Origin of the sequence: Glutamicibacter nicotianae, assembly GCF_006539525.1 — a bacterium.
GTDB lineage: Bacteria > Actinomycetota > Actinomycetes > Actinomycetales > Micrococcaceae > Glutamicibacter > Glutamicibacter nicotianae.
Genome location: NZ_BJNE01000009.1, coordinates 57,672 through 114,031, shown reverse-complemented (window position 1 = coordinate 114,031; position 56,360 = coordinate 57,672). Strand labels below are relative to the sequence as shown.

Sequence of the window (56,360 nt, the reverse complement as noted above, 5' to 3'; positions counted from 1 at the left end):
TGACGGATTCGGTGCGGTTCCAGCCCCGACTCGATCTCATCTATGAGTAGAACTCGCGCATGAACAGCGTTTACTAGCTGCACCGCAATACTGGTTAGCCGGCGGGAGCCAAGACCGTATCGCTCTAAAGGGACATCATTCTGATGGAGCGAAACGGATCCCTCCTTGATCTGAAGAGTATCTGCATTGAGTGCGGCCGTTAGCGGTGTGACACCATGGATAGCACGCAATGAGCGGGCTACGGTTGTAACTTGATCAGTTACGTCAATAAGTTCTTCAAATGACGAGGCTGTTGCTTGTTTTGCGGCTCTTGCGGCCTCCACGAGTTTTTGACCGACAGGCTTTTGATCGTTTTCATTAGTCATGCGTAATAGCCCGGAAGTTCGAGACCAACGCAAATCAGCTCTTGCTTCACCACCAATCCTGATTACCCCAAAGCTCGCGCGATGGGACGAACGCAGTGGAGCTGGAGTAGCTTGACGATCTGCAACGACTTGCCAAACTGGTTCTAGAGATCTGTCCACTCTAAGTTCCACAGTGAGGGCAGGGGACTCAGAGTCAGGCTCATCAACGATCGCTCCACTTTCTGAATCGACGCCGCGAGTGTAGGCCATAAACGAATCAATGCGTAGTAATTCTTGCGGCGGATCAACGACTGTTACTTGAATGATTATTTCGTCTACAGAATCTCTTTCAGAAATGCTACAAGTATAAAAATCGTTGTCGGTGAAGACATGGCTCCATCGAGGGGAGAAAGCCAGCTCTAATGCATCCAGTACTGTGGATTTTCCAGAATCACCAGGACCAATCAATGATGCAAATGAACTAGTTGGACGCCACTTGAAGCATTTGATGCCTCGAAAGTTTTCTATCGAAATCTCATGAATACGCACGGTATCCCCTAGTTTCTAAATTTTGGCCAGCCATAAAATTTTTCCGAGTGTACCCGAGTGAGGATTCGGAAGCCCTGAACATCGATATTTGCGGAAAGAATACCTGTTGGAACTCATTTGCTTTTGTAACACTATCGTCAATCACAGATAGGAAAAATTTTGGTCTTGCTTAATGCCCGGTAGAGGGTGCTGCGACTGACCCCCAAGACCTCCCCAATCTGTGCAACTGTCATGTCTCGCTGTTCATAAAGTTTCTTCGCGGTGCGTAGCTTGTCGGGGGAGAGGGCAGGAGGCCGCCCTCCGGTGCGGCCGCGGGCTCGAGCGGCTTGGAGTCCGGCGTTGGTTCGTTCGCGGATGAGGTCGCGCTCGAACTCGGCGAGGGATGCGAATATGTTGAACACGAGCCGTCCGCCGGAGGAGCTGGTGTCGATGTTCTCCTGCAGGGATTTGAATTCGATCCCTCGCTGCTGCAGCGCGTCCATGTGATTGATCAGGTGGCGAATGGAGCGACCGAGTCGATCGAGCCTCCAAACCACGAGAGTGTCGCCCGGCCGTATCTGATCTAGCAGCTTATCGAGTTCAGGGCGTGACTCGAGGGCGCCGGAAGCGGTGTCTGTGAAGATGCGATAACAGCCGGCTTTGGTGAGTGCATCGAGCTGGAGTTGTGCGTCTTGGCCGCCGGTGGAGACTCTGGCGTATCCGAGGAGGTGTCCCATGTGTCCGAATGTATCAATACTCGTGGAATAGATACTGTTTCGACGCATAGTTTGTGGCACTGAGTTTTGCGACGAGTTGCGTTTAAAAACCTGTTGAGTTTTTGACCTTCAGGAATTTTCGGTGGAGACATCGGCATGGTGTGTCATAAACGACCGTTTTCGGGATGCGAAAAAACTCCTGGTGAGCAAATGCTCAAATTGGCGGTTTTCAATGATCCTGATTTCCCGAAAGCGATTCCCGAAACATTTTTCCCAGTAAGAGGTGAAATAGCCCTATTGGGAAGTTTTCAATGGCTCCACTAAGACTCAGTGGGTTTCGCCGTTTCTTCCTCCGGTCCACGGTGTTGGGAAGCTGTTGGCTCTATGCTTTCTGCTTCGTTCCAGATTTCCTCGTGCAAACTGCGCAGTGCCTCTGATGATCGAGTGCCTAAGGTCGTAAAAGTACAAATATTCTTTTGAATTCCGTTCAAGGATGAGCCGAGCATGACCACGTTGCCAACGGGCGGTATCAGGTAGCGATCGTGTAAAGCCGTACTTTTTCGAATCTCGATTTCGTTCCCGGCATTGAGAAGTCCCGCGAGGCCGTGTGACATAAGGGTGTAGTCCTTGGGCTTCAGCTTGTGTCCGATGAGAACACGAGTAATCACTCGGAAGTCTGCAATGTCCCTCAGCTCATCGAGCCTTAGATAGGGGTCGACCAGTAGGGAGTTTTCCGCGGAGGTCACTGCGTCAAGTGCGTCGGCATAAGCAAAAGGGTTGTCTGGATCGGTCACTACCTCCACTAAGTCATTAGAGGTTGTATCGATGACTGGCTTGTTTAGATGCCGCAGGAGGGCTTTGCCTAGGTCTGTAATCCTAACAACGGAGCCGCCTTGGATTTCGATCCAACCAAAACGAGCAAGAAAGTCGGAGTAGTTTTCCTGAATTCCAAAACCGAGATCGAAAGCGCGTTGCCTCCTAGCGAGGCCAGCGAGTGTGTTTGCCGTATCCCACCAGTCTCCTTTGTCGACGTGAATGTTGGGGTTGGCTCCGTACTCGTTTACAGATTCCACGGGGATCAATACATCGGGGCTATCTAGAGCGGCGATGTAGGACAGTACTTGATGGGTGCGTTTGCTTACGATCTCCATAAGTAAAGAATGCACCATAGGCGCTCACTTGGTTAGCTGTTGACGCTTCGATCGCCTGAGATTTCGAGAATACTCGTAGCGACAATGGACTAGTTTTCCTCGGAGTCGTTCGTATTTTTAAGGTTTTTCCTTTGCTCTTCTTCCCACTCCATCTGAGCTTGATACTGCTGGTCAAGGTAGTCATACCACTCGTCTACAGCCTTCTTGAGGCGTGCGTAGTGGGGTGGTCTTGCCTCTGATACGGGGGACTGCTCTGGGAGAGAGATAAGTCGAACGTACCATCCTTGAGCCGTATAGAGTCGACTGCTGACATCCATGCTGAGGTACTGGATTAGGTCTGAATCGGATGCTGCGATGTCGTTAATGAATTTGCACTCTTGGCGTAATGTGTCGTCGTGAATCAAAGCGGCAGTTTGAGTGAGTTTTGTTTGAAGCAGGCGTTTTTGTAGGGCTATGCTCGCGGGGTCCAGACGCGTGTCGTGATAGTTGAAAGCGATAAGGCTTCCAACCGTCGCGTGAGCTTCTCTAAGCAGTTCTTTGTCGCGAGATTGATGCTGTTTTATCTGGTCTTTGCTTTTACGTTCTATCTCTTCGGTTAGAAGCTTGGAGTCACGCTCGGCTTCGTCGGCAGCTAGTTTCCGCTGCTCCTTGACCCACAGCCATACCGCCCCCAGGAACGCGAGGGCTGTACCAACAATTGAACCGACGGTGGAGCCGACAACGCTTTGGAAATCTGGGGGCAAGATTGGCGTGAAAAAAACCGTAGCAGCTGCGACGGCAATGAGGAGGATAAGGATAAGTAGATAGAGCTTCTTGCTTACGGGTTCATCGTTTTTTTGCATTTATTGATCTTCTCCTAAATCGCTTGTTGGATCGATGTAAGCCTATGTTGGAAAACTTTCCCATTATTTCACTGAGGTACTTGGGAAAGCTGAGATAAATTACATGTGGAAACTTTTAGGCGAATGCGGTTGTGGATCGTGTTTTAGATGTTGCGAGTCTGCTTCAGCTATTCGTTGGTCTTGAACGGGTGATCACCTTGGGCGATCATTCCCGGAAGGGTTGGGAAATTGTGCAGCGGCAGGTACCGCTTGCCGCAGATTTGCTTTGGGATGCTGCCCCGCATCCCAGTGCTACGAATTTGAATACGAGGCCGGAGTCTCGGCAGCTCATTCTGGAGTGTTTTGGACGGGCGGCGCGATCATCTGAGTAGGACGGTAGATTGCACTAGCTTCTTTGCTCTAGTCTCACGCATTAGAGGCCGGGCAGGGGCCGCGATCATCGGTTGTCGGTGGGATGAGGGAAATGGAGCTTCTGGTTGTTGGCACTGTTGGCTAGGCCGTGGTCGAGGAATGCAAAGGTTGCGCTCACGGAATTTTCTGGATCTGAGGGGCGGGTGCCGTAGTTGCAGTCTCAGGAGTGCATCGTATGCTGACTGGAAAATCTATTCAGCTAGACGGATTCGATCCATTGGTGCCATCTGAGGAACCTTGTGATTCAGGAGAGTTTTTTGGCCATAGGGGATTAGTGTCAGATACGCAGGGATTTGTCCGTACGGAACGTCAAAAAAATAGTCTGCTGTGAGGTTGCCGCCGGGCGGCACCTTTTGTGATTGGTTCCATAGTTCATCGACCCGATAAGACCACTTTTCAACGCAAGCTACCAAAACGTTCTCTTTTGTTTCAAGGCAAAACCTTGGGGATGAGGAGAGTTCCCATAGTCCTGGCTGATCGAATTCGTTTTGATTTGAATCAACAGTCTTGTTTTCTACGCCAACTTCGATTTTGTAGAAGCTGCCTCCGCGACTAGGGCCGTATGTGCCATCTGTCTTGCCCGAAGGGTCAAGTACCAGCTTTACCGTTTCTTGTTCATCGATATCAATGACCGAGTAGGAAACTTCGTTGATTGTCACTTCCTCGTACCCATAGAAACCCTTAGTGGAATTTGCTAGTGGTGCTGGATCGTTGATCTCTTCCTGGTTTAGAGCATCCCAATCAGTAGTGGAACTGGGCGATGGTTTGGGGGTGGAAGGGGTATCGACACTTACTGCGGGAGAGGAACATGATGTGAGTCCCAAGGCAGTAGATGCAATCACGCCAACCAAAAGCCTTCTGCTCTTCTTCATGACCACATCATGGCAGAACCCCTGTGAAACTCCAATTGAGATGGGTTAAGGTCGAGTGGCGTTGATTGCCGAGGCGTACGTCTTGAGGGTTCAAGAAAATGATCCTAGGGAATCGGGCTAAGCACTCTCACAAGGCAGGCTTGGCGTGTGGCCGCGAGTCGTGGATGCAGGCTGCATCGACACGGCGCGGCAGCTGCGCGAAGAAGGAAAGGGCTATGCGCAGATCGGCAAGATTCTTGGTGTCAGCGCGGTGAGCATTTACCGTTCATTGACGGTTGATAACCCTTGATCCATTGTGATAACAAATGTTATCTTTGAAGTGAGGAAATGTTTGTTTCGTAGTTTAGGGGGTTGTTATGAGTCAGCTAATGGAACGCCCGCAGCATGATGATATGCGTGCGCAGCTGCTGAAAGCTCGGCAGCGTGTCGAGGTTGATGCGCTGGACTATAAGCGTACTTTGAAGGCTGCTGCTGGCGGGATGACTCAGCGTGAGATGGCGGCGCTGCTGGGTATGTCCCAGCCCGCGGTGGCGAAGGCGTTGCAGCGTGCCCAGGCTGTGCCGGCTGTGGTTGGGGAGTTCAACGCTGCAAGCCCTTATGAGGTGTGCCAGCGGTATGCGGCCGGGTATATCGATCGTGAGGAACTGGTGCGCCAGCTGGTCGAGTGGCCGTACAAGCCGACCCCCTGGGCGAACGAGTATGGCGAGTACGAAGAGAGCCTGGATGGAACTTGGGAAGAAGTGGGCGACGCGTTGCGGCATGAGCTGATCGACGCCGCTACTTACGATGAAGTGTTGATGAAGACGGCCGATTAGGCGGCGAGCAACCGAAGGGTGAATCGTTGGCTAACGACGAATCAATAGAACGACATTACGCGGCGCTGCGCCAGGTGCTGGCAGATCCTGATATGAACCCGCGCGGGGCATACTCGACGATCAAACAAGAGCAGTATTTTATTCAAATCGGATCGCGCCCACGTGCCATGTCGGAGCGGGAACTTTTGCATAAGAAGTGGATGCAAGAGGTTGTTGCCGAGTCGGCCAAGCGCGGTGAAATCAACCACGAGGGAAAAGCCATTGTGATGGCTGGACCGCCCGGAGCTGGCAAGGGAACCGTGCAGCGGGAACGTTTGAATAATGTACCTGGTTACGTGCATTGCGACCCGGATATGTTCAAAGAGAAGATCATCCAGCACGAACTAGAGACTGGGAATCTGGATCGGTTGAAAACTTCATTGGTGAAAGAACTTGAATCCCAGGGGAACAAGTCCGCCAAGCGCTAACTCGCTGCGACACAAGACCGCTAGTGTAATCTGAGGCTGTTCGGCCGCTGTCCCAAGGGGCAGCGGCCGAACAGCTTCAACTGTTTAACTGCGAGTTTTCATCCAAGCGGTGCCAGGCGCGGTTGTGGTAGACCAGTCCGTTGCTGGGTTGGCCGGGTTGGCTGTCGCGTTCAATGTGCGACTCAAGCGCTCGGGCCACAAAGACCGTGGAGGTGCCCGCTTGAACCCGCTCGATGACCGCGCAACGAACCCAGGCCCGGACGCCATCAAATACCGGTTCGCCGGTGCCCAGCCTTGACCACGTTTGCTTCTGCGCGAAGCGATCGATCCCACTGGTTGCCCCCAATTTAGCCACCTCGATGTCGTGCGCATCCAAGCTGTGAACGACAAGAGAAGTTGCGCGGGTGAGCACTTTGGCCGCCGAGGACAGCGCGGAAATCGAGAAGACGAGCAATGGCGGATCAACGCTGATCGAAGCCACGGATGTTGCCGTGAGGGCAACTGATCCGTCGCCGGCATCGGCGGTTATCAGGCTGACGCCACCGGGATGCCCGCGGAAGATCGCTTTGAAATCATCTGCGGGCAACGATAATGTCGCCGATTCTGTCGCTTTAGACGCGGGCACCAACAAGCTCCTCGCGCAGGATGCCAGCCCCTGCGCTGAGCGCACTGAGCTTGGCCAGGGCCACATCGCGGCGGAACGGGGCCATGCCGCAGTTGGTGCTGGCAATCAGCTTGTCGGTATCGACAAATTCGAGTGCGTTGCGCAGAGTCTGCGCAACTTCCTCGGGAGTCTCCACAGCGTCATTGGCCACATCGATAGCTCCGAGCATCACTCGTTTGCCGCGCACCAATTCGACAACCTCAAGCGGGACATTCGAATGGTGGGACTCCAGCGAAACGGTATCGATGGAGGAAGCCTGCAATAGCGGGAAAGACTTCTCGTAGTGGCGCCACTGCGCGCCCAGAGTGGCTTTCCAGTCATTGTTAGCCTTGATGCCATAGCCAAAGCAGATGTGGACGACGGTCTCGGCTTTGAGCCCCTCGCAGGCACGCTCCAAGGCAGCAATGCCCCAGTCGGCGACCTCATCAAAAAAGACGTTGAAGGCAGGCTCGTCGAACTGGATGACATCCACCCCGGCGGCTTCAAGTTCGCGGGCTTCCTGGTTCAGGATGGTCGCGAATTCCCAGGCCAGCTTCTCGCGGCTGCGGTAGTGCGCATCGTACAAGGTGTCGACCATGGTCATAGGACCAGGAAGGGTCCACTTGATCTGGCGGTCGGTCAGCGTGCGCAGGAACTTTGCATCCTGAACGAATACCGGCTTTTCGCGCTCTACGGCACCGACGACGGTGGGTACGCTGGCGTCGTAGCGGTTGCGGATGCGCACGGTCTCGCGCTTCTCGAAGTCGACACCGCTCAGGTGCTCAATGAAGGTGGTGACAAAGTGCTGGCGGGACTGTTCACCATCGGCAATGATGTCGATGCCGCGCTGGGCCTGTTCGAGGACCGCAGCGCGCATGGCGTCTTGCTTGCCTTCGCGCAATTGCTCGCCTTCAAGCTTCCAAGGGGACCAAAGCTTTTCAGGCTCGGCAAGCCATGACGGCTTGGGCAGGCTACCGACAATTGACGTGGGGATAAGCGGGGAAGTCATGAGTTATCTTTCGGAATATCAGGCGACAGGAGTCGGGTAGGAGGAAGACCACTGATCGAGCAGTTGGCGATTTGGGATGATGAAATGCTCTTCGGTGAACTTGCCTTGGATCTTTCCCAATTGGGTTCGTTCTTCGCGGTCATAGAAGACGCGGGTGGGGGAGAAATCTTCGGCGCCAAGGCTCGGGTGGTACACAGCCGGTGCCGCCGAATTGGCGTTGTATATCTCCGGGCGGTAGATCTTCTGGAATGTCTCCATGGTGCTGATCAGGCTGATCAGCTGCAGATTGGTGTAATCGTTGAGCAGGTCGCCGCGGAAGTAGAAGGCCAGTGGCGCAACAGCACCCTGCGGCATGAAGTAGCGCACGCTCAAGCCCATTTTTCCGAAGTACGCGTCGGTCAATGAATTTTCGTCCTGCTGGTATTCCAAACCGAGCACTGGATGGCTGTTGCCGGTGCGGAAATAGGTCTTGGAAGTCGAGACGCTGATGCAGACCACCGGCAGCTGGGCAAAACGCTCACGGTACGCCTGTGAGTTCAAGAAATGCTGGAAGAGCTGCCCATGGAGATCGCCAAAATCTTCTGGGAGCACCGGAGCTCCGCTGTCATTGCACGAAGCTGGAAGCACCACGCTGAAGTCGTAATCGCGGACATAAGAAGAAAAATTATTGCCGACCATGCCCTGGGACCGGGTGCCCGTGAGTTTATCCACGATCGTGGTTTCAAGCACTTCTAAAAGAGGAAATTCCTGATCGGCATTATTGGCAGAAAAATGTACATTTGCGGAAATGATTTCCAATTCCAGCTCATAGCGGTCACCTTGGGGATTGTCCCAGTGAGCCAGGGAATTGAAGCGGCGGTTGATCATCGTCAGGGCATTGCGAAGGTTCTCTTCGCGGCGCTCTCCGCGTGCCAAATTGGCGAAGTTTGTCGTGGTGCGAGAATTCGCAGAAGGGGAGTAATTCTCGTCGAATCTGGTGGTGCTAATGCTGAAATTTAATGCGTCTGCCATGATGGCCAATCTGTATTTGGGAGGCCTGGGCAGGCCGAGGAGAAGTCGTTGCGTCAATCATGCAGGGCGATTCTCGATATCAGGTAACTCGATATAACTATGGATTCATATAGACTCAAACTATGGTTCAGGTTTCGAATGGATTGACGCTCCAGCAGCTGCGCTACTTTGTGGCGGTCGCCGCCGAGGGGTCCATCTCCGCTGCCGCCGACCTGCTCTACGTCGCCCAGCCCAGCATGTCCGCGGCGATGAAGGAGCTCGAATCCCGGGTGGGGCGCACCTTGCTGATGCGCTCGGCCAGGGGCATTGCCCTGACCAGCGACGGCGCCGAATTCCTCGGCTACGCCCGCCAGGTCCTAGAGCAAGTGGAACTGCTGGAGCACCGCTACCTCGGCCGGCCGGCGGCAAGACGACTGCTGGGTGTCTCAACCCAGCACTACTCCTTTGCGGTGGATGCCTTTGTCCGGATGGTCCAGGCCAGCGGGGCCGAGGAGTACCAGTTTTCGCTCCGCGAGACGCGTACCGAGGAAATCATCGAGGACGTGCGAACCCTGCGCAGCGATATCGGGATCCTCTACCGCAACGACTTCAACCGGAAAGTCATCGACAAGCTGCTGCGCGAATCCCGCCTGGTGTTCCACCCGCTGTTCCTCGCCGACCCGCACATCTTCGTATCGCGCAGCAACCCGCTGGCCACCCATGACCAGGTCACCCTCGAAGACCTCGAAGACCTGCCCCGGCTGACCTTCGACCAGGGCGCGAACAACTCGTTCTACTTCGCCGAGGAAGTGCTCTCCACGCGCTCCAGCCAGCGGGAAATCCAGGTCTCGGACCGTGCGACCATCTTCAACCTGATGATCGGCCTGGGCGGGTACACGATCTCCACCGGCATCATCAGCGACGAGCTGGATCCATCCATCGTTGCCATCCCGCTGGACATCGACGAGCGCATCGAGATCGGCTGGATCGATCACGCCGCGATCCCGCTCACCGACCAGGCTCAGCGCTACCTGCAAGAAGTCCGCGCAGTGGTGGCCAGCTTCGGGGTGGAAGTGCTCGGCTGAGCCGCCAACAGCGTAACTCTCGGTCATCGAGTGCCGCTCCATCGTCATAAATTTCCGGAAAAACCTTGAAAGTCTCGGGGTTTTTCTCATTTTGGTGCGTCATAAAGTGGCGCTAGCCACCGCGTCATCATGACAAGTGCACGACATATGAAGCTTGGCGGCCTTGTATGAAGCCGGCCGCCCGATAGCGCTTGCACCCCTCGCAGCCCATGGCCAACCATGGAAGAACAACAAACCATCAAGAGCGACTAAGAGATCTGGCTCGTTGACGTCGCAGCAACCATCGGGAAACCGAAAGGTGCTAATGCCAGGAACGATGGAGCAGTTCCGAACGCGTTTTCGCGCTGTGCTTCGTGCCTTCGCACGATGCCTAATCGGTGCACTCCCTCGCAGAGAATCGAGGAGGAGCTATGAGCCAAGGAACCGACGCGGTCCACGCAGGATACCGCCCGAGCGGAGACTTCCGCCCGATGCTGCCGCCACTGCACAATTCCGCAGCCTACCAATTCCAGTCGCATGCCGAAGCGATCGAGAAGTTCGCGCTGCGCCAGGCCGGCTTCACCTACTCGCGCACTGGCAATCCCACCGTCTCGATCCTTGAACAGCGTGTGGCAGCACTGGAAGGCGGGGCCCACGCGGTGGCCACCGCCACCGGCCAGTCCGCGGTGGCGTTGTCCTTGCTGGCGCTGACCCAGGGGCCGAAGCACATTGTGGCTTCTTCCTCGCTGTACGGCGGCACCGTGGACCTGTTCACCGACACCTTTGCCGATTTCGGCATCCGCATCAGCTTTGTCGACCAGGCCGATCCTTTGGCTTGGGATGCGGCCATCGAGGAAGACACCCGCGCGTTCTTCCTGGAGTCCGTCTCCAACCCGCTGTGCACCGTGGCCGATATCCCGGCCATTGCGGCGATCGCGCACGAGCGCAACATCCCGGTGGTGGTCGACAACACCCTGGCCACCCCACTGAATGTGCGCCCGCTGGAACTCGGTGCGGACATCGTGGTGCACTCGGCCACCAAGGGATTGGCCGGGCACGGCTCGGTGCTCGGCGGGGTAGTGGTGGATTCGGGGAAATTCGACTTCTCCGATGCCGCCCGCTGGCCACAGATCGCCGCCCCGCGGGTGCGTCTGAACAACACCTCGCTGCTTGAGCGCCACGGACCGGCCGCCTATGCGATGCTGGTGCGCTCCAAGTTCCTGCACGACCTGGGCCCGACCCTGGCCCCGGCCAGCGCCCAGGGAATCCTGGCAGGCATCGAGACCCTGCCGGTGCGCGCGGCCCACGTGCAGCGCAGCGTCGCCAGGCTGATCGACGCGCTGGCCGAGTATCCGGGCATTGCCGCCATCCACCACCCCGCGCTGCCCGAGCACCCCAGTCACGAGCTGGCCCGGACGCTGGCGCCGAAGGGCACCGGCTGCGTGCTGGCCATCGAGCTGGCCCACCCATCCCTGGTTTCCCCGGTGATCGACGGGCTCAAGCTGATTTCCCTGGCCGCGAATGTGGGGGACACCCGCACCATGGTCTCTCACCCGGCCACCATGACGCACTGCCGGCTCTCCGAACAACAGCTGGCCGACGCGGGGTTGAACACCTCCACCCTGCGCCTCTCGGTAGGGCTGGAAGACCCCGCCGACCTGCTCGCAGATCTTACCCAGGCACTGGATCACGCTCTGGCCTTGTCCCAGTCCGCGCCAAACGAAACCAAGGAAGTGAGCTTCGCATGACTGGCTTCAACACCCAGGCCGTCCACGCCGGCCAGCACAAGGACCCACACACCGGCGCGGTGGTCCCGCCGATCTACCAGACCAGCACCTTCATCCAGGACGGCATCAACGTGCTGCGCGCCGGGCACGAGTACTCGCGCGGCTCCAACCCGACCCGCAACGGCTTCGAATCCCAGCTCGCCGCGCTGGAAGGCGGCGCCGCCGGCTTCTCCTTCGCCTCGGGGATCGCGGCCGAAGACGCGCTGCTGCGTGCAGTGCTTGAGCCGGGCGACCACATCGTGCTGGGCGCCGACGGCTACGGCGGCACCAACCGGCTGATCTCGAAGCTGCACGGCAAATGGGGGATCAGCTCCTCGGCGGTGGACATCACCAACCTGGATGCGGTGCGCGCCGCGCTGCGCCCGAACACCGCGCTGCTCTGGGTGGAGACCCCGTCCAACCCGCTGCTGGGCATCGCCGACCTGGCCGGCTGGGCCGCCATCGCAGCCGAGCACGGCGTCCTGCTGGTCGTGGACAACACCTTTGCCACCCCGTACCTGCAGCGGCCGCTGGACTTCGGAGCGCACGCGGTGGTGCACTCGACCACCAAGTACATTGGGGGGCACTCCGACGTTCTCGGCGGCGCGGTCATCGTGGCAGACTACCTCCACCGCGGCCAATCGCTGGCCGAAGCCGTCGGCTACCAGCAGTTCGCCGGGGGAGCGGTCTCCGGTCCGCAGGATTCCTACCTGGCCGCCCGCGGGCTGAAGACCCTGGGCCTGCGCATGGAACGCCACTGCGCCACCGCATCCACCCTGGCCCGCTGGCTCGATGACCGTCCCGAGGTCGCCCGCGTCTACTATCCCGGGCTGGAAAGCCATCCGGGCCACGAGCTCGCCAAGCGCCAGCAGCGCGGCTTCGGCGGCATCCTCTCGCTGCAGCTGGCCGACGAGCCCGCGGCCCGCGCCTTCGCCGAGTCCATGGAGTACTTCCAGCTCTCGGTGTCCCTGGGCGGGGTGGAATCCCTGGTCTGCTATCCGCGCGAAATGACCCACGCTTCGCTGATCGGCACACCGCTGGAGATTCCAGCGAACTTGGTGCGCCTGTCGGTGGGCATCGAGGAGCCCGAGGACCTGATTGCCGATCTGGAACGCGGGCTGGCCGCGGCCGCGAAGGCTTCCGGCGCGGACAGCATCCAGCACCGCAGCTTGGCTACCGCCTGACCTGCCATTGCAGCACGCGGGCCTTCCGCTCAGGAAGGCCCGCGTGCACAATGCGGCGGCAAACCTTTTTCACATTTCAGGCGATTCCCGCCTGTGGCACACGTCAGGCAAGGAATACTGGGTTCCAAAAGTGATGGTCTCTGGACACCGTGAACGGGGAACCAGAATGACAACTGCCTCCCGGGAGCTGAACATGTCGCAAAATCCAATGAAAACACTCAGCATCGCGGGTGCGGTGGCCATGGTCGGTTTGAACGTCACCGTGGTGGCCTTCTTTGTCCTTTGGCTGATTGCCGACAGTGCCGCCATTCGCCGCATGGAATCGGAGTCCAACATGGATCCAGGTCAGATGCTTCCGAATTCCGAATTGATGTGGTTGGCAGCACACGGTTCCTTGCTGATGGTCGTAGTTCTCGATGTGCTGGCTGTTGCATTGCTGGTCATGACGAATGGCGTCCCACCCCGGCTCATGAAACACGGATTATCTAGAAGCGAGACAGGCCGTTGCCCAAGCCGTAGCTGCGCTACAGGTCGCTATCAACACGGCCTGCTGGATGGAAACCCTACCCGCAGCCGATCTAACCGCGACGAAACCGGGGCACGAAGTTAACCTTCCTGTCTACTTGTGCACAGCAAAAGCCCTCCGGCTTCGCTGTTTCCCTGCACACGCGTGGACAGTAGGAACCATTCGACTGTCCGCACACAAGCCAAAAATTGCGGTACCTGAGTTCTCTCATGTGATTCGATCTGGGAATGTGAACAGCCTCTGGCGTGTGGTGCTGGCTCAATATTGGGGCGTCGCGACTCTGCCAATCTTCCCTGAACGGAAGTATCCGTAATGAGCTTGCGGCAAGCGAAGGCGATGTTCCAGAACATGGCCGAGAAGGGGTAATCGTTACCGATGTCTCGATCCATCTTGTGTTACCGATATGTCGAGACATCACACGTCTAAAACCAAAATAGGTCGAAGGGCTCAAGTCCCGTTGTTGCTATGGCAATTATCGGATACGCGCGAGTAAGCCGGCACCAGGGGACCCCAACGCCGCAGGAAGCCAAGATGCGTGCCGCTGGCGCGGAAAAGGTGCTTACCGAGCGCGGGGAATCGAGCCACATCGCCAGCCGGTCGCGATGGGAAGCATGACTGAGATACATGAGGGCCGATAGCAGGCTCGTGATCTGGGCACATCGGATAGCCGGCACCGAACGTACCCTTGAAACGCTCCGCGAGCTGGGAAACGCGGATTAATCCACTCAGTCTCGCCCAACCGCTCCCCGACATCGCGGCGCACACGCCTTTGGCCGATGCCGCAGCAGGGGCACTGACCATGCTGATTCATTTGCGCGTGCTCCACGGTCCGCGAGAACATTCGCAGGATCGCGGAGCACGCGCTGCAGCGGGCCGCCGGCTCGATGAACTATATTCGATCAGTCTCCTAAACACGGTACCTAGCCTCGAAACGCCTATTCCAACACTCGAAGGTCGACGATCAACAGGCAGATAGGTGAATAGTGTGCGGTGGCGGAATGTCTGGGTGTTATTGAGGCCCCTCCCGGGGTTGGGAACCATACAGTGAGTCGTTGACTTGATCGATCATTTCTTGAATCGCGTGGACTTTGCTCTGCCAGTACTTGTTGTTCTCGCGAGCTTGCGGTCCTTCTGCTTCTTCATTCAACTCAAGAAGCTCGCTGAAATGGTCTCGGTAGGCGCACAGCGCAGCATTGAGAACTTCGATTTGCTCGTCATTGAGGTGGACGTTGAGCAATGATTCACGCATGGTGCTGATCCTTTCGTTGCCAGGGTGCGTCCGGTGCGTTCCGGACGCACCCCCGAATCAACCACTCCTTAAAAGTTTCCCCGGGAGTCATCTCTTGTTCGGTGGCGAGCGTGAATACACCCGGACGGGACCCGCCCGACGCACTGAACGTTGAATTGTTCGTACTTCGTTGATTCCTTCCGGGCACCGCTGACTGGGCCGCGGAACATCCTCGATCGAGGTGCAAAGGTGCGATCGAGGCGGCTGATGCTGACGGGAAGCTGTGGATAGCTCGAGCTCGTATATGGCCAGAAGCAACTCGTCATCAGCGACCAGCGGATCAAGTTCCGAATCAATGTGGGCAGACATGACACATCATCTCCGCACAGGCCTCCAAGGGGACTTTCTTGGGTTAACCGGTGATTTCCTTGGGGTTCTTCTTGCCTTGGCCGACCGCGACCTGAATCCGGCGGGGTTTGGCACTCTCGGCGACAGCGATGTCGACACGTAGCACGCCATCCACGTAGGTGGCCTGGATACTTTCAGTGTCCAAATGATCCCCAAGGATAAGTTCCCGGGTGAAATGGCCCCATAGTCGTTCCGAGCCGGCGATGTGCTGGCGGTCTCCTGGTTTGGCGCGTTCAGCGCGGATGGTCAGGATGTTCTTTTCCACTGCCATGTCGATCTGCTCGGCGTCGACCCCTGGCAGGTCGAACTCAGCGTGAAATCCGGTGTCGTCCTTCCAAGCCTCCATTGGCATTGGGTGGACAGGTTCGGAGCTGAGCTGGGTGTTGAAAGCTCGCTGTACCAAGCGGTCGAAATCGCGAAGTACCTCGGTCTGCATCATCTGAACTCATTCCTTTCTGGTGTGACTCTCTACGATGCTGCAATTCACTTTCCGTTAGATCTATGTCTAACGATGTAGATTTTATAGCATGGGATTCTGAGTTCATGCAAGCCTATTGAAAGTAAAAAATGACAAAAAATTCGCCGCGATCCGTTCCTGTTGCTGGATCGCATTCGATTGCTACCGCTGCCCAGAGTGTGGGAGTGAGTGTGCAAACAGTGCGGTTGTATGAGTTGCGTGGTTTGATCACCCCGTCACGTACCAGCGGTGGCACGCGCAGGTATCAAGCCAAGGATTTAGCTCGGTTGCAGCAAATCTCAGAGTTGATTGATCGAGGCGTGAATTTGGCGGGCATTGGCATCATCTTGGAGCTGGAATCTGAAAATGAGAGGTTGCGTAAGGCACTTGCAAAGCAGTCTCATCGGCAAGGCGCGGATTGAATCATCAAGACCGTTGAGGGTCTATGCTTCTCGGCAGAGTGCCGACGAATTCTTGCTTAGGCGCCGCGGAGCCTGAAAGTGCACGTTCTGCTCGAGCACTTGGCAGTGGCCCATGCTGATCGGCGTCACCGTGGAAGGCATCAAGCACGCGCTGGGCATCTGGGTCACCGAGAACGAGGGCGCGAAGTTCTGGGCGCAAGTCTGCGCGCAATTGGCCAACCGCGGGGTCAAGGACGTGCTGATTGCCTGCTGCGACGGACTGACCGGGTTCCCCGAGGCGATCGAGGCGACCTGGGCGCGGGCAACCGTGCAGACCTGCGTGGTGCACCTGATCCGGGCGGCGAACCGGTTTGTCTCCTACGGTGACCGCAAGGCGGTCAGCAAGCAGTTGAAGACGATTTACACCGCTCCGAGCATCGAATCCGCGGGCAAGGCGTTGGATGATTTCGAGGCATCCGAGCTGGGCAGGAAGTATCCATCGGCGGTGGCCACCTGGCGCAACGCGTGAGAGCGGTTCACCCCGTTTTTGGAGTTCCCGCCCGAGTTGCGGAAGGTCATTTACACGACGAATGCGATTGAGTCGATGAACTGTGAGCTGCGCAAGGCCACCAAGTCCCGAGGCCATTTCCCATCGGATGCGGCGGCGGTGAAGATGCTGTGGTTGGCGATCTGCAATATCGAGGACAAGCGGGCAAGAGAGCGGTTCAAGGATGCGAAGAAGAAGGGTCGGACCCTGCGGGCCGGTGCTGGAGCGCATCTGGTGGATGGGGCTGGGACGAGCGGCTGGAAGCAGGCCTTGCAGCAGTTGGCGATGGCTTACCCGGAGCGGATTGAGCCTTAATTGAATTGATTGTTACGAAGCCCTGAATAACGGATGTGACTAGGGGCTTACACAAACAAACTGACAAGCTCCTTGAAAACTCTAGGCGTTGGCTTCCAGATGCTTGGCAGCCAGCACGAGGTAGTGGTCAGCATTGGTCTTTAAGCCGGAGACTTCCTCATCGCTCAGCTCGCGGCGGACCTTGGCAGGGACACCGGCAACCAGCGAACGCGGTGGAACCTGCGTGCCTTCCAGCACCAGCGCACCGGCGGCAACCAGCGACTGCTCACCGATTACGGCACCGTTCATGACGGTGGCGCTCATGCCGATCAGGCAGCCATCGCCCACGCTGGCGCCGTGCACCACTGCCGAGTGGCCCACCGAGATGCCCGCGCCCAGGGTGCAAGGAAAACCTTCATCGGCGTGCAGCACGACGTTGTCCTGCAAGTTGGTGCCTTCGCCAACGCGAATCGGCGCCGAATCGCCGCGCACGGAAACACCGTAGAAGGCGCTGGCACGGTCAGCCAGCTCGACATCGCCGCTCAAGGTGGCGGTAGGGGCTACGAAAACGTCCTGGCCGACCTTCGGGGTCGCGCCGTCAATGGTAATGATGTGCGTCATTTCACCTACTGTAATGGCCAAGCATTGCTACGGCGAGTTAACTACTGAAGATCTCAAGTCCGCGAGCGGGCCGCGGCCACCAGTGCACGCTGCCAGTCCCGGTCCTCCTCGTCGGCGTGCAAGGACAGTCCCAGTTCCCGCGCGGCCTCGAGGAGCAGCAGCTGGCTGGCCGGTACCGGTGCGTTGAAATCCACCTGTGCGAAAGGGCCCTCAAGGCTGGTGAGAACCTGCGTCCGATGCACGTCGTGGGCACAGCCTAGCGCACTGTCCGGTTGCGCCCGCCAGAATGAGCGTGCGGTGTCCGCATCTCGGCACAGCGCACAACCGCTGCTTATGGCCAGCGGAAAAGATAGCGGATCCCAGGCCAACGATTTTTGGTAGCGCGGCCGATGGTGGTCGGGCAGCTGCATAGCCTGGGCCTTCAACGCCTTGCGGCGCTTGCCAGATGCCCTGAGCAATGGCCAGCCCGCCGAGGCGGCAATCAGCAAGGCGATGACTGCCAGTGCAGCGTAATCCATGCTTAGGAGAAGACGATGGTGCGCTGGCCGTCAAGCATCACCCGGTGCTCGGCATGCCACTGCACGGCGCGGGTCAGCGTCCGGCCTTCCACGCTGCGCCCCAGCTCAACAAGCTGCTCGGCGGTGCGGGTATGCGAGACGTGGGTGACTTCCTGGTCAATGATCGGGCCCTCATCGAGGTCCGCGGTGACGTAGTGCGCGGTGGCGCCGATCAGCTTCACGCCGCGCGCGTAGGCCTGGTGGTAGGGCTTGGCGCCCTTGAAGGACGGCAGGAAGGAGTGGTGGATGTTGATGACTCGGCCTTCCATGCGCTCGCACAGCGAATCCGAGAGGATCTGCATGTAGCGGGCGAGGACCACCAGTTCGATGTCGTGCTTGTCCGCGATGGACAGCAGCTCGGCCTCGGCCTGCGACTTGTTCTCCTTGGTCACCGGCAGGTGCACGAACTCCACACCGTAGAAGTCGGCCATCGGCTTCAGATCCAGGTGGTTGGAAACGATCACCGGCACATCGATGGGCAAGGTGCCCGCACGCTGGGCGAACAGCAGGTCGTTGAGCGCATGCCCGGCCTTGGAGCACATGAGCATGGTGCGGGTGCGCTTGGTGCCGTCATCCACGCGCAGCGCCATGTGGAAGTCGTCGCGGATCGGTGCGAGCCCCGCGCGGATCTGCGCTAGCGACTGCTCGGTGGCGACCTCGATGCGCATGAAGAAGGTGCCGGTCTCCGGCGAGAGGAACTGCTGGGACTCGGTGATATTGCAACCGGCACCCAGCAGACCTCCGGAAATGGCGTGGACGATGCCAGGGCGGTCGATGCAAGATAGGGTGACGATGAAATTGTTCATGCATTGAGATTAACCGGCTGGCGCTCTGCGTGCACATTCGTCGCGGTGGAGTTACATAGTCATGCATCGAGAAAACACAATCACCAGCAGCAATCGCACCCAGAGGCATGCTTGATGCGCCGTCAATGGCATCTTACGAATAGATGATAGGTGCTTGGCAAAGCTATGGCATGATGTCTATAAATTTGGCATTTTCACGCTTGGGGATACACATGGGGTTGCTGCATCGTTTTGCTTCGGTAGTGGGCGCAACAGCCTTGGTTTTCGCCGGGCTCGTGCCTCCGGCGCAGGGTTTTATCAGTCCTGCAGACTGCTTTGAACACACGGATGAGACCGCCAGTGTCGTCGTGGGATTATCCTGCAAGAATGTGACGTCATTGCAGGAACTGCCGATGACGGGCGATATTCGGTGGATCGGCATCGACACCCAGAAGGATCAAGTGCTCGGTGGTCTGGAAGTCCTGGCGGCTAATCCCCAGTTGCAATCGGTCCGGATCAGCAATGCTCCACAGGAAATCATCCCGGAATTGGCACAGCTGCCAGTGCTGGAATCCCTGTCTCTGACATTCCCCAAGGGGCAGCAGGTGCAACTGGCGGGGCTAGGCCAGCTTTCGGGACTGAAGGAGCTTGAAGTGCTGGCCACGAGTTCAACGGATTACCGGTGGGCCAAGGACCTGTCCAATCTGGAAAAATTGGATGTCGCCAGCTACACCAAGCCGCTCATCGAACTGAAGATCGGTGCCAGTGCGGAAATTGAACCGGTGATAACGGTGGATGGCCGTGTGCTCAGGCCGTGGGAATATACCGGCGAACGAATCCTGGGCCAGATCAGCCCCACCGGATTCACCGCGAATAAAGCCGGATACGCGGGATTGAGGACAGAACTCACCGACTTCGAGGCGGTGATCCCTGGACAGGAGAACCTGAAGTCTGTCAGCTACGCAGCCAGCTGGCACATTGGCGTGCGCGATACCGTCCAGCTTGGCAGGATCTCACTGAATAGGAACCCGTCGCTGGCGGGCCATGATGCGGCGGTAGTCGGCGATTCCTTGCTGGCACCCACGACCAACTACCCATACACTGCCCTGCAGTGGACCCGCAACGGCGAACCGATTACCGGCGCCGTGGGGGAGAGCTACCAGCTGGTGCGCGAGGACACTAATAAAGTCATCGCGCTGAGCTACGAGACGAAAGCAGTTCGTCAAAACGGCGAAGTATGGGTCCCCTCGGTGCAGGGCACGATGAACTATGGTGCCCCAATCGCCGCTACGGTTGCCTCGATTGCCAAACCAACGATCAGCGGCAGCAAAATCGTGGGACACAAGCTCACCGCTTCCCTCGATTCCGCATACTTCCCGGACTTCGCACGCCGTTATCAGTGGCTAGTCGACGGTTTCGAGATTCCGCGGGCTACAGCGAAAACCTATACCCCGCCTCAGTCCTACGCCAATCGCAAAATCTCTGTACGGGTAACAATGCATGCTGCGGATGGAGAATCGGTCTGGCTGCCGACCAGCAGCGCGGTGAAAGTCGTCAAGGGAACCATCACGGTTGCCAAGCCAAAGGTCTCAGGAACGGCAAAAGTCGGTTCGAAACTCACCGCCACGGCAGCTACGTCGGCTCCAGCCGCCCAGTCCACGAAGTACCAGTGGCTGCGCGGTGGCAAGAAGATCAAGGATGCAACGGCAAAAACCTACACGCTCAAACCAGCAGATCTGAACCAACGGATCTCGGTCTCGGTGGCTTATGCCAAGACCAACTACACCACCAAGACCGTGACCAGCACTGCGACCGGGAAGATCGCACCAGCCAAGCTCAAGGTGATGAAGAAGCCGGTGATCAACGGCAAGAAATCCACCGGCAAGACCTTGAAAGCCACGGCAGGCAGCTACAACATTAAAAACGTAAAGATCTCCTACCAATGGACGCGCTCTGGAAAGATCATCCCCAAGGCCACCAAGCCGAACTACAAGGTCGTCAAAGCCGATGCCCGGAAGACCTTAGGCGTGTGGGTGACGGCCTCGAAACCCGGATACACCACCGTGGTCACCAAGGTCAGCAAGAAGTAACTCTGCAGGCTATACCGCCACCGCGGACAGGAATTTGCTGGCCGCCAGCGCGGCCTTCCTCCCGGCCCGGGTAGCACCCAAAGTTGAAGCCGACGCGCCATAGCCGACGAAGAACAGCCCGGGCACTTCAACCGCTGCCACGCCGTCCTCCAGCAGAATGCCGCCGGCCGCGGTGTGCAGCTTCAAGTCGCGCAAATGCCGGTGGGCATGGCGGAAACCGGTGGCCCACAGGATCGAGTCGATCTGCTCGCGCGACCCGTCGGTGAAGACCACCGCATCGGGTTCCAGATGGTCGATCTTCCCGCGCGAGACCAGCGCGCCGGAGGCGATCCCTGCGCGCATGGTCTCGGTGAGCAGCAGCCCGGTGGTACCTACCACTGACTTCGGCGGCAGCCCCGCGCTGGTGCGCTCATTGACCTGGCGTTCCACCTCCAAGCCCCATTCGGCGCCGGTGGGTTCTTCGCGCCAGTCCGGGGCGCTGCGCGTGGACCACAGGGTATCCACTCCGGCAGCACGCAATTGCACGATGAACTGGGTGGCACTGGCTCCGGCGCCAACCACCAGGACGCGCTGGCCGGCGAACTGCTGCGCGGAGCGGAAGCCGTTGGTATGCACCTGCGGGCCGTCGAACTGCCCGGGGTAGACCGGCCAGAACGGGTTGCTCCAGGTTCCGGTGGCGTTGATAATCGTCCGTGCCCGGTACTCGGCATCGGCGTGCACTACGAAGTCGTCGCCGTCTTTTTCCACCGAGGTCACCGGTGCGCCGTGGCGTACCGGCAGCGCGAAGCGCCGCTCATATTCCGCATAGTATTCGGAGACCACTTGGGAGGCCGGCCGCGTTGAATCCTGCACCTCAAGCGGGAAATCCGGCAACGGGTGGATATGGTGCGCGGTGCCCAGGGTCAGTGCATCCCAGCGATGCTGCCAGGCCCCGCCGGGGCCCGGGTTCGCATCGAGCACCAGGAAGTCGATGCCGCGCTTGGCCAGATGGTAGGCGGCGGCAAGCCCGGCTTGCCCTGCGCCGATCACGATTGTCGAGTACACAATCAAGGTAACCCTGCACACTTCAAAGTCATTCCCGAGGCCATTTTCGCTACACTGGAGGGCGTGACTGGCGTTAGGTGGGTAACCACCAGGGAGCTAATCGTGCGAGCCGCGCGCCTGGGTTTGCATGCCATCCGCCTGAACAGGGCACCTACGGAAGGATACGCGTGAGCGCACGCATTCTCGACGGCAAGGCCACCGCGGCCGCCATCAAGCAGGAACTGGCCGAACGCGTTGCCGCGCTCAAGGCTGCCGGGCACACCACCGGACTGGGCACCATCCTGGTCGGCAATGACCCTGGCTCGGCCTGGTACGTCGGCGGCAAGCACAAGGACTGCGCCGAGGTGGGCATCGAATCCATTCGCGTGGACCTGCCCGAGGAAACCACCCAGGACGAGCTGCTGGCCAAGGTCAAGGAGCTGAACGAGAACCCTGACTGCACCGGCTACATTGTCCAGCTGCCGCTGCCCAAGCACATCGACCAGGACGTGATCCTGGAAGCCATGGATCCGGCCAAGGATGCCGACGGCCTGCACCCGATGAACCTCGGCCGCCTGGTTGCCAACGTCAACCGCCCGATGACCTCCCCGCTGCCGTGCACCCCGCTGGGCTGCGTGGACCTGCTGGCCCGCCACGACATCGACCTGAACGGCAAGCACGTGCTGGTAGTCGGCCGCGGCGTGACCATCGGCCGCCCGGTCGGCCTGCTGCTGACCCGCCGCAGCATCAACGCCACCGTGACCCTGGCACACACCGGCACCACCAACCTGGACGAGCTGCTGGCGCAGGCCGATGTGGTCATCGCCGCCGCCGGTTCGGCCCACATGATCAAGACCGCCAAGCCCGGAGCGATCCTGCTGGACGTGGGCGTCTCCCGCGTGGACGGCAAGGTCACCGGCGATATCGATCCAGCGCTGTACGAGACCGCCAGCTGGGTTTCGCCGAACCCGGGCGGCGTGGGCCCGATGACCCGCGCAATGCTGCTGAACAACGTGGTGGAAGCCGCGGAGCGCAACGCCGCGAAGTAGACGCAAGAAAACCGGCAGCCCAGACGGGCTGCCGGTTTTTTGATCCCTGCAGCATCCTGCGCAACAGCACTCGGTGATATCGCTGGAATACTCCCGGTGGAGCAGTCGGCTACTCCCGCCGGCCGATGCCGCAAGGCCAGCGCCCGGAGTATCCTCGGTGCATGAGCACCCGTCGACGCCCGCCGCTGGCCATCCTGCCCGTCGCGGTGGCGGTGATCCAGCTCGCCGGCACGGGCGCCGTCGCCGCGCACCAGGGCCGGAGCCTGCCGCCGGCGGCGTTTCTGCTGCTGCTGGCCGGCCCGGCCTTGCTGCTGCTGCGCCGCCGGGCTCCGAGCCCCATGGCCGCCGGCGCCGCAGCCATCGCGCTGGCCTACCTGGCCGCAGGGTTCCCGTTCGGACCGTTCCTGCTCAGCTTGCTGGCCGCCCTGGTTATTGCTGTGGTGTCCGGCGCCCGCTGGTGGGCGTGGGGTGCTGCTATCGTATTCGGTGTTGGGGCCTGGCTGCTGGCCGCGCAGCATGCCGAACAGCGGATCTACCTGCTGCTGGCCTGGCTGGCGGTGCTGCTGCTCATCGGCGAGCTCGCCAGGGCCGGGCGCAACCGCCGCGAGGACCGGCGCAAGGCCGAAGCCGAACGCCAGCGGCACGAACGCGACGAGGAACGGCTGGTGCTGGCCCGCGACATCCACGACGTGGTGGCCCACTCGCTGTCCATGATCAACGTGCAGGCCTCGGTGGCTTTGCATCTGGCGCAGAAGGACCCCGACCCGGATCAGCTCATCGAGGCTTTGGGCAACATCAAGTCCGGTTCCTCCCATGCGCTCGCCGAGGTGCGCGAGGTGCTCTCGGTGCTGCGCCACGATGCGCCGCGGATCCCCAGCCAGCGCATCGCGCAGCTGCCTGAACTGGTGTCCGGCGTATCCTCCGGCGAGCTGTCGGTGAAATACGAAGCGCCGGATTTGCTGCCGGGCTGGCTGGATGAGCGCGTGGAGAACACCATCTACCGAGCGGTGCAGGAGTCGCTGACCAATATTGTCCGCCACGCGCACGCCACCCGGGCAGTCATCACCTTCGCCGCGGATCATACGCAAGCAGAAGTAACCATTGCCGACGACGGCATCGGCATGGCTGCCGCCGGGGAAGGCAACGGCCTGCGCGGACTGCGCGAACGCGTGCAGCAACTGGGCGGGACAGTTTCCCTCGGTCCGGCGAACCTGCCCGGCGCTGCCCGTCCCGGCACCGCGATCATTGTGCGCATCCCCGCACCCCAGGAGACCCTATGAGCCAACCGCCAACAAAGATCGGCGTGATCATTGTCGATGACCAGTCGCTGATCCGCGCCGGATTCAGCGCGCTGCTGTCCGCAGAAGAGGACATGGCGGTGCTCGGCACCGCCGGCAGCGGCACCGAAGCGGTGCAGCTTGCCCGCGAGGCAAAACCGGACATCGTGCTGATGGATATCCGCATGCCCCACGGGGATGGGATCGCCGCGGCCGCCGCCATCACCGCGGATCCTGCGCTGCAGGACACCCGGGTGATCATGCTGACCACCTTCGAACTCGATGACTACATCATCGATTCGATCCGGGCCGGCGCCAGCGGGTTCCTGGTCAAGGACACCGAACCGGCGCAGCTGATCGAGGCGGTGCGCGTGGTGGCCGGCGGGGATTCGCTGCTTTCGCCCTCGGTGACACGCAAGCTGCTGGCCCAGGTCGCCTCCGGCACCCCGCAGGCCACGCTGCCCCAAGCCCACCGGCTGCAGGAGCTGACCGCGCGCGAGCGCGAGGTGCTGGTGCATATCGGCTTGGGCAAGACCAACGCGGAAATCGCCGCGGCGCTGTTCATCACCCCGCTCACCGCCAAGACCCACGTCTCGCGAATCATCGGCAAGCTGGCTGTGCGCGATCGCACCTCGCTGGTGGTCCTCGCCTACGAATCCGGGCTGCTCACCCCCGGGGACCCCGAGGGAGTAGGACGGTATGCCGCAGGGCCTGCGCAGGGAGTACGGCAAGTGGCTTCCGCAGGCCGACGCGCGAACCCACGCTGGGCGGGAGAGTGGAGTCATGGGGCAGCAAGGCCCCGAACGACGCAAGGAGCAATCATGACTACCGCACTGATCCTCTCGGCCATGCCAGCGCATTACGGGCACGGCCCGGGCTGGTTCATCCTGATCCCGATCTTCTGGATCCTGCTCCTCGGCCTGATCATCTTCACTGCCCGCCGACGGCATTTGACGCCAGCGGCCGGTGCCGAATCGGTGCTGCGCGAACGCTACGCCCGCGGCGAGATCGACGAAACCGAGTACCGCCAGCGCCTGGAGGTGCTGCGCACCAAGCTGAAATAGGCGCGAACAGAAAAAAGCCCGATGGCCGTGGACCATCGGGCTTTTTCTCAGCAGTGCCTAGGCGTCCTGGGTCGCCTTCACCGCATCAGCGCGGCGCTTGTCGAAGACCAGTGCGCCGACTTCCTGCTCCGCCTGGTTGCGGAAGGACAGATCGATGCCCGAGCGGTCGCGGATCATGCTGACCGCGGTGAAGGAAAGCGCGACGACGACCAGCAGGTAGACGGCCACCGCGGTGGTTCCGCCGGTGGCCTGCACCAGCGCCTGGGCGATGGTCGGAGCGAACGCGCCGCCGACGATCGCGCCGATCGCGTAGGAGATCGAGACACCGGAGAAGCGGACCGAAGCCGGGAACAGCTCGGAGTACAGGGCCGCCTGCGGGCCGTAGGTCAGGCCCAGGCCGATGGAGAACAGCCCGAAGGCCACGTACAGCAGGGCCAGCGAGCCCGAGTTCACCAGTGCGAAGACCGGGAACAGGGAGGCGGCGAGGATGATGAAGCCCAGCTGGTAGGTGCGCTTGCGCCCGATCTTGTCGGCCAGGAAGCCGGCCACCAGGGTCATGAGCAGCCAGACTGCGGCGCCGAAGGCCACGGCGATCAGCACGTCGGTGCGCTCCAGGCCCACCGGGCCCTCGGGATCGGTGGTGTAGGCCTGGAAGAAGCCGCCGGTGGTCATGTAGCCGGCGGCGTTGTTGCCGGCGAAGACCAGGGCCGCGATGATGACCAGCGGCCAATGCTTCTTGAACAGCACCAGGATCGGCACAGCGGTCTGCGCCTTCTGCTCGTTGATCTCCTCGAAGACCGGGGACTCGTCCACCGAGCGGCGCACGAAGTAGCCCACGGCGATCAGCACGATCGAGACCAGGAACGGAATGCGCCAGCCCCATTCGAGGAACTGCTCGCCGGGGGAGATCACGCCGGTCATCAGCGCCATGGTGCCCGAGGCCAGCAGCATGCCCAGCGGCACGCCGACCTGCGGGTAGGAACCGGCACGGCCGCGGCCGTTCTCCGGAGCGTGCTCCACTGCCATCAGCACCGCGCCGCCCCATTCGCCGCCGGCGGAGATGCCCTGCAGGATGCGCAGCAGCAACAGCAGCACCGGTGCCCACAGGCCTGCGGTCTCGAAGGTCGGCAGCACGCCGATCAGCGTGGTGGAAGCACCCATCAGGGCCAAGGTGAGCACCAGCATGGCGCGGCGGCCGATCTTGTCGCCGAAGTGCCCGGCCAAGAACGCGCCGAGCGGACGGAAGAGGAAGGACAAGCCCACCGAGGCGAAGGAGATCAGCAGCGCGATGTCCTGGCCGGCAGGCTCGAAGAACAGCTGGCTGAAGACCAGGCCAGCCGCCGTGGCGTAGATGAAGAAGTCGTACCACTCAACGGTGGTTCCGATGACCGTCGCGAATGCTACGCGGCGCTGCGTGGCCTTTCCGGCGTGTGCTGTTGAAGTCATGTGTGCTTCCCTTGCGAGCCGCGATCGAGTCATCGATCACTGGCTGGTGAGTTTTGGGTCACTCCAGTGTGGCACCCCTCATAGGTAAGGTAAACTTCAAATATCTGCAAAACTTCTGAAGGCTGGCTTATGTACTCGATGCGGCATCTGGAAATCATGGCCGAATTGCCCGTCCACGACACCCTGGGATCGGCGGCCAGCGAATTGAAGATTTCGGAATCCGCCTTGTCGCAGGCCATCACCGCCATCGAGAAGCACGCCGGGGAGACCCTGTGCCTGCGCCGCAAGGCCCATGGCATCCGGCTCACCGCCTCCGGCCAGCACTTCGCCGCGATGGCCCGCAAGATCCTTGCCGAGGTCGGGGAGCTGCGCGCAACATTTCCGCAAACCGAGGGGGCGCTGCGCGGGCCGGTGCGCTTCGGCTGCTTCGCCTCGCTCTCCCCGCACCTGATCCCGGCCACCTTGGAAGGCTTCGACCACCCCGAGGTGAAGCTCGATGTGCGCGTGGGCACCCACGACGAGCTGCTGCCGGCGCTGCGCGGGGGCGAGATCGACGTCGCCTTCGTCTACGACCTGCAGCTGCCCGCCGACATGGACAAGCAGCCGATCTACCAGACCGAGATGCAGGTGGTGCTGCACCCCGAGCATCGGCTGGCCAAGCTCGACCGCCCGCTGGAACTGGCGGACCTGGTTGACGAATCGCTGATCGTCTACGAGTCCGACCCGAGCACCCAGCACCAGATGCAGCTCTTCGCCTCCCAGGGCCTGGTCCCGAAGATCACCGCCTCGGTCCCGCAGATGATCCTGGTGGCCGCGATGGTGGGCCGCGGCCTGGGCTACGGGCTGCTCATGCGCCGCCCGAACAACGCCGAGGTCTCCATCGAGGGCCGCCCGCTGGCCTTCCGCGAGCTGAAGGCGCCCAACTACCCGAACGCGGTGGTGGCCATCACGCCCAAGGGGGTGCAGATCCCGGCCCGCGTGCAGGCGCTGATCGACCACTGCACCTGCGCAATGGCTGAGTCCTGGTAGACGCGGAGCAAAGCTGCGCGGATAATGGCCACATGATTGGCACATGGCAGGCCATGGTCATCGACTGCGAGGACCCCGATGCACTGGCCGGATTCTATGAACAGCTCCTCGGAATGGTGCGCATCGACAACGAGCCCGACTGGGTCTCCATTGGCGATGCCCCGGATCATCCTGCGCTCGCCTTCCAGGCGGTCAGCCCCTATGTGGCGCCGCAATGGCCGGGGCATGTGCACCCGCAGCAGGCGCATATCGACGTGAAGGTCGCCGACCTGGACCTGGCCGAAGAGCAGGTGCTGCACCTGGGCGCCCGCGCCACCGGCGAAGGCACCAAGACCTTCAGGGTGTACCTGGATCCGCAGGACCACCCGTTCTGCCTGGTGAGCTGGTAGCCCCGTAGGCGATCCTCGCCGCCTGCAGCCTGGTTGACACCCCGAGCTTGGCCAGCACCTGGGAGACATGCGTCTTCACGGTGCTCTGCCCGATGCCCAGGCGCTGCGCCAGCTGCGGGTTGCTCAGCCCCTCGCCGATGCCCTGCAGCACCTCTTGTTCCCGGCCGGTCAGCTCCGGCAGCGCCGCGGCCTCGGGCACCGCCAGCGCCCGGGCCAGGATCCGGGCGGTCACCTGCGGATCGAGCACCGATTCGCCGCGCGCGGCGGCCCGCACGCCCAGGATGATCGCCTGCGGCTCGGCGCTCTTGAGCAAGAACCCGTGCGCGCCGGCCTGCAGCGCGCCGAACAGGTATTCGTCATCATCGAAGGTCGTGAGCACCACGACCCGGTACTTCTCGTGCAGCACCTTGGTGGCCTCGATGCCATCGAGCACCGGCATGCGCAGGTCCATCAGGATCACGTCGGGGGACAGGGCCCGGGCCATGGAAATGGCCGAGCGCCCGTCCGCCGCCTCGCCGACGACCTCCAGGTCATCGGCCGCCTGCAGCACCAGCCGGATGCCCATGCGGACGGTGGCATGGTCATCGACGATCAGCACTTTCATTCTTCCTCCGTTGTTTCAGGGAATTCGACGTGCACCGCGAAATCCGCGCCGTTGCGCACCTCGACGTGCCCGCCCAGCGCGGCGACGCGGGTCTTGATGTTCTCCAGCCCGGTTCCGGCGCCCGGGGACGATCCGGCATCATGCCCCATGGCGTTGCGCGCGGTGATGGACAGATTCCGGTCCTGGATGACGCTCAGCTCCAGATCGGTGCCCGGGGCATGCTTGGCATGGTTGACCAGCAGCTCGGCGACCGTGCGGTGCGCGGCGGTGTGCACCGCCGGGGAGAAGCGCTGCGGCCGTGCCACCCGGTACTCCCAGCGCACCGGGCTGCCGAACCCTGCGACCAGCTCGGGCAGGTCCTCGATCCGCGCCTGCAGCGCCGGCCCGCCAGAATGCAGCATCCGCACCATGCCGGCCATGTCTTCCAGCCCGGACACCGACTCGTCGCGGATGCTCTGCAGCGGGGCGCGCACCGTTTCCGGCGCCGAGGGCAGCAGCGCGCCGGACAGCAGGGCGATCGAGGAGAACCTGGCCGACAGCACGTCATGCATCTCCCTGGCCAAGGCGGTGCGCTCCTCGACCCGCGAGAACTCGTGTTCCGCCACCAGCTGGTCTTCGCGGGCCGCCGCCGCGGACTGCACCGCCTGCACCCGCTGGGCCTCCGCGGTGGCCAGGTCCTTGGCCGTGCGCACATTCTGCGCCCAGAGCATCGGGGTGAACAGGATGAAGCCGGCCATGAACAGGCTCAGCACCACCTGTTGCGGATCACCGCTGCCCAGCCAGGTGGCGATGCCCAGCACGATGGCGGCCAGGCACAGCAGCGCGAAGGCCACCGTCCGGAGCCTGGAAGAGCCGAGCAGGAACAGGCCGAAGACGCACTCGAAGAGCAGGAAGTACCCGCCGATGCTGCCCACCGCCAGCAGGCCGGCACCGCACAGCAGCACGATCAGCGTGCTGGCGAGCAGGAACCGGCGGCGCACCAGCACGGCGGCCAGGCCGATCAGCAGCAGCACAATCCACTCGTAGCCGCCGATCGCGACCCACGGAGGGTTGGACAGCCCGGCCAGGTGCAGGATCACCGTCAGCACCAGATAGGTGCCGACGACCTCGGGCTCCTTGTCGCCGCTGCCTATCCGCCGAATGAAGTTCATGCTTCCAGCATCCCCGACGCCCTGCCCGCCGGGTATCCCCCTTAAGGAGGAGAAAGTGCAGACCACTGGCCGATACCGCATTGCGGCAAGGCACGGAAGAGTGGAAACCATGGATATCATCACGAGCAATCCCGAACTTTCCCTGGTCATCCTGGCGCTGATCGACTCGACCAGCATCGGCACCCTGGTCATCCCGCTGTGGCTGCTGCTGCGCGGGCGCCGCGAGGCCATCGGCAAGGTGCTGGCCTACCTCATGGTCATCGCCGGCTTCTACTGGGTCATCGGGGTGCTGCTGCGCAGCGGGCTGCTGCTCATCGACCCCAGCATCTTCGAACACCGGTTCTTCCGGCTGGCGGGCATGGCGGTTGGCGCGCTGATGATCATCTGGGCGCTGACCTACCGCACCGATGCGCAGAAGGCGGCCAGCGCGCGGAAGAAAGCCGCCGCGCATAGCGGCGGGGTGCATAGCGGCGGGGGATCCGCAGCCCACGCCCCAGAATCAACGGAGGCTATCGAGCAGGTGCCGCGGCGGCTGCGCGGACGCCTGGGCACCGCTCTGGATACCCGCACCGGGCTGGTGGCACTGGCGCTGGTCGCTGGCCTGCTGGAACTGCCCACGATGCTTCCCTACCTGGCGGCCGTCGGGGTGATGCAGGGTGCCGGCTGGGGCACCAGCGTGCAGCTGCTCGCGCTCATCGGCTACTGCCTGGTGATGATCGTGCCTGCCCTGGCGCTGGTGGGCGCGCGTGCGCTGGCCGGGCCGCGCATCGAAGCCTGGATGCAGAAGATGGGGGCCAAGGCCGCGGTCTACGCCCAGGAAACCCTCGGCTGGGTGGTGGGCATCGCCGGCTACCTGCTGATTCGCGCGAGCCTGTCCGGGCAGGATCTGCACAGCCTGTTCGGCTAGCCACGCTGTGGGCGAAAGGGCAGGGTTCAAATTGGCTTGAAGCGGGGTGATGGTGCGAGAATTGGAGGCATGGAACCTCTAGGCAGCAGCGCGAAGCAGGGCAAGAAAGTCACCCTCAACGCATCAACTCTGGCAATGGCCGTCATGGTCATCGTCCTTCTGGTGGCAGTGGTCTTCGCCGCCAACTCCAATGAGATCGTCGGCTGGTTTGTCGTGGTCATCTCCGCCGGTTGGCTGCTGCTGGCCGCATTCATGATGTTCGGCCTCAAGCGCGGCGCCGACAAGCTCAACAGCTCGCTGCGTGAAGCGACCGCGGCGGCCACCCCGCGCGCCCAGTCCGGCTCGGTGATCGTCGACGAATCCACCAGCCAGCGCGACATGAAGCTGGATCATTCGTTCAAGATCGTCCAGGTGCAGGCCCGGGTGATCGCCGAGCAACGCGAGGCGAAGGGCGAGGACTACGAGGGCATGATCGACCGGGCGCTGGAGACGATCCAGATGACCGCGGCGAATGCGCGGGACATGATCAAGCCGGCCAAGCCGATGGACGGCGAAATCATCGACTAACCGATCCGGGCAACGCGAAAGCGTTGCCCCTTTTCGTTGCGTGGATTCCGGCGCAGGCCAGATCAGCGCGTAATAGGGCACATAGTTTTGTAAGGTGGAATGGTGATACCTACCAGTGTGGAAATTCTCAGCAAGGACGCCGGCGCGCTGCGCGTCGCGTCGGTCAACGTCAACGGCATCCGCGCCGCCTACAAGCGCAATATGGCCGACTGGATTGCCGCCCGCGACGTGGACATCCTGTGCCTGCAGGAAGTGCGCGCACCGGACAAGATTCTGCGCGAGCTGATCGGCGAGGGTTGGCATATTCTGCACGCCGAAGCCAAGGACAAGGGCCGCGCCGGGGTCGCAGTGCTCTCGCGCACCGAGCCGGTCGCCGTGCGCGAGCACATCGGCGAGGACTACTTCGCCGAATCCGGCCGCTGGGTGGAGGCCGACTTCGAGGTCAACGGCGAGATCTTCACCGTGGTCTCCGCCTACGTCCACTCCGGCGAGCTGGGCACGCAGAAGCAGGAGGACAAGTACCGCTTCCTGCAGCGCATGAACGTGCGCCTGGTGGAGCTGAAGAACGAGAAGGACCACGTTTTGGTGGTGGGCGATCTGAACGTCGTGCACACGCAGAAGGACATCAAGAACTGGAAGCCGAACCACAACAAGCGCGCCGGCGTGATGGACGAGGAAATCGCCTACTTCGACGGCTTCTTCGGCCCGGAAATCGGCTACAAGGATGTGGCGCGCGAACTGGCCGGCGACGTGCAGGGACCGTACACCTGGTGGTCCTTCCGCGGGCAGGCCTTCGACAACGACGCCGGTTGGCGCATCGACTACCACATGGCCACCCCGGCGCTGGCCGGCAAGGCCATCAAGTCCCACGTGGACCGCGCCTCGGCCTACGATTTGCGCTTCTCCGACCATGCACCGCTGGTCGTCGACTACCAGTTCTAAGGATTTTTTCATGACTAAGCCCCGCGTTCTCTCGGGCATGCAGCCTTCGGGCGACTCCCTGCACCTGGGCAACTACCTGGGCGCCCTGGTCAACTGGGTCAAGACCCAGGACGACCACGACGCCTTCTTCTTCATCCCGGACATGCACGCGATCACCGTGACCCAGGATCCGGCCGAGCTGCGCGCCCGCACCCGCAAGACCGCCGCGCAGTTCATCGCCGGCGGCATCGACCTGGAGAAGTCCACCCTGTTCGTCCAGTCGCAGGTGCCCGAGCACGCGCAGCTGGCTTGGGTGCTGAACTGCATCACCGGCTTCGGCGAAGCCAGCCGCATGACCCAGTTCAAGGACAAGTCCTCCAAGGGCGGCGCGGACGCCGCCAGCGTCGGGCTGTTCACCTACCCGATCCTGATGGCCGCCGACATCCTGCTCTACCAGCCGCAGGGCGTTCCGGTGGGCGATGACCAGCGCCAGCACGTGGAGCTGGCCCGCGATCTGGCCAAGCGCTTCAACCACCGTTTCGGCGAGACCTTCACCGTGCCCGAGGCGTTCATCCCGAAGGAGGGCGCACGCATCTACGACCTGCAGAACCCGACCTCGAAGATGTCCAAATCCGCCGAGTCGCCGGCCGGCCTGATCAACGTGCTCGACGAGCCGAAGCTGATCGCCAAGCGCATCAAGTCCGCGGTGACCGATGCCGGCTCCGTGGTGGCCTACGACAAGGCCGAGAAGCCAGGGGTCTCGAACCTGCTGGACATCCTGGCCGCGGTCACCGGCAAGCATGTGCCCCAGCTGGTCGAAGAGTTCGAGGGCAAGATGTACGGCCACCTGAAGGTGGCCGTCGCCGACGCCGTCGTGGAGCGCCTGGCCCCGATCCGCACCCGCACCCTGGAGCTGCTGGATGACCCGGCGGAGCTGGACCGGTTGCTGCTGGCCGGTGCCGCGAAGGCCCGCGAAGTCGCTTCCAAGACTGTCTCCGATGTCTACCAGAAGGTCGGCTTCCTGCCGCCGCTGGGAATCTAGCTGAGCCAATGGTCTTCGAGTACACCCTGGGCGTAGTGATCCCGGTGCCGCAGCCGCACCGGGAGACGCTGCGCGCGTGGCGCGAGGAATACGGGGGAGAGGCCACCGCGCCGATCGCTCCGCATATCACCCTGGTGTCCGGGTCCTACCTGAATTCCTGGGAGAAGGCCGCCGACCAGGTGCGCCGGGTGGCCGCCGCGGTGCAGCCCTTCGGCATCGAACTCGGTGCTGCGCAGACCTTCCGGCCGGCCAGCGACGTCGTGTTCCTGCCGCTGGATACCGGCGCCGATGAATGCTGGGCGCTGCACCGTGCGCTGCTGGGCGACGCGCTGCGGCACGAATCGGCCTTCGCCTACCATCCGCACCTGACCATCGCGCAGAACGTGCCGGCGGAGCAATTGGACGCCGCGCAGGCAGCGCTGGCCGGGACGCGGCTGTCCTTCACCGCCGATCGCATCCAGCTGTTTGATACCCGTGGTGGGGAGTGGAACTTCAGCGAGGACATCGAACTCGGATCCTAGCGCATCCCGTGCTGCCGATAGGCAGCACGGGATTTTTCTGCCCGCAACGACACACGAATCGGCATTCAGGTGCTCCTGCTCACATAATGGTGGGAGGCGCCGCGACGCAGCCATGGCGCAGGAGAGGCAGAAAATGGACGTCCGGCAGTTGAAGTACTTCCTGGCAGTAGCAGATCACGAGGGGTTCAGCCGCGCCGCCGAGCACCTGCTCATCGCGCAGCCTTCGCTGTCCCAGACGATCAAGAGCCTCGAACAGGAAATCGGATTGCCGCTCTTCCACCGGGTCGGCCGCCGCGTCGTGCTCAGCGAAGCGGGCAAGGAGCTGCTGGGCCCGGCTCGGCTGGTGGTTCGGGATCTGGATGCCGCGCGGTCGGCCATGGCAGAGCTCAAGGGGATCCACCGCGGGCGGCTGGAACTTTCGGCCATGCCGTCGCCGGCCATCGAGCCGCTGACCACCCTGATTGCCCGGTACACCCAGCTGCATCCGCAGATTTCCGTCAGCACTGCTGCCGCCTTCACCGTCGACGAGGTGGTCAGCTCGGTGCGCTCCGGGAGCAGCGAGATCGGCCTGCTCGGCGCGGACCGGCCGATTGCCGCCCCCGGGGTCGACGTGGTGCAGCTGGAGCGCCAGCCGCTGATGCTGATCATCAGTCCGCTGGCGGACAGCTTCGGGCCGGGCGAAACGCTGGACAGCCGGGACCTCGGCGGCGAACGCATCATCGTTTCGCAGCGTGGCTCGCTCATGCGCTCAGTGGTGGACGACCTGGTGGCCGGCGGCGTGGACCTGCGCATCGTCGCCGAAGTTGCCCACCGCACCTCGATTCTCCCGATGGTGCTCGCAGGAGTCGGGCACGCCATCCTGCCGATTTCATGGGCACCAATTGCGCGCCGTTCCGGGCTGCGCGTGGCTCGTCTGGAACCGGTCACGCAGCTGCATGTGGCGATCATCAGCCGGCAGGACAACCTGACCCCGGCAGCCCAATCCTTCTTGAGCCTCGCCCAGCAGTATGCAGAAACCCAACCTGGCCAGCATCTATAGGACGGCCCTATTCGGCGTATGCATATTCGGTCTTAGACGCGATGCCAGGGGCCCGGTCTAATTGATACCAAGTTCGCACGTGATGCGGACCACTTAGACCAAGGAGGAAACCATGGGCCAGACCCGAGTATTCAAGATCGCTTCCATTCCCGCAGACGGTGTCGGAAAGGAAGTGGTCGCCGCCGGCCGCACGGTGCTGGAAGCCGTTGCCGCGCAATCCAATGGCAAGTTCGCCTTCGAATGGACCGAATTCGACTGGGGCTGCGAGTACTATGCCAAGCACGGGGTCATGATGGCCCCGGACGGCCTGGAGGCGCTGAAGAGCTTCGACTCGATCTACTTCGGCGCCGTAGGCTGGGAGAATGTTCCAGACCACGTCAGCCTCTGGGGCCTGCGCCTGAACATTACGCAGAACTTCGACCAGTGGGCCAATATCCGCCCGGTCAAGTTCCTTCCCGGCGTGACCTCGCCGCTGCGCAAGGCCGATGACACCGAGCTGGACTGGATCGTCGTGCGCGAGAACAGCGAAGGCGAATATGCCGGGCTGGGCGGGCGCAACCTGTCGGGGCGCGGGCCGGGCAATGAGATCGCGCTGCAGACGGCGCTGTTCAGCGAAAAGGGCTGCGAGCGGATCATCCGCTTCGCCTTCGAGCTGGCCCGCACCCGCACGGTGAAGAAGGTCTCCTCGGTCACCAAGTCCAATGCGCAGCAGTACGGCATGGTGCTGTGGGACGAGACCTTCGAGCGCGTAGCGCAGGAATTCCCGGATGTGCGCACCGAAAGCGTGCTGGTTGACGCGATGAGCGCCAAGTTCATCCTCAATCCCGAGGATCTGTCCGTGGTTGTCGCCTCGAACCTGAACGCCGACATCCTCTCGGATCTGGGCTCCGCCCTGGCCGGTAGCCTGGGGCTGGCCGCCAGCGCCAACCTGAACCCCGAACGCCGCTTCCCGTCCATGTTCGAGCCGGTGCACGGTACTGCCCCGGACATCGCCGGGCAGGGGATCTGCAATCCGATCGGCGCGATCGCCAGCGCCGCGCTGATGCTGGAGCACTTCGGGCTGGAAGCCGAAGCCCGCCAGGTCGAAGCGGCTATCGAAGCAGCCACCGCGGCCGGGCAGCTGACCCGCGACATCGGCGGCACTGCGGATACCGAGACCGTCACCGACGCCATCGTGGCAGCACTGAGCAGCACACTGGCCGCTGTCTAGGTCTAACGCGCGCCCCTTCCGGGGCGCGCCACCAGGCCGCGAATATTGCATCGCGGCTCCCTGAATTTTTCCAAGCCCCGCTCCCGAGCACGAGCAGATCCACGGAGCAAGGCTTATTCCAACACTGAGGTAGGAATCATGGGCAAGACCATGCAGAGCGAAAGCATCCAGCCGGCTCGCCGGCCACTGTACCGGCAGCTGTACTTCTGGGTCCTGGTCGCCATTGTCGCCGGCATCATCCTCGGCTGGCTGGCACCGGAAACCGGCCAGTCCATGCAGCCGATCGGCACCACATTCGTGGAAGCGATGAAAATGCTGATCGGGCCGATCGTCTTCCTGACCATCGTCGGGGGCATCGCCAGCGTTGCCGACCTGAAAAAGGTCGGTGCCACCGGGCTCAAGGCGCTGGGCTATTTCCAGATCGGCACGATCTGCGCCATGCTGCTGGGCCTGGTAGCGATCAACATCTTCCGTCTGGGCGATGGCGTGAACGCGGACGCCAGCAAGCTCGAAACCTCCGGCCAGGCAGCTGAACTCATCGACAGGGGCGAGAACCAGCAATGGTGGGAGTTCCTGACCCACATTATTCCCGGCTCCGTGGCGTCTCCGTTCGTCGAAGGAGACATCCTGCAGATCATTTTCATGGCGGTCGTGTTCGGCATCGCGATCAACGCCGTGGGCAAGATCGGCGGCCCGGTGCTGGATCTGGTGCAACGGCTGACCACGGTGATCTTCAAGGTGCTGAATTTCATCATGAAGGCGGCACCGCTGGGCGCCTTCGGTGCCATGGCCTTCGCCGTGGGCAAATACGGGGTGGAAACGCTCTCCAGCTTGGGGTGGCTGATCCTGCTGTTCTACGGCACCTCGATCATTTTCGTGGTCTTCTTCCTCGGCGGAATCATGGCGTTCCTGGGGCTGAACATCTTCAAGATGCTCAAGCACTTCCGTGAGGAGCTGCTGCTGATCCTGGGCACGTCCACGGCGGAGCCGGCGCTTCCCGGGCTGATGAAGAAGCTCGAGCATGCAGGGGTGAAGAAGGAAACCGTGGGGCTGGTGGTGCCGACCGGATACAGCTTCAACCTCGACGGTGCTGCCATCTACCTCTCGCTCGCGGCCGTGTACATCGCCCAGGCCACGAATACCGACCTGACCGTGGGCCAGCAGATCGGCATGCTCGCAGTCATGCTGCTGACCTCCAAGGGTGCGGCGGGCGTCGCAGGCGGCGGTTTCATCGCACTGACCGCAACCTTGAGCACCTTGGGAACCATCCCGGCGGCCGGCATCATGCTGATCTTCGGCATTGACAAGTTCATGTCCGAATGCCGCGCCCTGGTGAACTTCTGCGGCAATGCCGTCGCCACCTTGTTCATCGCCTGGTGGGACAAGTCCCTTGACATCGAACGAGTACGCAAGGTGTTCAACGGCGAAGAAGTCCCTGCGCAGCAGGGGTCGCAAGATTCCCCGGAGGACAAGCAAGAGAACGTGGTTGCGGAAGACGACGGCACGCAGGACAACCCGGTCGATGCCTCGGCGGCTGAGCTCAGCGGCGTGGCACGCTAGCACCCAAGGGCACAGCAGGTCCCCGCGAAGGATTTCGCGGGGACCTGCTGTGTTCGCGGGAACCTATTTGGCGCGCACGTTCGCTTCGATCTTCGCTCCGGTATCGGCGTCGATGTTCTTCCAATACTCGATCGCGTTGGACAGCACCGGCTCGATGACCCCGTCCAGCGCCCCGGTGACGGTTTCGACCAGCTCGGCGCGCTGGGCATCGTCCATCACCTCGCGGACCAGGATGCCGGGCTGGACGAAGTCCCCGTCGTCCTTGCGCAGCGTGTAGGCCTCGCGGACCAGCTCGCCGTCGGACTCGAAGGAATTCTCCGCCGGACCGGTTTCATCGCTCCACGAGTCACCGAAGGAGTTCGGCGCGTAGACGCTGCGATCGCCGGTGTGCTCGTAGGTCATGTTCCCTTCGAAATTGTACGAGTGCACCGGGCACTTGGGCTTGTTCACCGGCAGCTGCTGGAAGTTGGTGCCGATGCGGTAGCGCTGGGCGTCCGCGTAGGCGAAGTTGCGGCCCAGCAGCATCTTGTCCGGGCTCATCCCCATGCCCGGAACCATGTTCCCCGGCGAGAAGGCCGCCTGCTCGATCTGCGCGAAGAAGTTCTCCGGGTTCCTATTCAGCGTCAGGGTGCCGACCTTGATGCGCGGATAGTCCTTCTTGGACCAGACCTTGGTCAGGTCGAAGGGGTTGAAGCGGTAGGTCTTCGCCTCCTCGTAGGGCATGACCTGCACGTACAGGTCCCATTGCGGGAAGTTGCCGGCCTTGATCGCCTCGAACAAATCGCGGCGGTGGAAGTCGGCGTCGGCCCCGGCCAGCTCCTCGGCCTGCGCACCGCGCATGGTCTCGAACTTCTCGGACTGCTTGTTCAGGAAGTGGTACTTGACCCAGAATTTCTCGCCGGCCGCGTTGACCCACATGTAGGTGTGCGAGCCGTAGCCGTTCATCTCCCGCCAGGTCTTGGGCAGGCCGCGCTGGCCCATGATGTAGGTGACCTGGTGGGCGGATTCGGGGTTCTGCGTCCAGAAGTCCCACTGCATGGTGCCGTCGCGCAGCCCGGAATCGGGCAGCCGCTTCTGCGAGCGGATGAAGTGCGGGAACTTCATCGGGTCGCGCACGAAGAACACCGGGGTGTTGTTGCCGACCATGTCGAAATTGCCTTCGGTGGTGTAGAACTTCAGCGCGAAGCCGCGCACATCGCGCCAGGTGTCGGGGGAGCCGAGCTCGCCAGCGACGGTGGAGAAGCGCAGCAGCGTTTCGGTTTTCACTCCGGGCTGGAACAGGGCGGCCTTGGTATATGCCGAGACGTCCTCGGTGGTTTCGAATTCGCCGAAGGCGCCGGCGCCCTTGGCATGCGGGCGGCGTTCGGGCACGTTCATCCGGTTGAAATGCTGCAGGGTCTCGATCAGGTGGTGGTCGTGCAGCACGATCGGCCCGTTGGGGCCCACGGTCAGCGAGTTGCGGTCGCTGGCTGCCGGGATGCCTGCCTGGGTTGTCGATGTTGGTTCACTGGCCATGTTTTGCTCCTGCGCGTTGTGGTGCATTGGGAAAAGGGCGAGTACTGCCCATCATGCCACGACTCGCGCAGGAGTTGAAGGGGTGCAAAAAGGCCCGAACCGCTGGGCGGTTCGGGCCTATTCCGGCACTTAGACGGTGCGTGCCAGGATTGCCTGCTTGACCTCGGCGATGGCCTTGGTCACCTGGATGCCGCGTGGGCATGCTTCGGAGCAGTTGAAGGTGGTGCGGCAGCGCCACACGCCTTCCTTGTCGTTCAGGATCTCCAGGCGCATGTCGCCTGCATCATCGCGCGAGTCGAAAATGAAGCGGTGCGCGTTGACGATCGCGGCCGGGCCGAAGTACTGGCCATCGGTCCAGAAGACCGGGCACGAGCTGGTGCACGCAGCGCACAGGATGCACTTGGTGGTGTCGTCGAAGCGCTCGCGGTCCTCGGCGGACTGGTAGCGTTCCTTGGTTGGCTCGTGGCCCTTGGAGATCAGGAATGGCATGATCTCGCGGTAGGACTGGAAGAACGGTTCCATGTCGACGATGAGGTCCTTTTCAAGGGGCAGGCCCTTGATGGCTTCAACGGTGATCGGCTTGGAGGTGTCCAGGTCCTTGAGCAGGGTCTTGCAGGCCAGGCGGTTGCGGCCGTTGATGCGCATGGCATCGGAACCGCACACGCCGTGGGCGCAGGAACGGCGGAAGGACAGGGTGCCGTCGTGGTCCCACTTGACCTTGTGCAGGGCGTCCAGCACGCGGTCGGTGCCGTACATGGTCAGCTTGAAATCTTCCCAGTATGCGTCTGCGGTAGCCTCTGGCAGGTAGCGGCGAACGCGCAGGGTGATGTCGAAGCTTGGAACTTCTCCGCCGCCGCCGACGCCTGGCTTCAGCTCGATCTTTGACGGTGGTTCTGGCAGTTCGGTGCTCATTAGTACTTACGCTCCATTGGCTGGTAACGGGTAAAGACCACTGGCTTGGTCTCCATGCGGATGCCCTTGATGTCCTCGGTGACGGCTTCTGCGTCGCGGTAGGACATCGAGTGCTTCATGAAGTTCTCATCGTCGCGGTCTGGGTAGTCCTCGCGGTAGTGGCCGCCGCGGGATTCCTTGCGGTGCAATGCGGCAACGGTGATGACCTCGGCCAAGTCGAGCAGGAAGCCCAGCTCGACGGCTTCGAGCAGATCCAGGTTGAAGCGCTTGCCCTTGTCCTGGATGCTGATGTTCTTGTAGCGGCGGCGCAGATCCTCGATCACGTCGCGCGCTTCCTTCAGCGAACGCTCGTCGCGGAACACCTGGACGTTGGCGTCCATGGTCTCCTGCAGGATCGAGCGCAGCTCGGCGACACGCTCGGTGCCGGTGCCGTTCAGCACGCCTTCAAGCTGTGCGGACACGAAGGCTTCCGGGTTCTGAGGCAGCTCGACGAAGTCGGCGGTCTTGGAGTACTCGGCAGCTGCCACGCCGGCGCGCTTGCCGAACACGTTGATGTCCAGCAGCGAGTTGGTGCCCAGGCGGTTGGAGCCGTGCACCGAAACGCAGGCGACCTCGCCGGCAGCGTACAGGCCAGGAATGACGGTGTCATTGTCCTGCAGCACTTCGGTGTTGATGTTGGTTGGCACGCCGCCCATGGCGTAGTGCGCGGTCGGGTAGACCGGAACCGGATCGGTGAATGGCTCCACACCCAGGTAGGTGCGGGCGAATTCGGTGATGTCCGGCAGCTTGGATTCGATGTGCTCCGGTTCCAGGTGGGTCAAATCCAGCAGCACGTAGTCCTTGTTCGGACCGCAGCCGCGGCCTTCGCGCACTTCGTTGGCCATGGCGCGGGCGACGATGTCGCGTGGGGCCAGGTCCTTGATGGTCGGTGCGTAGCGCTCCATGAAGCGTTCGCCATCCGAGTTGCGCAGGATCGCGCCTTCGCCGCGGGCGCCCTCGGTGAGCAGGATGCCCAGGCCGGCCAGGCCCGTTGGGTGGAACTGGAAGAACTCCATGTCCTCCAGCGGCAGGCCTGCGCGGAAGGCGATGCCCATGCCGTCACCGGTCAGGGTGTGCGCGTTCGAGGTGGTCTTGAAGACCTTGCCGGCGCCGCCCGAGGCGAAGATGACCGACTTGGCCTGGAAGACGTGCAGTTCGCCGGTAGCCAGGTCGTAGGACACGACGCCGGCAACGCGCTTCTGCTTGTAGGCGGTGCCGTCCTCGCGGTAGGCATCCTCCTCGACCAGCAGCAGGTCCAGCACGTAGTACTCGTTGTAGAACTCGACGTTGTGCTTGACGCAGTTTTGGTACAGGGTCTGCAGGATCATGTGGCCGGTGCGGTCAGCTGCGTAGCAGGCGCGGCGCACGGCGGCCTTGCCATGATCGCGGGTGTGGCCGCCGAAGCGGCGCTGGTCGATCTTGCCCTCTGGGGTGCGGTTGAATGGGAGGCCCATCTTCTCCAGGTCCAGCACGGCGTCGATGGCTTCCTTCGCCATGACCTCGGCTGCGTCCTGGTCAACCAGGTAGTCGCCACCCTTGATGGTGTCGAAGGTGTGCCACTCCCAGTTGTCTTCCTCGACGTTGGCAAGTGCTGCGCACATGCCGCCCTGGGCCGCACCGGTGTGCGAGCGGGTTGGGTAAAGCTTGGTTAGCACTGCGGTGCGTGCGCGTTGACCGGATTCGATCGCTGCACGCATGCCTGCACCACCGGCACCGACGATGACTACGTCGTACTTATGTACCTGCATTCTTGATGCTCTCTTTTCTAAAAATCTTTGTGGCTATTGGCTGGAACTAGGGGAGTTCCACTTAGCACTGCGGCAGGGTGCTGCCGGTGACGCATGGATCGAAGGTGAAGATCACCAGGGAGCCAAGCACGATGATGAAGATCGTTGCGACGTACAGGATGCCCTTGAGCCATGCACGGGTTGCGTGCTTCTCTGCGTAGTCGTTGATGATGGTGCGCACGCCGTTGGTGCCGTGCAGCATGGCCAGCCACAGCATGGCCAGGTCCCAGAACTGCCACAGCGGCGAGGCCCACTTGCCGGCGACGAAGCCGAAGCCGATGCCGGAGATGCCTTCGCCGACCATCAGGTTGGAGAACAGGTGGCCGAAGATCAGGATGATCAGCACGACGCCGGACAGGCGCATGAACAGCCATGCCAGCATCTCGAAGCTGCCGCGGGACTTCGGTCCGCGCTTGTACTTTGGATCAATGCGCTGGCTGCGCGGAGCAGGAATAGAAACGCTCATGGCTTAGTGGCTCCCAAATGCGATCGACAGGTGACGGATAGCGAAGCCTGCGAAGACGATGACCCAGAGGATCAAGACGCCCCAGAGCATCTGGCGCTGGTACTTGGTGCCCTGCTTCCAGAAGTCGACCAGGATCAAGCGCAGGCCGTTGAATGCGTGGAAGAGGATTGCTGCAACCAGACCGGTTTCACCAAGTGCCATCCACGGAGTCTGGTAGGTGCTAATGATTGCGTCGTATGCACCGGCATCGACACGGACCATTGCCGTATCGAGCACGTGCACCAGCAGATAGAGAAAAATAACGACACCGGTGACTCGGTGTCCCACCCAGGACCACATGCCTTCATGGCCGCGGTATAGGGTGCCTGACGAAGTCTTCGACACTGAACTAAACCTCCAAGGCTCGCAACGGCGCATGTGTATATTGCACACAATGAGATTTGACGCACTTGTGCGAGCGTTCCTTGTGCGAGTCTAAACCACATAGCCAGCTCCGATCTATTTCGTGTCTTGTTCCTGTGAGCATGTTCACCGAAAAGGGGTAATTATGCGCTAAAAGGCCGATATTCCGCCCGTAATACCTCATGGGAGGGTTTCGTATTTAATTTGTTGCACAGGTTTCAATGGACGGGATTATCCACCGAATGAATTAGTCTGGAATGCGTGAATGCAGACCTATTAGCCCGATTCCACGGCGTGATCCCCGCCGGCGGCGTCGGCACCCGATTGTGGCCGCTGTCCAGGGCCTCCGCTCCGAAGTTTTTGCACGATCTGACCGGATCCGGCTCCACGCTGATCCGCGCCACCTATGACCGGCTGGTCCCGCTGGCCGGCGAACGCATCATGGTGGTCACCGGGCGTGCGCACCGCGGAGCTGTCGTTTCCCAGCTGCCCGAGCTCTGCGACGAGGACCTGGTGCTCGAGCCGGAGCCGCGCGACTCGGCCGCCGCCATCGGCCTGGCTGCCGCCATCCTGTACCGCCGGGACCCGAGCATCATCATGGGCTCCTTCGCCGCGGACCAGGTCATCGAGCCGGTCGAGGTGTTCCAGGCAGCGCTGAGCGAAGCGATCCACACCGCCGCCACCGGCAAGATCGTGACCATCGGCATCCACCCGACGCACCCGTCCACCGGCTTCGGCTACATCCAGACCGGCGATCCGCTGCAGGTGCCCAACGCGCCCTCGGCGCGCGGGGTGGTGCAGTTCGTGGAGAAGCCCGATGAGGACACCGCCCGCAAGTACCTGGCCTCCGGCGGGTTCCTGTGGAATGCCGGCATGTTCGTGGCACCGGTGAGCCTGATGCTCGAGCACCTGGAAGCCAACGAGCCTGCGCTGCATGCCGGGCTGATGAAGATCGCCGATGCGTGGGAGACCGACCAGCGTGAAGCAGTGATGCGCGAGGTCTGGGCCGATCTGCCCAAGACCGCCATCGACTATGCGGTGGCCGAGCCGGCCGCCGCGGCCGGGGACGTCGCGGTGATTCCAGGGGTGTTCAACTGGGATGACGTGGGCGATTTCGCCGCGATCGGCCGGCTGAACAAGGCCAGTGCCGATCAAGGCATCATCAACCTCGGTGGCGAATCGGTGCGCGTGTACGCGGACAGCGCGACCGGCGTCGTCTATTCGGACCGCCCGCGCGTGGTGGCGCTGGTGGGCATCGAGGACGTAGTCGTGGTGGATACCGCCGACGCGTTGCTGGTGACCACCAAGGAGCATGCGCAGAAGGTCAAGCAGACCGTGGAGCAGCTCAAGGCCGACGGCGCCACCGAGGTGCTCTAGCACAGCTTCGCCCCTGCTGGGGGAGCACGGGATGTTACTGCCCGGTATTTGCTGGGACTTCCTCTGACCTGCGCAGATATGGCACTCTAGGTGGGGTTTTGCCCTGCGCTGCTTTGGCGCCCTTGCCGGGCATTGATAGGTTGGTAGCCATGACTACGGCCAAGATCAGTTCCGAACCGTCCGAATCCGCAAAGCCCGCGCCGCCGGGCTCGCTGCCGCCGCCGGGCAAGACCCGGGTCAACAAGGCAGTCTTCTACGGCTCTGCGCTGCTGGTGCTGGCCATCGCCCTGTGGGCCATTATCGACCGCGATTCCGCCAACCTGGCCATCAGCGCCGCCGTAACCTGGATTGGCCGGAACTTCGGCTGGTACTACACCCTGGTGGTCGTCGCGGTGCTCGTCTTCGTGATCGGCGTCGCGATCTCGAAGGTGGGCAAAACCCGGCTGGGCCCGGATCATTCGCGCCCGTCCTTCAACATCTTCACCTGGGCGGCAATGCTTTTCGCCGCCGGCATCGGCATTGACCTGATGTTCTTCTCGGTGGCCGAGCCGGTCACCCAATACCTGGCTCCGCCGGCCATGGAGGGATCCACCGTCGAGGCGGCCCGCCAGGCGCTGGTCTGGACGCTGTTCCACTACGGCCTGCTCGGCTGGGGCCTGTATGCGCTGGTGGGACTGGCCCTGGGCTACTTCGCCTACCGCCACAACCTGCCGCTGTCCATCCGCTCGGCGCTCTACCCGATCCTGGGCAAGCGCACCGAAGGCTGGGTGGGGCACAGCGTGGACATCGCCGCGATGCTCGGCACGATCTTCGGCATCGCCACCTCGCTGGGCATCGGCGTCGCGCAACTGAACTACGGGCTGAACTATATGTTCGGCATTCCCGAAAACCGCTCCTGGCAGATCATCCTGATCGTTGCCGCCGTGGTGATGGCGACCATCTCGGTGCTCACCGGTGTGGAAAAGGGCATCCGCCGGCTCTCCGAGCTCAACGTGCTGCTGTGCGTTGCGCTGATGCTCTTCGTGCTGATTGCCGGCTCCACCGCCTACCTGTTCGACGGCATCGTGAACAACATCGGCGACAGCCTGTCGATGTTCCCTTCGATGGCGCTGGACACCTTCGCCTACGACCGCCCCGATGAGTGGCTCAACGGCTGGACACTGTTCTTCTGGGCCTGGTGGATCGCCTGGGCGCCGTTTGTCGGCTTGTTCCTGGCCCGCATTTCCCGTGGACGCACCATCCGCCAGTTTGTCACCGGCGTGCTGGTGGTGCCTTTCGCTTTCATCCTGCTGTGGATCTCGATCTTCGGCAACAGCGCGTTGGCGATCGTCCGCTCGGGCAATCAAGCCTTTGGCGAGGTCGCGATGAACACCCCGGAACGGGCCTTCTACTCGCTGCTGGACCAGATGCCCGGCGCACCGATCACCGCGGCGATCGCCACCTTCACCGGATTGCTGTTCTACGTGACCAGCGCCGACTCCGGTGCCCTGGTGATGGCCAACTTCACCTCGCACCTGAAGGATCCGCAGTCCGACGGCTCCAAGCCGGTGCGATTGTTCTGGTCGCTGGCCACCGGCTTGCTGACCTTGGGCATGCTCTTCGTCGATGGGATCTCCACCCTGCAGGGCGCCACGGTCGTCATGGGCCTGCCCTTCTCCTTCGTGCTGCTGCTGATCATGCTGGGGCTGTTCAAATCCCTGCGCATGGAATCGGCGCTGGCCGATCGCTACCGCAACAACATGCACAAGGTGCTCACCAGCCGGATGGGATCGGGCGCCGAGAAGCGCAATTGGAAGCAGCGGCTGTCCCGGGCCATGTCCTATCCTGGGCACCGCTCGGCCAAGCGCTACCTGGGGCAGGTCGCATTGCCGGCCCTGCAGGAAGTCAGCGAGGAATTCACCGCCCGCGGCGCCACGGTGGCGCTGGATATCGAGCAAGTGGCCAACCTAGAGCTGAACTCGCTGGACCTGGTGGTGGAAAACGGCGCCGAACGGCCCTTCAAGTACCAGATCTATCCGGTGCAGCTGCCGGTGCCCACCTACGCCCGCGTCTCGGCCGGCACCGATGTGTACTACCGCCTGGAGGTCTTCTCCCAGGAAGGCAGCCACGGCTACGACCTGATGGGGCTCACCAAGGAACAGCTGATCTGCGATGTGCTGGACCAGTATGAAGCCCACCTTGAATTCCTGGAAGCGCAAACCGAATCGGCGGCTCCCAGCCAGATCAATTCCGACGGCGCGTCCAAAACCGACTGGGAATCAGATTTCGAAACAACCCTGAAAGAGGAAGCATGAGTTCTCCGAGCAACCAGAATCCGCTCCTGCACCATGGCGCGACGCTGTTCATCGACGGCGCTTTCACGCCCGCGGCCAGCGGCGAAACCCGCACCATCAACTGCCCGGCCAATGGGGAAGCGGTGGCCACCGTTTCCGAGGCAGGGGAAGCCGATTCGATCAAGGCCATCGAAGCTGCCCGCCGCTCGTTCGATTCGGGCATCTGGTCCAGCGTGCCGGCCGCGCAGCGCGGGGACTTCCTGCTGAAAGCCGCCGAGCAGCTGGTGGCGCGCAAGGCCGAATTCGCGCTGGCCGAAACCCTGGACACCGGCAAACGCCTGGTCGAATCCGAGCTGGACATGGACGACATCATCGCCTGCTTCCGCTACTTCGGAAAGCTGGCTGGACAGGAAGCCGGCCGCGTAGTCGATGCCAACGACCCGAATGTCATCTCGCGGATCGACTACGAGCCGGTGGGCGTGGCCGCCATGATCACCCCGTGGAACTACCCATTGCTGCAGGCGGCATGGAAGATCGCTCCGGCTTTGGCCGCGGGCTGCTCCTTCGTGCTCAAGCCGGCCGAATTGACCCCGTCCACCGCGATCTTGATGATGGAGGTCCTCAAGGACCTTGGGCTGCCAGCTGGCGTGGCCAACCTGGTCACCGGCGCCGGCGCGCAGGCCGGCGCGGTGCTCTCGGAGCACAAGGACGTGGATCTAGTCTCCTTTACCGGTGGCCTGGTCACCGGGCGCAAGGTCGCCGCCGCTGCCGCTGGCACGGTGAAGAAGGTGGCCTTGGAGCTGGGCGGCAAGAACCCGAATGTGGTCTTCGCCGATGCGGACTTCGACGCTGCGCTGGATAATGCCCTCAATGGGGCGTTCGTGCACTCCGGGCAGGTCTGCTCCGCCGGCGCGCGCCTGGTCATCCACGAATCGATCGCCGAGAAGTTCGTCGACGAGCTGGTGCGCCGCGCGCAGCAGATTACCCTGGGCGGGCCTTTCGACCAGAAGGCGGAGACCGGCGCGCTGATCTCGGCAGCCCATCTGGAAAAGGTGGACGCCTATGTGCAGGCCGGCATCGCCGAGGGCGCGCGGGTGCGCTGCGGCGGACGCCGGGCCACCGAACAGGACGGCGCCGGCCTGGGCTCCGGCCATTTCTACCTGCCAACGGTTATCGACCAGGTCACCGGTTCGATGTCGGTGGCGCAGGACGAGGCCTTTGGCCCGACCATCACCGTGGAGACCTTCTCAACCGAGGATCAGGCGGTGGCCATCGCCAATGACACCATCTACGGCCTGGCTGGGGCTGTCTGGTCGCAGGATGCTGGAAAGGCCGCGCGCGTGGCCAAGCGCCTGCGCCACGGCACCATCTGGATCAACGACTACCACCCCTACCTGCCGCAGGCTGAATGGGGCGGCTTCGGCCAGTCCGGGGTGGGCCGCGAACTGGGCCCGACCGGCCTGGGCGAATACCAGGAAGCCAAGCACGTCTACCAGAATCTGAACCCGCAGGTTACCGGTTGGTTCGCACAGAAGCAAAGCTGAACTAGAAAGGGCATAGCGTGAGCATGCATAAGAAGGATTTCGACTACATCGTTATCGGCGGCGGCTCCGCCGGCGCGGCGGTAGCCTCCCGGCTGAGCGAAGACCCCTCGGTGACGGTGGCGCTGGTGGAAGCCGGTCCCGATGACCGCGGCTATGATGAGGTCCTGCAGCTTGACCGCTGGATGGAACTGCTCGAATCCGGCCTTGACTGGGACTACCCGATCGAGGAGCAGGAGAACGGCAACTCGTTCATGCGCCATGCGCGGGCCAAGGTGATGGGCGGGTGCTCCAGCCACAACTCCTGCATCGCTTTCTGGGCGCCGCGCGAGGACATCGACGAATGGGAGTCCAAGTTCGGTGCCACCGGCTGGAACTCGCAGATGGCTTACCGCCTGTACAAGAAGCTGGAAACCAATGAGGATGCCGGCCCGCAGGCGCCGCACCATGGCGATTCGGGACCGGTGAAGCTGATGAATGTGCCGGCCAATGACCCTTGCGGCGTGGCGATCCTGGATGCTGCCGAACAAGCTGGCATCCCGCGCGCGAAGTTCAACAATGACCAGACCGTGGTCAACGGTGCGAACTTCTTCCAGATCAACCGCCTGCCAGATGGCACACGCTCCTCCTCCTCGGTGTCTTACATCCACCCGATTACCGGCCGGGAGAACTTCTTCCTGCTCACCGGGCTGCAGGCGCGCAAGCTGAATTTCGACGCGTCCAAGCGCTGCACTGGCGTCGACGTGGTGGACGGAGCCTTCGGGCGCACCTCGACCCTGAACGCGGCCCGCGAGGTCGTGGTCTCGGCCGGCGCCATCGATTCGCCCAAGCTGCTGATGCTTTCGGGTATCGGCCCGGCCGAGCACCTGGAAGAGGTCGGCGTTCAGGTGCTGGTCGACTCCCCGGGCGTGGGCGAGCACCTGCAGGACCACCCGGAGGGCGTGATCCAGTGGGAAGCGAAGAAGCCCATGGTCGAATCCTCCACCCAGTGGTGGGAGATCGGCATCTTTACCCCGACCCGCGAAGGCCTGGACCGCCCGGATCTGATGATGCACTACGGGCAGGTGCCTTTCGACATGCACACCCTGCGCCAGGGCTACCCCACCGGGGAGAATACCTTCTGTCTGACCCCGAATGTCACCCATGCGAAGTCGCGCGGCACCGTGCGCTTGCGCAGCTGCGACTTCCGGGACAAGCCGAAGGTCGATCCGCGCTACTTCACCGACCCTGAAGGCCATGACGCGAGGGTGATGACTTTCGGCATCCGCAAGGCACGCGAGATCGTCGCCCAGTCCCCAATGGCTGATTGGGCCGGCGAGGAGCAGTTCCCGGGCAAGGATGTGCAAACCGATGACCAGATCTTCGACTACCTGCGCCGCACCCACAATACCGTCTACCATCCAGCCGGTTCGGTGCGCATGGGCGCCGAAGATGATGCGATGAGTCCGCTGGATCCGCAGCTGCGGGTCAAGGGCGTGAGCGGCCTGCGGGTGGCTGATGCGTCGGTGATGCCGGAGCTGGTGACGGTTAATCCGAACATCACGGTGATGATGATCGGCGAGCGTTGCGCCGAGCTGATCCAGCAGGACTAGAGCCCTGTCGCAGGGCGGCGGCGGGCACCGGAGAACCGGGGCCCGCCGCCGTTCTGCTTCATGCGACTGTTGCGCGGTGCGCGTGAACATTACGCAAAACTGTCATTTCCGCCGCCGTGCCGAGTATCGTCAAAAGGTGTCCACCGTGAATGAAAATGGCAATTTGGCTTCCGTCAGCGGCTTCACCGAGCCGCTCATCGACCAGCTGATCGGCTTCCGCCGCGAGCTGCATCGCAACCCGGAGCTGTCTTTTGCGGAGCACCAGACTACCGAGCGGATCCTCGAAGCATTGCGCGCCGCCGGCCTGTCGCCGCAGAAGATGGTCGACACCGGCGCCTTCGTGGACATCGGCGAAGGCCCCATCCGCATCGCGTTCCGCGCTGATATCGACGCGCTGCCGGTGGTGGAGGAAACCAGTCTGGAGTACGCCTCGATGACCGAGGGCGTGGCGCACGCCTGCGGCCACGACATCCACACCACCGTGATGCTCGGCGTGGCGCTGGCGCTGGGCAGGATTCATGCCGCCGGCCAGCTCAACGGACGTGTGCGGGTGATCTTCCAGCCTGCCGAGGAGAAGCTTCCCGGCGGGGCGCTGTCGGTGATCGAGCAGGGCCTGCTCGACGGCGTGCCGCGGATCCTCGCGCTGCACTGCGACCCGCGGATCGACGCCGGGCATATCGGCACCCGCATCGGCGCGATCACCTCGGCCAGCGACACCATCCGCATCGAGGTCAATGGCCGCGGCGGGCACACCTCGCGACCGCACCTGACCGAGGACATCGTCTTCGCCATGAGCCAGATCGCCACCCAGGTGCCGGCGGTGCTCGGCCGGAAGGTCGACGTGCGCTCGGCGGTTTCCGTGGTCTGGGGGCAGATCCATGCAGGCAGCGTGCCCAACGCGATTCCCGCCACCGGCTACCTGGCCGGGACCATGCGCTGCCTGGATGGGGATGTCTGGTACGAGGCCGGCGAGCTGCTGGATGCGGCGGTACGCCAGATCGCCGCACCCTACGGAGTGGAGATCAAGCTGCAGCACACCCGCGGGGTGCCGCCGGTGGTCAACGCCCCGGCTCAGACCGCGCTGATCGAGGATGCCGCGCGCCGCGAGTTCGGCGCCGACGTGATCGAGCTGACCCCGCAATCCATGGGCGGGGAGGACTTCGCCTGGATGACGCAGAAGGTTTCCGGCGCGATGCTGCGGCTGGGAACCCGCACCCCGGGTGGCAAGACCTACGACCTGCACCGCGGGGACTACATCCCGGACGAATCGTGCATCGGCGTCGGAGTGCGCATCATGGTGGCTGCCGCCCTGCAGGCCGTGCATGAGGCGAACGCCAAATAGGGCGTTGGCCACAGTAAACCCAAAAATTTTTAACAATTCTTTGACACTTTAACAATTCGGTCAGTGACTTGGGCATTGACGTTAAGCGCTTGCCGTTTTGTGGCCTGCAAGTTATCTGTTTGTAATCTTTCTCGTCTTTACCTGTGACGTATCTCCGATAGGCTATGGAAACGATGGGAACGCTAGGACTTTTGGTGTGCTCGCGTAAGGCCTAGGCAATGGAGCCTTGCACGAGGGTCAGGTGTCTTGCCTCCCGCATTATCTCGCAAGATTCTTTGGAGGAACAGATGCGCTTCGTATCGCGCAAGACCGGTGTGGCGGCAGCCATGCTCGGCATCTCGGCATTAGCTTTGAGCGCCTGCGGCGCTGCACCGGAAGAGAGCAGCTCGGCTGGCCAGTACCCGGACTACGTCGGCTGCATTGTGTCCGACTCCGGCGGATTCGACGACCAGTCCTTCAACGAATCTTCCTTCCGCGGCCTGAAGAACGCCGAGAAGGACCTGGGTATCCAGACCAAGGACGCGGAATCCAAGTCCAACGCGGACTTCGCGACCAACCTCAACGGCATGGTCAACGCAGGCTGCGACCTGACCGTCACCATCGGCTTCCTGCTGGGCGATGCCACCGCCGAGGCCGCCGCTGCCAACCCGGACAAGCACTTCGCGATCGTCGACTTCCAGTACGACAAGCCGATCGAGAACGTCAAGCCGATCATCTACGACACGGCCCAGGCTGCCTACCTGGCAGGCTACGCCGCAGCTGCCGCCTCGAAGACCGGCACCGTTGCCACCTTCGGCGGCATCAAGATCCCTACCGTGACCATCTTCATGGACGGCTTCGCCGACGGCGTTGACAAGTACAACGAGGACAAGGGAAAGGACGTCAAGCTCCTGGGCTGGAACAAGGACAAGCAGGACGGCACCTTCTCCGGCGACTTCGAGAAGCAGGACAAGGGCAAGCAGATCACCAAGAACTTCATCGCTTCCGGCGCTGACGTGGTCATGCCTGTTGCCGGCCCAGTGGGCAAGGGCGCTGGCGCTGCCGTGGTCGAGGCCAACAACAGCGGCAAGGACGCCAAGCTCGTCTGGGTCGACTCCGACGGCTTCCTGACCGCTCCTGACTACAAGGACGTCATGCTGACCTCGGTGGTCAAGACCATGGACACCGCAGTCGAGGACGTCATCCGCACCGACGCCGAGGGCAACTTCGACTCGACCCCGTACGTCGGCACCCTGGAGAACGAGGGCGTTGCACTGGCACCGTTCCACAACTTCGACGAAGAGATCGGCGAGGACACCAAGAAGGAGATCGAGGCGCTGAAGCAGCAGATCATCTCCGGTGAGCTGAAGATCGAATCGGCCTCCAGCCCGAAGTAGGACTAGGCTAATCAGCCATGGAGCGCGTCACCGCTCGCCGCAGCACAGCGGTGGGCAGGTGACGCGCTTTATGCCTGCCTAAGGGGCAAAACAACTTGCAAGCAAGAACTTCGCCAAACGAACAATGAAGATGGTGGAATCGTGAAACTCGAACTACGAGGAATCTCGAAAGCCTTCGGTTCTTTCTACGCCAACAAAGATATCGACCTGACGGTCGACGACGCCCAGATTCACTGTCTGCTTGGCGAAAACGGTGCTGGAAAGTCCACGCTTATGAACGTGCTCTACGGCCTGTACCAGCCGACCGAGGGCCAAATTTTGCTGGACGGGAAGCCCGTCGAGTTCTCCGGACCGGGCGACGCCATGGCCGCCGGCATCGGCATGGTGCACCAGCACTTCATGCTGGTCCCGGTCTTCACCGTGGCCGAGAACATCGCGCTGGGCGCCGAGACCACCAAGGCCGGCGGCGTGCTGGATTTGCAGGTCACCCGCAAGAAGATCCGCGAAATTTCGGACCGCTACGGCTTTGACGTGGATCCCGATGCGATCGTCGAAGACCTGCCGGTGGGCGTGCAGCAGCGCGTGGAAATCATCAAGGCGCTGGTGCGCGATGCGCGCATCCTGATCCTCGATGAGCCGACCGCCGTGCTGACCCCTCAGGAAACCGACGAGCTGCTGGACATCATGCGCCAGCTCAAGGCCAACGGCACCTCCATCGTCTTCATCTCGCACAAGCTGCGCGAAGTGCGTGCCGTCTCGGATGTCATCACCGTGATCCGCCGCGGAGAAGTCATCGACTCGGTCTCCCCGCAAGCTTCCACCACCGAGCTGGCCAACCTGATGGTGGGCCGCGCGGTGGAGCTGAACCTGAACAAGGCGGCCGCCACCCCTGGCGCCGCCGCCCTGGAAGTGCGCGACCTGAGCGTCGTCGACCCGGCAGGCACCACCACCTTGGACTCGGTGTCCTTCACCATCCACGAAGGCGAAATCCTTGCAGTGGCCGGCGTGCAGGGCAACGGCCAGACCGAGCTGACTGAAGCCATTCTGGGCACCCAGCCGGTGACCGGCGGCTCGGTCAAGCTGGCCGGCGAAGAGCTGGTGGGCAAGTCGGTGAAGTCGATCCTGCGTTCGGGCCTGGGCTTCGTTCCCGAGGACCGTTCGGTGCACGGGCTGGTCACCCAGTTCTCCATCGAGGAGAACCTGGTGCTGGACCTCTACGACCGCCCGCCGTTCGGCAAGGGCATCTCGATGAACCTCGAGGCGATCAAGAAGAACGCCAAGGAGCAGATCGAGGGCTTCGACGTGCGCACCGACAACCCGCTGAACCCGGCCTCCAGCCTCTCCGGCGGCAACCAGCAGAAGGTCGTCATGGCCCGCGAGCTGAGCCGCGATCTGAAGCTGTTCATCGCCTCGCAGCCGACCCGCGGCGTGGATGTGGGCTCCATCGAGTTCCTGCACCGGCGCATCGTGGCCGAACGCGACAAGGGCACCCCGGTGATGATCGTGTCCACCGAGCTGGACGAGGTCATGGAACTGGCCGACCGCATCGCAGTGCTCTACAAGGGCAGGATCAACGGCATCGTGCCGGGGGACACCTCCCGCGAGGTGCTCGGCCTGATGATGGCCGGCGTATCGCAGGAAGAGGCCTTCGCCCAGGCCGAATACTCCAAGGCGGACAACGAGCCGGTTGAAGCGCAGCCGGCCAGCGAGCACGACAACCAGGAAGGAGAAGCGCAGTGAGCGAGAAAGCACCTGTGGTTCCCGACTCCGGCAAGCCGGGCAACGACCTGCTGCGCCAGATCACCCAGGGACCGGGCCTGGTCTCGGTCCTCGGCGTCATCGTCGCGCTGGTCATCGGCGGCCTGCTGATCGCGGTCACCGACGAGAAGGTCGGCGAAACCGCCGGCTACCTGCTGGCCAAGCCCTCGGCGTTCTTCAGCGAATTCTGGCGTGCCGCCACCGAAAGCTACGTGGCGCTGTTCAACGGCTCGATCTACAACTCCACGCAGGGCTTCAAGCCGTTCCTCGAGACGCTGACCGTCTCCACCCCGCTGATCTGCGCCGGTTTGGGCGTGGCGGTGGCTTTCCGCGCCGGCCTGTTCAACATCGGCGCGCAGGGCCAGATCATCATCGGCTCGGTGCTGGCCGCCTACATCGGCTTCGCCTGGCACCTGCCGATCGGCCTGCACCTGCTGCTGGTCATCGTCTTCGGCCTGCTCGGCGGCGCGATCTGGGGCGGACTGGTGGGCCTGCTCAAGGCCAAGACCGGCGCCCACGAAGTGATCCTCACGATCATGTTCAACTACGTGGCCGTATACCTGATCGACTTCCTGATGAACACCCAGGCCTTCCGCCGCCCCGGCGAGACCAACCCGATCTCGCCGATCCTCGACAGCTCGGCCATCTTCCCGGCGATCCCCGGCTCGCGCCTGCACCTGGGTTTCGTGATGGCGGTGCTGCTGGTGCTGGCAGTGGCCTGGATGTTCAAGCGCTCCACCGTGGGCTTCGAATTCCGTGCCGTGGGGCATAACCCGGAGGCCGCGCAGACCGCCGGCATCAACGTCGCGCGCACCACCATCATCGCGATGGCGCTGGCCGGCGCCTTGGCCGGCGCCGCCGGCGTGGCCCAGGTGGCGGGCACCGAAAAGGTGCTCACCGGCGGCATTGCCGGCTCGCTGGGCTTCGACGCGATCACCGTGGCCCTGCTGGGCCGCTCCACCCCATGGGGCACCTTCTTCGCCGGCCTGCTCTTCGGCGCATTCCAGGCCGGTGCGGTGAACATGCAGATCACCACCGGCACCCCGATCGACATCGTGTCGGTGGTGCAGTCGCTGATCGTGCTGTTCATCGCCGCACCTCCGCTGGTGAAGGCCATCTTCGGCATGAACCGCAAGAAGAAGCGCAGCTCCAAGCTCGAACCTACTAAGGCAGGTGCCAAGTGACCGCAACCACCTTGCAACCAGCAATCAACGTCTTGCCGAGCAAGAAGACCCCGATCATCCTGACGGTGATCGCCGTGATCACCTTCTTCAGCTTCGGCCTGCTGGGCAACGACCAGGCAGCGCACTTCACGCTGAACAGCGCCGGCGACGCCTTCGAGCTGCCGGAACTGGTCTTACCGGGCCGGATCACCAACATCGTGTTCGGCGTGCTGCTGCTGGCCATCGCCGCCTACTCGTGGATGCAGCGCAAGCAGGGCAAGGCGCTGGCCACCTGGATGATCGCCGTCGCGGCCATCCTCTTCGTGCTCGGCTTCCTGGTGTGGGTGGTCTCCGGCGCCAACATCAACAGCATCTCGCTGGCCAGCCTGCTGGCCGGCGGCGTGGTGCTGGCCGTGCCGCTGGTCTTCGGCTCCCTGTCCGGCGTGCTCTCCGAACGCGCCGGCGTGGTCAACATCGCCATCGAGGGCCAGCTGCTGGGCGGCGCATTCACCGCGGCCATCGTCGCCTCGGTGACGCAGAACGCCTTCGCGGGCCTGATCGCCGCCGGCCTGGCCGGCGCCGTGGTGTCCCTGGTGCTGGCACTGTTCTCCATCAAGTACGTGGTCAACCAGATCATCGTCGGCGTGGTGCTCAACGTGCTGGTCTCCGGCATCACCGGCTTCCTGTTCACCACCGTGATGCAGGAAGACCCGGAGCTGTTCAACTCGCCGGTGCACCTGCCGGTGGTCGAGATCCCGCTGCTTTCGGCCATCCCGGTCATCGGACCGATCCTGTTCAAGCAGTCGGTCATCGGCTACCTGATGTACCTGGCAGTGTTCCTGGTCTGGTTCGGCCTGTTCAAGACCAAGTGGGGCCTGCGCGTGCGCGCCGTCGGCGAGCACCCGAAGGCCGCCGACACCCTGGGCATCAAGGTCAACTCGATCCGCTTCTGGAACGTCACCCTCGGCGGCATCGTGGCGGGCATCGGCGGTTCCTTCTTCACCCTGGTGGCCATCGACTCCTTCACGAAGGAAATCTCCGGCGGACGCGGCTTTATCGCCCTGGCCGCGGTGATCTTCGGCCGGTGGAACCCGATCGGCGCCTTCCTGGCCGCCCTGCTCTTCGGCTTCGCCGACAACCTGCAGGTCATCCTGACCATCATCGGCACCCCGGTACCGAGCCAGTTCATGGCCATGCTGCCGTACTTGGTGACCATCTTCGCGGTGGCCGGCCTGGTGGGCCGCTCCCGCGGACCTGCCGCCGCCGGCGAACCGTATGTGAAGGAATAGCGATTACCCATGG

The 56,360-nt window shown here is 62.3% G+C and carries 54 protein-coding genes, 1 pseudogene and 2 riboswitches (2 of these 57 cut by a window edge); of the genes and pseudogenes, 33 read left to right on the top strand and 22 right to left on the bottom strand.

Annotated elements, in window-relative coordinates; translation table 11 throughout:
* The 5 genes from ANI01nite_RS11525 to ANI01nite_RS11505 form a co-directional block, all read right to left on the bottom strand.
* On the bottom strand, positions 1-893 hold the 5' portion of the coding sequence (locus tag ANI01nite_RS11525) for an ATP-dependent nuclease (RefSeq protein WP_141358126.1). It extends 817 nt beyond the left edge of the window; only the first 893 of its 1,710 coding nucleotides appear in the window; it begins with the start codon at positions 891-893; the stop codon falls past the left edge of the window.
* A gap of 137 nt (positions 894-1,030) precedes the next feature.
* Positions 1,031-1,609 (bottom strand): recombinase family protein, encoded by a 579-nt coding sequence (locus ANI01nite_RS11520; protein WP_141358123.1) that lies wholly within the window; start codon positions 1,607-1,609, stop codon positions 1,031-1,033.
* 299 nt (positions 1,610-1,908) lie between these two features.
* On the bottom strand, positions 1,909-2,739 hold the full coding sequence (locus ANI01nite_RS11515) for a hypothetical protein (protein WP_141358121.1): 831 nt from the start codon (positions 2,737-2,739) through the stop codon (positions 1,909-1,911).
* Positions 2,740-2,828: 89 nt separating this feature from the next.
* The gene (locus ANI01nite_RS11510; RefSeq protein ID WP_141358119.1) at positions 2,829-3,581 is read right to left on the bottom strand and encodes a hypothetical protein; all 753 of its coding nucleotides are present in this window, start codon (positions 3,579-3,581) and stop codon (positions 2,829-2,831) included.
* 602 nt (positions 3,582-4,183) lie between these two features.
* Complete coding sequence (locus ANI01nite_RS11505) at positions 4,184-4,864, bottom strand: hypothetical protein (RefSeq protein ID WP_141358117.1); 681 nt, start codon at positions 4,862-4,864, stop codon at positions 4,184-4,186.
* A 145-nt stretch (positions 4,865-5,009) separates the two neighbouring features.
* On the opposite strand from ANI01nite_RS11505, the gene ANI01nite_RS16735 reads away from it, so the two are divergent.
* The 3 genes from ANI01nite_RS16735 (at position 5,010) to ANI01nite_RS11495 (ending at position 6,146) form a co-directional block, all read left to right on the top strand.
* A complete protein-coding gene (locus ANI01nite_RS16735; protein WP_170214634.1) occupies positions 5,010-5,153 on the top strand; it encodes a helix-turn-helix domain-containing protein in 144 nt (47 codons plus the stop codon).
* Positions 5,154-5,232: 79 nt separating this feature from the next.
* Complete coding sequence (locus ANI01nite_RS11500; RefSeq protein ID WP_141358115.1) at positions 5,233-5,679, top strand: MarR family transcriptional regulator; 447 nt, start codon at positions 5,233-5,235, stop codon at positions 5,677-5,679.
* A 26-nt stretch (positions 5,680-5,705) separates the two neighbouring features.
* A complete protein-coding gene (locus ANI01nite_RS11495) occupies positions 5,706-6,146 on the top strand; it encodes a zeta toxin family protein (protein ID WP_141358113.1) in 441 nt (146 codons plus the stop codon).
* A 76-nt stretch (positions 6,147-6,222) separates the two neighbouring features.
* On the opposite strand, the gene ANI01nite_RS11490 is transcribed toward ANI01nite_RS11495, so the two are convergent.
* The 3 genes from ANI01nite_RS11490 to ANI01nite_RS11480 are packed head-to-tail and all read right to left on the bottom strand — an operon-like array spanning position 6,223 to position 8,809.
* A complete protein-coding gene (locus ANI01nite_RS11490; RefSeq protein WP_255314514.1) occupies positions 6,223-6,771 on the bottom strand; it encodes a flavin reductase family protein in 549 nt (182 codons plus the stop codon).
* Positions 6,758-7,798, bottom strand: a complete 1,041-nt coding sequence (locus ANI01nite_RS11485) for a methionine synthase (RefSeq protein ID WP_141358109.1) — start codon at positions 7,796-7,798, stop codon at positions 6,758-6,760. Before ANI01nite_RS11485 ends, ANI01nite_RS11490 begins: the two co-directional genes overlap by 14 nt.
* Positions 7,799-7,816: 18 nt before the next feature.
* The gene (locus tag ANI01nite_RS11480; RefSeq protein ID WP_141358107.1) at positions 7,817-8,809 is read right to left on the bottom strand and encodes a DUF1852 domain-containing protein; all 993 of its coding nucleotides are present in this window, start codon (positions 8,807-8,809) and stop codon (positions 7,817-7,819) included.
* A gap of 122 nt (positions 8,810-8,931) precedes the next feature.
* Here ANI01nite_RS11480 and ANI01nite_RS11475 point away from each other — a divergent pair, with 122 nt between their 5' ends.
* The 4 genes from ANI01nite_RS11475 (at position 8,932) to ANI01nite_RS11460 (ending at position 13,412) form a co-directional block, all read left to right on the top strand.
* Complete coding sequence (locus ANI01nite_RS11475) at positions 8,932-9,873, top strand: LysR family transcriptional regulator (RefSeq protein WP_141358105.1); 942 nt, start codon at positions 8,932-8,934, stop codon at positions 9,871-9,873.
* Positions 9,874-10,105: 232 nt separating this feature from the next.
* Positions 10,106-10,196, top strand: a riboswitch (SAM riboswitch).
* Between the two features lie 87 nt (positions 10,197-10,283).
* Complete coding sequence (locus ANI01nite_RS11470) at positions 10,284-11,600, top strand: O-acetylhomoserine aminocarboxypropyltransferase/cysteine synthase family protein (protein ID WP_141358103.1); 1,317 nt, start codon at positions 10,284-10,286, stop codon at positions 11,598-11,600.
* Positions 11,597-12,802, top strand: coding sequence for a cystathionine gamma-synthase (locus ANI01nite_RS11465; RefSeq protein ID WP_141358101.1), 1,206 nt, complete (start codon positions 11,597-11,599; stop codon positions 12,800-12,802). Before ANI01nite_RS11470 ends, ANI01nite_RS11465 begins: the two co-directional genes overlap by 4 nt.
* A gap of 43 nt (positions 12,803-12,845) precedes the next feature.
* On the top strand, positions 12,846-13,412 hold the full coding sequence (locus tag ANI01nite_RS11460) for a hypothetical protein (RefSeq protein ID WP_141358099.1): 567 nt from the start codon (positions 12,846-12,848) through the stop codon (positions 13,410-13,412).
* Positions 13,413-14,337: 925 nt separating this feature from the next.
* Here the strand turns inward: ANI01nite_RS11460 and ANI01nite_RS11455 are convergent.
* A complete protein-coding gene (locus ANI01nite_RS11455) occupies positions 14,338-14,577 on the bottom strand; it encodes a hypothetical protein (RefSeq protein ID WP_022874873.1) in 240 nt (79 codons plus the stop codon).
* 391 nt (positions 14,578-14,968) lie between these two features.
* The gene (locus tag ANI01nite_RS11450) at positions 14,969-15,403 is read right to left on the bottom strand and encodes an Hsp20/alpha crystallin family protein (RefSeq protein WP_038989944.1); all 435 of its coding nucleotides are present in this window, start codon (positions 15,401-15,403) and stop codon (positions 14,969-14,971) included.
* Between the two features lie 128 nt (positions 15,404-15,531).
* On the opposite strand from ANI01nite_RS11450, the gene ANI01nite_RS11445 reads away from it, so the two are divergent.
* Together ANI01nite_RS11445 and ANI01nite_RS11440 are read left to right on the top strand one after the other, a co-directional pair.
* Positions 15,532-15,843 carry a MerR family transcriptional regulator gene (locus ANI01nite_RS11445; protein ID WP_022874875.1) on the top strand — a complete coding sequence of 104 codons (312 nt, stop codon included), beginning with the start codon at positions 15,532-15,534 and terminating at the stop codon, positions 15,841-15,843.
* 118 nt (positions 15,844-15,961) lie between these two features.
* Positions 15,962-16,684 (top strand): annotated as a pseudogene (locus ANI01nite_RS11440) (IS256 family transposase); the annotation flags it as partial.
* Between the two features lie 81 nt (positions 16,685-16,765).
* Here the strand turns inward: ANI01nite_RS11440 and ANI01nite_RS11435 are convergent.
* Genes ANI01nite_RS11435 through purU form a run of 3 tightly spaced genes read right to left on the bottom strand, consistent with a single transcriptional unit; the run spans position 16,766 to position 18,647 of the window.
* Positions 16,766-17,284, bottom strand: coding sequence for a gamma carbonic anhydrase family protein (locus ANI01nite_RS11435; RefSeq protein ID WP_038989942.1), 519 nt, complete (start codon positions 17,282-17,284; stop codon positions 16,766-16,768).
* A 53-nt stretch (positions 17,285-17,337) separates the two neighbouring features.
* Positions 17,338-17,802, bottom strand: coding sequence for a hypothetical protein (locus tag ANI01nite_RS11430; protein ID WP_141358097.1), 465 nt, complete (start codon positions 17,800-17,802; stop codon positions 17,338-17,340).
* A 2-nt stretch (positions 17,803-17,804) separates the two neighbouring features.
* The gene (gene purU / locus ANI01nite_RS11425) at positions 17,805-18,647 is read right to left on the bottom strand and encodes a formyltetrahydrofolate deformylase (protein WP_128469631.1); all 843 of its coding nucleotides are present in this window, start codon (positions 18,645-18,647) and stop codon (positions 17,805-17,807) included.
* Between the two features lie 392 nt (positions 18,648-19,039).
* Between purU and ANI01nite_RS11420 the strand changes: the two genes are divergently transcribed.
* Positions 19,040-20,716: a hypothetical protein gene (locus tag ANI01nite_RS11420; RefSeq protein ID WP_141358095.1), complete on the top strand. Its 1,677-nt coding sequence runs from the start codon at positions 19,040-19,042 to the stop codon at positions 20,714-20,716.
* Between the two features lie 9 nt (positions 20,717-20,725).
* Here the strand turns inward: ANI01nite_RS11420 and ANI01nite_RS11415 are convergent, their stop codons facing one another.
* Positions 20,726-21,760: a flavin-containing monooxygenase gene (locus ANI01nite_RS11415; RefSeq protein ID WP_141358093.1), complete on the bottom strand. Its 1,035-nt coding sequence runs from the start codon at positions 21,758-21,760 to the stop codon at positions 20,726-20,728.
* Positions 21,761-21,813: 53 nt separating this feature from the next.
* Positions 21,814-21,890, top strand: a riboswitch (ZMP/ZTP riboswitch).
* 37 nt (positions 21,891-21,927) lie between these two features.
* Between ANI01nite_RS11415 and ANI01nite_RS11410 the strand changes: the two genes are divergently transcribed.
* The 3 genes from ANI01nite_RS11410 to ANI01nite_RS17160 all read left to right on the top strand — a co-directional run bounded on the left by ANI01nite_RS11410 (position 21,928) and on the right by ANI01nite_RS17160 (position 25,129).
* Positions 21,928-22,788 (top strand): bifunctional methylenetetrahydrofolate dehydrogenase/methenyltetrahydrofolate cyclohydrolase, encoded by an 861-nt coding sequence (locus tag ANI01nite_RS11410; protein WP_121866296.1) that lies wholly within the window; start codon positions 21,928-21,930, stop codon positions 22,786-22,788.
* Positions 22,789-22,949: 161 nt separating this feature from the next.
* Entirely contained in the window at positions 22,950-24,068 is a 1,119-nt protein-coding gene (locus ANI01nite_RS11405) for a sensor histidine kinase (RefSeq protein ID WP_141358091.1), read from the top strand.
* Complete coding sequence (locus ANI01nite_RS17160; protein ID WP_141358167.1) at positions 24,065-25,129, top strand: response regulator; 1,065 nt, start codon at positions 24,065-24,067, stop codon at positions 25,127-25,129. Before ANI01nite_RS11405 ends, ANI01nite_RS17160 begins: the two co-directional genes overlap by 4 nt.
* 57 nt (positions 25,130-25,186) lie before the next feature.
* On the opposite strand, the gene ANI01nite_RS11395 is transcribed toward ANI01nite_RS17160, so the two are convergent.
* The gene (locus ANI01nite_RS11395) at positions 25,187-26,575 is read right to left on the bottom strand and encodes an MFS transporter (protein ID WP_141358089.1); all 1,389 of its coding nucleotides are present in this window, start codon (positions 26,573-26,575) and stop codon (positions 25,187-25,189) included.
* Between the two features lie 129 nt (positions 26,576-26,704).
* Here ANI01nite_RS11395 and ANI01nite_RS11390 point away from each other — a divergent pair, with 129 nt between their 5' ends.
* Positions 26,705-27,604 carry a LysR family transcriptional regulator gene (locus ANI01nite_RS11390; RefSeq protein ID WP_141358087.1) on the top strand — a complete coding sequence of 300 codons (900 nt, stop codon included), beginning with the start codon at positions 26,705-26,707 and terminating at the stop codon, positions 27,602-27,604.
* 32 nt (positions 27,605-27,636) lie between these two features.
* Positions 27,637-27,993 carry a VOC family protein gene (locus tag ANI01nite_RS11385; RefSeq protein WP_022874880.1) on the top strand — a complete coding sequence of 119 codons (357 nt, stop codon included), beginning with the start codon at positions 27,637-27,639 and terminating at the stop codon, positions 27,991-27,993.
* Here the strand turns inward: ANI01nite_RS11385 and ANI01nite_RS11380 are convergent.
* Entirely contained in the window at positions 27,941-28,597 is a 657-nt protein-coding gene (locus ANI01nite_RS11380) for a response regulator (protein ID WP_141358085.1), read from the bottom strand. The genes ANI01nite_RS11385 and ANI01nite_RS11380 overlap by 53 nt on opposite strands.
* Positions 28,594-29,748: a sensor histidine kinase gene (locus ANI01nite_RS11375; protein WP_141358083.1), complete on the bottom strand. Its 1,155-nt coding sequence runs from the start codon at positions 29,746-29,748 to the stop codon at positions 28,594-28,596. The genes ANI01nite_RS11380 and ANI01nite_RS11375 overlap by 4 nt, the downstream gene beginning before the upstream one ends.
* Before the next feature lie 109 nt (positions 29,749-29,857).
* Here ANI01nite_RS11375 and ANI01nite_RS11370 point away from each other — a divergent pair, with 109 nt between their 5' ends.
* The 8 genes from ANI01nite_RS11370 (at position 29,858) to dctA (ending at position 37,515) form a co-directional block, all read left to right on the top strand.
* The gene (locus tag ANI01nite_RS11370) at positions 29,858-30,655 is read left to right on the top strand and encodes a GAP family protein (RefSeq protein WP_170214633.1); all 798 of its coding nucleotides are present in this window, start codon (positions 29,858-29,860) and stop codon (positions 30,653-30,655) included.
* 69 nt (positions 30,656-30,724) lie between these two features.
* Complete coding sequence (locus ANI01nite_RS11365; protein ID WP_038989932.1) at positions 30,725-31,222, top strand: hypothetical protein; 498 nt, start codon at positions 30,725-30,727, stop codon at positions 31,220-31,222.
* A 99-nt stretch (positions 31,223-31,321) separates the two neighbouring features.
* On the top strand, positions 31,322-32,164 hold the full coding sequence (locus ANI01nite_RS11360; protein ID WP_038989931.1) for an exodeoxyribonuclease III: 843 nt from the start codon (positions 31,322-31,324) through the stop codon (positions 32,162-32,164).
* Between the two features lie 10 nt (positions 32,165-32,174).
* Positions 32,175-33,185: a tryptophan--tRNA ligase gene (gene trpS / locus ANI01nite_RS11355; protein ID WP_038989930.1), complete on the top strand. Its 1,011-nt coding sequence runs from the start codon at positions 32,175-32,177 to the stop codon at positions 33,183-33,185.
* Between the two features lie 8 nt (positions 33,186-33,193).
* On the top strand, positions 33,194-33,706 hold the full coding sequence (locus ANI01nite_RS11350) for a 2'-5' RNA ligase family protein (RefSeq protein WP_141358079.1): 513 nt from the start codon (positions 33,194-33,196) through the stop codon (positions 33,704-33,706).
* Between the two features lie 133 nt (positions 33,707-33,839).
* The gene (locus ANI01nite_RS11345; protein WP_141358077.1) at positions 33,840-34,745 is read left to right on the top strand and encodes a LysR family transcriptional regulator; all 906 of its coding nucleotides are present in this window, start codon (positions 33,840-33,842) and stop codon (positions 34,743-34,745) included.
* 112 nt (positions 34,746-34,857) lie between these two features.
* Positions 34,858-35,955, top strand: a complete 1,098-nt coding sequence (locus tag ANI01nite_RS11340) for a tartrate dehydrogenase (protein WP_141358075.1) — start codon at positions 34,858-34,860, stop codon at positions 35,953-35,955.
* A 138-nt stretch (positions 35,956-36,093) separates the two neighbouring features.
* Positions 36,094-37,515 carry a C4-dicarboxylate transporter DctA gene (dctA, locus tag ANI01nite_RS11335; protein WP_255314512.1) on the top strand — a complete coding sequence of 474 codons (1,422 nt, stop codon included), beginning with the start codon at positions 36,094-36,096 and terminating at the stop codon, positions 37,513-37,515.
* Positions 37,516-37,578: 63 nt separating this feature from the next.
* Here dctA and ANI01nite_RS11330 read toward each other — a convergent pair whose 3' ends face one another.
* From ANI01nite_RS11330 to sdhC, 5 genes are all read right to left on the bottom strand, one after another.
* Positions 37,579-39,030, bottom strand: coding sequence for a catalase (locus ANI01nite_RS11330; protein WP_141358073.1), 1,452 nt, complete (start codon positions 39,028-39,030; stop codon positions 37,579-37,581).
* 129 nt (positions 39,031-39,159) lie between these two features.
* Complete coding sequence (locus ANI01nite_RS11325; RefSeq protein WP_038989929.1) at positions 39,160-39,942, bottom strand: succinate dehydrogenase iron-sulfur subunit; 783 nt, start codon at positions 39,940-39,942, stop codon at positions 39,160-39,162.
* Positions 39,942-41,729, bottom strand: coding sequence for a succinate dehydrogenase flavoprotein subunit (sdhA, locus tag ANI01nite_RS11320; RefSeq protein WP_066139884.1), 1,788 nt, complete (start codon positions 41,727-41,729; stop codon positions 39,942-39,944). Before sdhA ends, ANI01nite_RS11325 begins: the two co-directional genes overlap by 1 nt.
* Before the next feature lie 61 nt (positions 41,730-41,790).
* Complete coding sequence (locus tag ANI01nite_RS11315) at positions 41,791-42,234, bottom strand: succinate dehydrogenase hydrophobic membrane anchor subunit (protein ID WP_128469646.1); 444 nt, start codon at positions 42,232-42,234, stop codon at positions 41,791-41,793.
* 3 nt (positions 42,235-42,237) lie between these two features.
* Positions 42,238-42,651: a succinate dehydrogenase, cytochrome b556 subunit gene (sdhC, locus tag ANI01nite_RS11310; RefSeq protein WP_369826774.1), complete on the bottom strand. Its 414-nt coding sequence runs from the start codon at positions 42,649-42,651 to the stop codon at positions 42,238-42,240.
* A 246-nt stretch (positions 42,652-42,897) separates the two neighbouring features.
* Between sdhC and ANI01nite_RS11305 the strand changes: the two genes are divergently transcribed.
* The 10 genes from ANI01nite_RS11305 to ANI01nite_RS11260 form a co-directional block, all read left to right on the top strand.
* A complete protein-coding gene (locus ANI01nite_RS11305; protein WP_141358071.1) occupies positions 42,898-44,013 on the top strand; it encodes a mannose-1-phosphate guanylyltransferase in 1,116 nt (371 codons plus the stop codon).
* A gap of 149 nt (positions 44,014-44,162) precedes the next feature.
* On the top strand, positions 44,163-46,307 hold the full coding sequence (gene betT, locus ANI01nite_RS11300; RefSeq protein ID WP_223308890.1) for a choline BCCT transporter BetT: 2,145 nt from the start codon (positions 44,163-44,165) through the stop codon (positions 46,305-46,307).
* The gene (locus tag ANI01nite_RS11295) at positions 46,304-47,830 is read left to right on the top strand and encodes an aldehyde dehydrogenase family protein (protein ID WP_052253533.1); all 1,527 of its coding nucleotides are present in this window, start codon (positions 46,304-46,306) and stop codon (positions 47,828-47,830) included. The genes betT and ANI01nite_RS11295 overlap by 4 nt, the downstream gene beginning before the upstream one ends.
* A 23-nt stretch (positions 47,831-47,853) precedes the next feature.
* On the top strand, positions 47,854-49,419 hold the full coding sequence (locus ANI01nite_RS11290) for a GMC family oxidoreductase (RefSeq protein ID WP_073706596.1): 1,566 nt from the start codon (positions 47,854-47,856) through the stop codon (positions 49,417-49,419).
* A 145-nt stretch (positions 49,420-49,564) separates the two neighbouring features.
* Positions 49,565-50,761, top strand: a complete 1,197-nt coding sequence (locus ANI01nite_RS11285) for an amidohydrolase (protein ID WP_141358069.1) — start codon at positions 49,565-49,567, stop codon at positions 50,759-50,761.
* Positions 50,762-51,048: 287 nt separating this feature from the next.
* A complete protein-coding gene (locus ANI01nite_RS11280) occupies positions 51,049-52,137 on the top strand; it encodes a BMP family lipoprotein (protein WP_141358067.1) in 1,089 nt (362 codons plus the stop codon).
* Positions 52,138-52,278: 141 nt separating this feature from the next.
* A complete protein-coding gene (locus ANI01nite_RS11275; protein WP_141358065.1) occupies positions 52,279-53,877 on the top strand; it encodes an ABC transporter ATP-binding protein in 1,599 nt (532 codons plus the stop codon).
* Positions 53,874-55,079, top strand: coding sequence for an ABC transporter permease (locus tag ANI01nite_RS11270; protein WP_073706599.1), 1,206 nt, complete (start codon positions 53,874-53,876; stop codon positions 55,077-55,079). The genes ANI01nite_RS11275 and ANI01nite_RS11270 overlap by 4 nt, the downstream gene beginning before the upstream one ends.
* Entirely contained in the window at positions 55,076-56,347 is a 1,272-nt protein-coding gene (locus ANI01nite_RS11265) for an ABC transporter permease (protein WP_141358063.1), read from the top strand. Before ANI01nite_RS11270 ends, ANI01nite_RS11265 begins: the two co-directional genes overlap by 4 nt.
* A gap of 9 nt (positions 56,348-56,356) precedes the next feature.
* A protein-coding gene (locus tag ANI01nite_RS11260) for a cytidine deaminase (RefSeq protein ID WP_141358061.1) crosses the window boundary here: on the top strand, positions 56,357-56,360 show its start. Its footprint extends 407 nt past the window's final position; the window shows 4 of its 411 coding nt (coding positions 1-4); it begins with the start codon at positions 56,357-56,359; the stop codon falls past the right edge of the window.

Coding starts and splice junctions, on each gene's coding strand:
- ANI01nite_RS11365 (WP_038989932.1), top strand. CDS start 30,725: ATGGAACCTCTAGGCAGCAGCGCGAAGCAGGGCAAGAAAGTCACCCTC.
- dctA (WP_255314512.1), top strand. CDS start 36,094: ATGGGCAAGACCATGCAGAGCGAAAGCATCCAGCCGGCTCGCCGGCCA.
- ANI01nite_RS11395 (WP_141358089.1), bottom strand. CDS start 26,575: ATGACTTCAACAGCACACGCCGGAAAGGCCACGCAGCGCCGCGTAGCA.
- ANI01nite_RS11340 (WP_141358075.1), top strand. CDS start 34,858: ATGGGCCAGACCCGAGTATTCAAGATCGCTTCCATTCCCGCAGACGGT.
- ANI01nite_RS11325 (WP_038989929.1), bottom strand. CDS start 39,942: ATGAGCACCGAACTGCCAGAACCACCGTCAAAGATCGAGCTGAAGCCA.
- ANI01nite_RS11290 (WP_073706596.1), top strand. CDS start 47,854: ATGCATAAGAAGGATTTCGACTACATCGTTATCGGCGGCGGCTCCGCC.
- ANI01nite_RS11465 (WP_141358101.1), top strand. CDS start 11,597: ATGACTGGCTTCAACACCCAGGCCGTCCACGCCGGCCAGCACAAGGAC.
- ANI01nite_RS11510 (WP_141358119.1), bottom strand. CDS start 3,581: ATGCAAAAAAACGATGAACCCGTAAGCAAGAAGCTCTATCTACTTATC.
- ANI01nite_RS11430 (WP_141358097.1), bottom strand. CDS start 17,802: ATGGATTACGCTGCACTGGCAGTCATCGCCTTGCTGATTGCCGCCTCG.
- ANI01nite_RS11345 (WP_141358077.1), top strand. CDS start 33,840: ATGGACGTCCGGCAGTTGAAGTACTTCCTGGCAGTAGCAGATCACGAG.
- ANI01nite_RS11375 (WP_141358083.1), bottom strand. CDS start 29,748: ATGAACTTCATTCGGCGGATAGGCAGCGGCGACAAGGAGCCCGAGGTC.
- ANI01nite_RS11435 (WP_038989942.1), bottom strand. CDS start 17,284: ATGACGCACATCATTACCATTGACGGCGCGACCCCGAAGGTCGGCCAG.
- purU (WP_128469631.1), bottom strand. CDS start 18,647: ATGAACAATTTCATCGTCACCCTATCTTGCATCGACCGCCCTGGCATC.
- ANI01nite_RS11500 (WP_141358115.1), top strand. CDS start 5,233: ATGGAACGCCCGCAGCATGATGATATGCGTGCGCAGCTGCTGAAAGCT.
- ANI01nite_RS11380 (WP_141358085.1), bottom strand. CDS start 28,597: ATGAAAGTGCTGATCGTCGATGACCATGCCACCGTCCGCATGGGCATC.
- betT (WP_223308890.1), top strand. CDS start 44,163: ATGACTACGGCCAAGATCAGTTCCGAACCGTCCGAATCCGCAAAGCCC.
- ANI01nite_RS11475 (WP_141358105.1), top strand. CDS start 8,932: ATGGTTCAGGTTTCGAATGGATTGACGCTCCAGCAGCTGCGCTACTTT.
- ANI01nite_RS11295 (WP_052253533.1), top strand. CDS start 46,304: ATGAGTTCTCCGAGCAACCAGAATCCGCTCCTGCACCATGGCGCGACG.
- ANI01nite_RS11455 (WP_022874873.1), bottom strand. CDS start 14,577: ATGCGTGAATCATTGCTCAACGTCCACCTCAATGACGAGCAAATCGAA.
- ANI01nite_RS11505 (WP_141358117.1), bottom strand. CDS start 4,864: ATGAAGAAGAGCAGAAGGCTTTTGGTTGGCGTGATTGCATCTACTGCC.
- ANI01nite_RS11280 (WP_141358067.1), top strand. CDS start 51,049: ATGCGCTTCGTATCGCGCAAGACCGGTGTGGCGGCAGCCATGCTCGGC.
- ANI01nite_RS11390 (WP_141358087.1), top strand. CDS start 26,705: ATGTACTCGATGCGGCATCTGGAAATCATGGCCGAATTGCCCGTCCAC.
- ANI01nite_RS11515 (WP_141358121.1), bottom strand. CDS start 2,739: ATGGAGATCGTAAGCAAACGCACCCATCAAGTACTGTCCTACATCGCC.
- trpS (WP_038989930.1), top strand. CDS start 32,175: ATGACTAAGCCCCGCGTTCTCTCGGGCATGCAGCCTTCGGGCGACTCC.
- ANI01nite_RS11360 (WP_038989931.1), top strand. CDS start 31,322: ATGGTGATACCTACCAGTGTGGAAATTCTCAGCAAGGACGCCGGCGCG.
- ANI01nite_RS11330 (WP_141358073.1), bottom strand. CDS start 39,030: ATGGCCAGTGAACCAACATCGACAACCCAGGCAGGCATCCCGGCAGCC.
- ANI01nite_RS17160 (WP_141358167.1), top strand. CDS start 24,065: ATGAGCCAACCGCCAACAAAGATCGGCGTGATCATTGTCGATGACCAG.
- sdhA (WP_066139884.1), bottom strand. CDS start 41,729: ATGCAGGTACATAAGTACGACGTAGTCATCGTCGGTGCCGGTGGTGCA.
- ANI01nite_RS11405 (WP_141358091.1), top strand. CDS start 22,950: ATGAGCACCCGTCGACGCCCGCCGCTGGCCATCCTGCCCGTCGCGGTG.
- ANI01nite_RS11520 (WP_141358123.1), bottom strand. CDS start 1,609: ATGGGACACCTCCTCGGATACGCCAGAGTCTCCACCGGCGGCCAAGAC.
- sdhC (WP_369826774.1), bottom strand. CDS start 42,651: ATGCGCCGTTGCGAGCCTTGGAGGTTTAGTTCAGTGTCGAAGACTTCG.
- ANI01nite_RS11470 (WP_141358103.1), top strand. CDS start 10,284: ATGAGCCAAGGAACCGACGCGGTCCACGCAGGATACCGCCCGAGCGGA.
- ANI01nite_RS11450 (WP_038989944.1), bottom strand. CDS start 15,403: ATGATGCAGACCGAGGTACTTCGCGATTTCGACCGCTTGGTACAGCGA.
- ANI01nite_RS11370 (WP_170214633.1), top strand. CDS start 29,858: ATGGATATCATCACGAGCAATCCCGAACTTTCCCTGGTCATCCTGGCG.
- ANI01nite_RS11385 (WP_022874880.1), top strand. CDS start 27,637: ATGATTGGCACATGGCAGGCCATGGTCATCGACTGCGAGGACCCCGAT.
- ANI01nite_RS11485 (WP_141358109.1), bottom strand. CDS start 7,798: ATGACTTCCCCGCTTATCCCCACGTCAATTGTCGGTAGCCTGCCCAAG.
- ANI01nite_RS11445 (WP_022874875.1), top strand. CDS start 15,532: ATGACAAAAAATTCGCCGCGATCCGTTCCTGTTGCTGGATCGCATTCG.
- ANI01nite_RS11480 (WP_141358107.1), bottom strand. CDS start 8,809: ATGGCAGACGCATTAAATTTCAGCATTAGCACCACCAGATTCGACGAG.
- ANI01nite_RS11420 (WP_141358095.1), top strand. CDS start 19,040: ATGACGGGCGATATTCGGTGGATCGGCATCGACACCCAGAAGGATCAA.
- ANI01nite_RS11350 (WP_141358079.1), top strand. CDS start 33,194: ATGGTCTTCGAGTACACCCTGGGCGTAGTGATCCCGGTGCCGCAGCCG.
- ANI01nite_RS11315 (WP_128469646.1), bottom strand. CDS start 42,234: ATGAGCGTTTCTATTCCTGCTCCGCGCAGCCAGCGCATTGATCCAAAG.